The organism is Pseudomonas sp. GD03903, from assembly GCF_029840045.1.
Lineage (GTDB): Bacteria > Pseudomonadota > Gammaproteobacteria > Pseudomonadales > Pseudomonadaceae > Pseudomonas > Pseudomonas pseudonitroreducens.
The window spans coordinates 1-56,652 of the sequence record NZ_JAOCBT010000024.1; the positions used below are offsets into that span (position 1 = coordinate 1).

Here is a 56,652-nt window from a genome sequence, read left to right on the forward strand (position 1 = left end):
ATGCGACGCTGAACACCAGAACTCAAAGCTTCTCGGTTGGGCGTTTCTGCGCCGCCTCGGCGTGCGCGCGCATTCCGTGTTTCGCCCCCTCGGGCGAGTCCCTTTTGGCAAACGCCCCAAAAGGAACCAAAAAGTCTCGCCCCTGCCATCCGGCTTTTCGCTTCGCGAAAAGTACCCTCGGTTCTTCGGAGTTCCAGGGGCCCGCGGCGAAGGGCCATCCCTGGCCCATCGCCGCTCTCGCGACATCCATGTCGCTCAACCCCTGAAACTCCGATCACCTTCGGCCTCCTGAAAGGGGCACTCGGCGCGTGCGGATATTCCTCTGGAAGCCCTCAAAAGCCAAAACCAAAACCAAAACAGAAGTCTTTGCGTAGGGCGCATAACCCGGAACGGGTTATCCGCCGATACCACGTCGGCGGATAACGCTTGCGCGTTATGCGCCCTACGGCTTACGACCGACGCAGCGGGATCACCCCGCGACCTTCAACATCCCCAGCACCAGTACCGCCAGGAACACCGTCTCCCCCACCATCAACAGGATCGGCTTCACCCCCACCGTTGCCAGCGCCTTGAGCTGAGTCTTCATGCCCAGCGCCGCGATGGAAATTACCAGGCACCACTGCGACAGCTTCCCACCCGCCTCAACCAGCATCGACGGCAACCAGCCGGTGCTGTTCACCGCCGCCAGCAGCACGAAGCCCACGGCGAACCACGGCAACAGCGGTGGGCGTTTGTCGCCCGGCTCCACGCCGCGGGCGCGGGTGATCATCGCTGCGCAAAGAATCACCGGCAGCAGCATCGCCACGCGCATCAGCTTGACCACCGTGGCGCTGTCACCGACTTCCTTCGAAAGGCTGTAGCCGGCGCCGACCACCTGGGCCACGTCATGGATGGTGCCGCCGAGGAAGATCCCCGCCTGCAACGGCGGCAGGCCCAGTGCACGGACGATCATGGGATAGAGGATCATCGCCAGGGTCGACAATGCCGACACGCCAAGCACGGTGAACAGCGTGGCCTTTTCCTTCTGCGTGTGCGCCGGCAGCGCCGCCGCCAGGGCCAGGGCCGCCGAGGCGCCGCAGATGGCGGTGGCGCCACCGGTGAGCAGGCCGAAGAGGAAGTTGAAGCCCATGGCGCGCGCCGCCGCAATCGACACCAGGATGGTCACCGTGACCAGCACCACCACCATGACCACCGGCTGCCAGCCCAGTTCGGCGATCTGCCCGAAGGTGATGCGGATGCCCAGCAGCGCTACACCCAGGCGCAGGATTTCGCGGGCGGTGAATTCGATACCGGCCTTGCACACGCTATCGGCGGCGAGGAAGTTCAGCGCCAGGCCAAGCAGCAGCGCAAAGAGCATCACCGGTGCGCCGTAGTGCTCGGAGAGGAAGGTCGCGGCCGCCGCGACCATGGCGCTGACCAGCAGCCCCGGCAGCAGCGTACGGCTGCGCGTGCCGAGCGCGGAAATCGTCAGCGCAGTCATGCCGGCACCTTTTCATCGCTGATCACTACATGGCACTCGCCGGCAATCCAGGAGATGCCATGCCGGCGCAGGCCGAAACCCTTGATGCCAGCCGGGCAGCCCGTGGCCAGATCGAAACGCAGGCCGTGGGCCGGGCACTGCAACCAGCGGCCATCCAGACGCCCGCTGAACAGCGAGGCGCCGGCATGGGGGCAGCTGTCATCGATGGCGTGCAGCTCACCGTCGATATCGAACAGCAGGAAGGCGCCTTTCTCATGGAGGAACAGGCTTCTGCCGCCGCGCGCCGGCAAGCGCTCGGCGGGAACACGGACCACACCGCTCATGCCGGAATAGCCTCGGCAAACTGCCGCTCCAGCGCGCGATAGAGCGCTGCCAGCAACTGCTCGGGGCTCTGCCCGCCGAGGGCGAAGGCACGGCCTTCGAGGAGGAACATCGGCACGCTGGAATCGGCCAGGGCCACGCGGCGGCCGATGAACTGGCGCGCACCGTCGGCCAGGGCTTCATCGAAATCGGCCAGGTTGAAATCGCAGGCGCGCAGCAGGCGGCACAGGGTGTCGCGATTGCCGATGTCCTGGCCCAGCTGGAAGTGCGCGCGGAAGATCATCTCCAGCAGCTGTTCCTTCTGGTTGTCGCTGCCGACGTGCGCCGCGCGCTGGAATACCCGGTGCGCATAGGTGGTGTTGGGCATGCTGAGGATACGTTCGAGATCGAGGTCGACCTTGGCGCCCTCTGCCGCTCGCCGCACTTCACCCATGCGCGCCTTCACCGCCCGCTTGCCGCCCAGGCGGCGCTGGTAGAACTCGGCGAAGGGCTCGCCCTCCATCGGCAACTGCGGCAGCAATTGCAGGCCGAGCCAGTTCACCCGCACCCGCAGCTCGGGACGCTGACGGGCCAGCAGGCGCAGCGCGACGTCGAGGTTGCGCTTGCCGATCAGGCACCAGGGGCAGATGAAGTCGAAGGTCATGTCCAGGTTGAGTGTCGGCATCAGGCGCCCTCCTCTTCGCCGCGCAGGCGGCGCATATCACGGTGGTAGTGACGGCGCGCGTAGAGGAACACCAGCGCGGCGAGAATGCTCAGCAACGGCACCAGCTGGAAGGCACGGTCCAGGCCGAGATGATCGGCCAGCACGCCGGTGAGCAATGGCCCGGGCGCCAGGCCCAGCAGGTTGTTGGCCAGGGTCAGCGTGGCGAAGGCCGTGCCGTGTACCGCCGGCGCGGTGAGGTTGGCGACCATGGCGCCGGACGGCCCGGAAGTACCGGCAGCGACCAGCATGCCCAGGCAGATCAGGCTCAACTGCGCAGTGCCCGGCGGCAGGTGGAAGGCGATGGACAGCAGCACGCAGCTGACCAGGCAGAAACCGATGGCGAGGATGATCTTGCGCGGCGGGTTGGCGCGGCCCAGGCGGTCGCAGAGGATGCCGCAGAGCACCATGCCGGTCCCGCCGACCAGCACGATCACCGCCGAGATCATCCCGGCCTTGCCGGTATCCAGGTGGTAGTAGCGATTCAGGTAGCTGGGAATCCACACCATCACCGCGGCGGCAACGAACAGTTGCAGGCCACTGCCCAGGTAGGCGGCGATCACAGAGCGGCTGCCGAACAGGCTGCGCAGCGAGCGCCCGCCCACCTGGCGTGGCGCCTCGGCGGCGGCCACCGGGGCAATGCGTTTCTCGCTGACCACCAGCGGATAGAGCAACGCCAGCAGCAGGCCGAACAGCGCCATGCCGGCGAATGCCCAGCGCCAGCCCAGGTGCGCGGCAAGCACACCGCCCAGGCCCATGCCGAGCACCGAGCCGAACATGCCGCCGGCCATGAAGGCGCCGGTCAGGGTGGCGCGCAGGTGCGCCGGGAAGACCGAGATGACCACGGCGATACCAACGCTACCGTAGGCGGCCTCGCCAACGCCGACGAAGAAGCGCGCGGCGAACATCTGCGGGAAGGTTTGCGCCACGGCGCAGCCCAGGGTGGCGAGGCTCCACAGCATGGCCATCAGCGCCAGGCTGCGCACCCGCCCCCAGCGGTCGGCGAGCAGCGACAGGGGGAAGGTCAGCAGGCCGACCATCACCGCGACGATGCCGCTGAGCAGGCCGAGCTGCGCGTCGCTCAGGGCCCATTCGACCTTGAGCAGCGGGAACACGGCGTTGAGCACCTGGCGCGACATGTAATCGGAGATCAGCAGGCCGAAGGTCAGGGCGAACACCACCCAGGCATAGCGGCGCGGCACGCTGGGCACGGTGGCAGGGATGTCGCCCAGGGCGACGGAGTGGATGGCCATGGTGCTAGCTCTCCGGGGGAGTCAGTGGATTCTTGTTGTTCTTGGATAAAGCCAGTGCGGGTTACTGGCAGAACCCGCACTGGAGCCTGTCACGCGCGTTGCGGGACGGACTTCTGGCCCGGCTGGCGGTTGGGCGCCATGCCGTTCATGCGCAGGGTTTCCTCGATGCTGTCGTACTGCACGCCGATCTTGTAGATGGCGCGCGCTTCCTTGCCGCTGGCGACCTCGCGGCCCAGTTCATGGGCAACGCGGACGCACTGCTGGATCTGCTCCACCGAAGTCATGCGCTGGCCGTGCTGGCCGATGATAGTGTCCTCGATGCCGCAACGCGGGTGCAGCCCCATGGCCATCGCCATCATGTTGAACGGCAGGACGTTCTTCAGCAGCGACTCGGCGGTGACGGTGGCGCCGTCCGGTGCGCGGTGCACGAAGTTCATGAAGTTGAACGGGTTGGGGCCGTCGAAACCGCCGCCAATGCCGATCCAGGTCAGGTTCAGCGGGCCCTTGTAGACACCTTTGCGCACCAGGCGCTCGAGGGTTTCCAGGGCATGCATGCCGGTGAGCTGGAAGTGCGGCTGGATGCCCGACGCCTGCAGGCGCTTGAGGTGCTCCTCGACCCAGGCCGGGCCGGCCGGTACGGTCATCTCGCTGTAGGCCGCCTGGTACAGCGGGTTCTCCAGGGAAGTGCCCTTGAGGTACTCCGGATAGAGCAGCTCCATGATGTTCATCTGGGTGGTGTTGATCGCCACCGTCACCTGGTCGGGCTTGGGGGTCAGCTCGGCGAGCATGTGGCGGGTGTCGTCGGACAGCCACTTGGCCGCCTCGCCGTCGCTTTCCGGGGCGAAGGAGATCGAGCCGCCGACCTGGATGATCATGTCCGGCACCGCTTCGCGCACGCCGGCGATCAGCTCGTTGAACTTGGACAGGCGCTTGGAGCCCTTGCCGTCCAGCTCACGCACGTGCAGGTGGAGCACGGTGGCGCCGGCTTCGTAGCAGTCCACGGCCTTCTGCACCTGCTCGTCCATGGTCACCGGGATGTCTTCGGGGAAGTCCTCGGGCATCCATTCCGGGCCATAGGGAGCGGTGGTGATGACCACCTTTTCCTGGTTCTCGGGGTGCAGCGAATCGTCGAAGAATTGCATGTCTGTCTCCTGGAATTGTTCTTGTCGAAGTCGGTTTCAACGAGGGCTCAGAACGGCTTGTCGCCGATGATTCCGGCGCGCTCCATGCGGCGCACGCAGGGCGGGTAGTCCATCACTGCGTAGTGCTGGGTACAGCGGTTGTCCCAGATCGCCACGTCGTTCTTCTTCCAGCGCCAGCGCACCTGGAATTCGGGGATGTACACCTGGCTCACCAGGTAGCGCAGCAGGTCGGACGCGCCGGGGTTGGCGTCCTGGCCGAAGCGCACGTTCTGCGGCGTGTGGTAATTGCTGAAGTGGGTGGTGAAGGCATTGACGAACAACACCTTCTCGCCGGTTTCGGGGTGGGTGCGCACCACCGGGTGCTCGGCATCCGGATACATCGCCTTGAGCGCCAGGCGTTTCTCGATCGGCATGGCGGCGCCGAAGCTGGCCTCGATGCTGTGGCGGGCGCGCAGCTTGGCGATGCGCTCCTTGATCTCCGCCGGGAGCATGTCGTAGGCCAGCGCCATGTTCGCCCACATGGTGTCGCCGCCTACCGGCGGGCACTCCACGCAGCGCAGGACGCAGCCCAGCGGCGGCGCCTCGCGCCAAGTGGCGTCTGTGTGCCAGGCGTTCTCGTAGCGGTCGTTGGGCAGGTCCGGAGTCTTGTAGATGCGCACCAGGCCCGGATGCTCCGGGTCGCTGCCGGCCACCGGGTGGTCTTCCAGCTCGCCGAAGCAACGGGCGAAGGCAACGTGCTCGGCGCGGCTGATGTCCTGGTCGCGCAGGAACAGCACCTTGTGCTTGAGCAGCAGCTCGCGCAGCTCGGCGAACAGGCCTTCGTCGCGCGATGCCTCGCCCAGGTTCACTCCAGAGATTTCGGCGCCGATGCTGCAGGTCAGACGTTCTACGTGCATGGCGGCGCCCTCAGATGACGAAGATCGACGAGCCGGTGGTCTTGCGCGACTCGAGGTCGCGGTGGGCTTGCACGGCATCTTCCAGCGCGTAGTGCTGGTTGATCTCGATGCGAATGTCGCCATTGCCCACGTGGGTGAACAGCTCGTCCAGCAACGCCATCTTTTCCGCCGGATCGGCGATGTAGTCCGCCAGGGCCGGGCGAGTGAGGAAGATCGAGCCCTTCATCGCCAGCAGCACCGGATCGAACGGCGGGATCGGGCCCGACGCGGTACCGACGCAGACCATCAGGCCGCGGCGCTTGAGCGACTCCAGGGAAGTCATGAAGGTGTCCTTGCCGACGCTGTCGAAGACCACGTCCACGCCACGCCCGTCGGTGAGTTCGCGCACGCGCTCGGCGACCCCCTCGTGGCTGTAGTTGATGACCTGCTCGCAGCCGTGGGCGAAGGCCACTTCGGCCTTGGCCTCGCTGGAAACGGTACCGATCACCCGCAGGCCGAGCAGCTTGGCCCACTGCGCGACGATCAGCCCGACACCACCGGCAGCCGCGTGCAGCAGGATGCTCTGGCCGGGCTTGAAGTCATGGATGCGGCGCAGCAGGTAGGCCGAGGTCAGGCCGCGCATGGTCATGGCGGCGGCCGTTTCGAAGGCGATGTTCTCCGGCAGACGGATCAGCGGCGCCGCCGGCACCAGGCGCTCGGTGCTGTAGGCGCCAAGGGTGTTGATGAAGCCGGTGTAGGTCACGCGGTCGCCGGGCACGACGTTGGTCACGCCCTCGCCCACCGCCACCACCACGCCGGCGGCTTCCACGCCCATGCCGCTGGGCAGCGGAACGGCGTAGGTGCCATTGCGGAAGTAGGTGTCGGCGTAATTCAGGCCCACCGCCACATGGCGGATGCGCACTTGCCCCAGGCCGGGCTCGCCGACCTCCACGTCCTCGTAACGCAGGACTTCGGGTCCCCCTGTTTCATAGAAACGAACGGCTTTGGCCATGGCCGGAATCTCCAGTTGTCTTGTTGTTGTGGGCGCTTTGGTTTGGAGCGGGCAAGCGCCCTTTGAGCGGACAATAGGCAGGGGCCGGGCGGGCAGCTTCACATGGTGCGACAGGGGCTTTTCATTTCATGACAGGCACGCCAGCGCAAGGCTGAAGCGTGCCTGTAGGAGCGAGCTTGCTCGCGAACCATGTCTGCCCGGCAGCTCCAGGCATCAAGCGGTTCGCGAGCAAGCTCGCTCCTACAATTTTGCGGTGACTGCGGAAGGAACGGCTGCGGCCGGGCGGCCGCAGCGCGGGGGCGGATCAGTGGAACGGGAAGATGTAGTTCATCCAGGCCGCCATGCGCAGGAGAATCTTGCGCATGATCGCCACATGGTGGAAATGCTCGCTGTAGATCGCCGCCTGGCCGTAAGCACCACCGGGCATCAGGTTGGCGTACTGGGCATAGTCCGGATCGGTAATCTCGATGATCACCGGCACACGCCCCGCCGGCGGTGATCCGGTATAGCTGAGCAAAGTGCCCGAGGGCTGAATCTGGCCCTCGCCGATCACCCCGATCGCCTGTTTCACCTTGCCGCTGAAGACCTTGCCGGGAATCCCGTCGAAGGCGACTTCCGCCTCGTCCCCGGCGGTCAGGCGCAGTTGGCTGTTCTGCCGCATCCAGGCGGCGAAATACTGCCCCTCGTCCGGCACGAAGACCATCGACGGGCGCAACGGCAGGCGTGTCGCCATCATCCCCGGACGCAGCGACACATGGGTGACGAAGCCTCGGGATGGCGCACGCACCACGGTGTTGTCGAGGTTGAACTGGGCGAGCGCCAGTTGGGCATTCAGGTCATCGACACGCGCGGTGGTCAGGTCGACATCGCGCTTGTTGCCGACGTTGCGCAGCGCCAGCTCGCGGGCGCGGGACTGGTCGGCACGCGCCGACACCAGTTGCGCCTTGATCGAGTCCAGCTTCAGCTGGAACGGTTTGGGATCGATGCGGAACAGCACCGTGCCCTTCTCGATCATCTGGTTGCCCTTCACCGGCACTTCGATCACCTGGCCAGTCACCACCGGGATTACCGGGGTAGAGACGAAGTAGGAACGCGCCACCTCGGAGTACGGGTGGTTGTAGTTCATGGTGAAGATCAGCGCGCCGATCAGCACCACGCCGCCGAGTACGGCGGTGGGCACGGTCCATTTGTTCAGTGGGATGCGGAATATCTTGAAGATGGCGATGCAGATGGCGGTGTAGGTGAGGATCAGCAACAGGTCCATGCGTCAGCCCTCCCCGCCCGGTTGCGATGGTGCAGGCGCTGGCGGAGGCTCGGCAGCGGCGGCAGCCGTGCGCCCTTCCAGCACCTCCAGGCGCTGGCGCAGTTCGGCCAGCTGCCCCTCGAGATACTCCGCCTCGGCCTGCGGCGTCCTGCCATGGTGAAAGCCCCAGCCGCGGTCCTTGCGGTACAACATGGCCCAGATCCAGAGGAACGGCCAGAGCGCATGCAGGGTGAACAAGCTGACCCAACCGGCCGCGTGGATCGCGTCCTGGTGGGGATGATCGCGATGCACCGCGATCTCGTAGGGAATGTCATGCAGCATGATGATGCCGTAGAACAGCACCACGGCGGCAAATATGAGTATCCCCAGGGCAACGTAGTCGAGCATCCCATACTCCTTGATCCCGGGCCCAACGCCCAGGTGGTCCGGATGAGTATGGCTGAGCGCTGGCGATCTGCACGAGCGCGCGCAGCCCCGTGCGGCGGAGTTTCGAGCAATCGCCAGGCCCTCCCGGCCGTAGTGTTGCAGGGGCCTCCATTCGTCAGGCCAGCCATCCTCCGGCCGCGATTTCGCGTTCACTGAAACCAGGCTTCACCGGGGAGCATCGACATGCGCAAGTCCACCCTCCTGCTGCTGGTCGGCGCGCTGGCCGTGCTGCTCGGCGGCTCGTCCTGCGGCGGCAACAACGGCCACCCCGACGCCCCGCCACCGCCGCCCATGGACGACGGACAGATGGGCTACCAGCGGATTCCGCAGCAGCAGATGCAGCCGCAGGTGCAGTCGATTCCGCGACGGTGAGCCCGCGCGGACAGCGGCGTTGACGGAGGCCAATCGCGGACGGAGTCCGCTCCTACGCTGGCCTGGGCCTCAGCAGGATCACCCGTGCCACCACCAGCGCCAGCAAGCCCGCCACGGCGAATGCGACGATGGTCGCCACACCGCCGCCCTGCTGCAGAAAGTCGGTCAACGCCGCAAGGGCTGCGGCCAGGAACAGCAACACCAGGCCAAACCACTGCATCCGCAGGGCGCGCAGGCGCCAGGAGTGAGGGTGATCGGCCAGCAAGGAAGTCTCGGTGCCCATGGCGGTATCTCCATGAGGGGGTGTCACTCCACGCTATCAGGCAATCCGGCCGCGGGATCGGGAGCTGACGAAGCGCCACTTTTGCAGGAGCGCGCTTGCTCGGGAATCGTCCCACTCCAAAAGCGTTCGCGAGCAGATTCACCCCTGGCTCGCCCTGTCACGGAGCGAGACGCTCGTTGATCCGCGGGGTGATTTGCTCCTCCGCAAGGCCCGCCGAGACGGTCGAGACAGCGCAGCATTCAGTTGAAACCTTCGCTCCCTGCAGCTGCCGAACGGTCATCGAAACGGCCGACCCTGCGGGCTAGAGCGTTTCGCCATTGATACAGGTCCTCATGCTTCGCGTGGAACTGTCTATCCTTCACCGGGCTGTCACGAAACAGGGAAGGCCTGCATGCCTAAGAAGCTGGTGCTGGTAGCGCTGGTGGCGCTGCTGCTGGGGGGCGGAGTGTGGTGGTACCTGCACTCGCGCGAGAGTGATGACAAACGCCTGGTGCTCTACGGCAACGTGGACATCCGCCAGGTGTCGCTGGCCTTCACCGGCAGCGAGCGCATCGCCAGGATGAACGTCGAGGAAGGCGATGCGGTGAAAGCCGGCGATGTGCTGGCCAGCCTCGACACGCGCACCCTGCGCCTGCAGATCGACAAGGCCCAGGCGCAGATCGCCGCCCAGGAGCAGAACCTGCTGCGCCTGAAGAACGGCTCGCGCCCCGAGGATATCGACCGCGCCAAGGCGCAGGACAAGGCCGCCCGCGCCCAGCTCGACCTCGCCACCACCCAGCTGCGCCGCCTGCAGAGCATTCGCGCCAACAGCCCCGGCGGCCGCGCCGTCAGCCAGCAGGACATCGACAGCGCCACCTCGCAGCAGAAAGTTGCCCAGGCCGAGCTGGAAGACCGCCAGAAATCCCTGCGTCTGGCGCAGATCGGCCCGCGCGCGGAAGACATCGCCCAGGCCGAGGCCCAGCTCGCCGCCGCCCGCGCCGATGTGGCGCTGCTGCAGCATAACCTCGACGAGGCCGACCTCAAGGCGCCGCAGAACGCCACCGTGCGCTCGCGCCTGCTGGAACCCGGCGACATGGCCTCGCCGCAGCGCCCGGTGTATTCACTGGCGCTGACCGACCCAAAATGGATTCGCGCCTACGTCAGCGAAACCAACCTGGGCCGCATCAAGCCGGGCATGAAGGCGCAGGTGTTCACCGACAGCCACCCGGACCAGGCCATCGACGGCCATGTCGGCTTCATCTCCTCGGTGGCCGAGTTCACCCCGAAATCGGTACAGACCGAAGAGCTGCGTACCAGCCTCGTGTACGAAGTGCGCGTGCTGGTCGCCGACCCGGACAACCGCCTGCGCCTGGGCATGCCGGCCACGGTGCGCTTCGCCGACGAGCCGCGTTGATGGCCTCGACTCAGGGAACCCACCACGGAGGCCCGGTCATCCGCGCCGAGGGCCTGGCCAAGCACTTCCTGGTGAAAGAGTCAGGCAAGACCGTGCAGGCACTCAAGGACATCTCGCTGGACATTCCGCGCGGCCAGCTCACCGCGCTGGTCGGCCCGGACGGCGCCGGCAAGACCACCTTCCTGCGCCTGGTTGCCGGGCTGCTGCAGGCCGACGCCGGCACGCTGACCGTGCTCGACCTGGACGTCCACGCCCACCCGCAGCAGGTCCAGGACCGCATCAGCTACATGCCGCAGCGCTTCGGCCTCTATGAAGACCTCAGCGTGCAGGAGAACCTCGACCTCTACGCGGACCTCCACGGCGTGCCGCACAAGGAACGCCAGGAGCGCTACCAGCGCCTGCTGGAGATGACCGACCTGGCGCGCTTCACCGACCGTCCGGCGGGCAAGCTCTCCGGCGGCATGAAGCAGAAGCTCGGGCTGGCCTGCACGCTGGTGCGCTCGCCGGACCTGCTGCTGCTCGACGAACCCACCGTCGGCGTCGACCCGCTGTCGCGCCGCGAACTGTGGGAGATCATCCAGCAGCTGATCGAGCAGGAGCAGCTCAGCGTACTGGTCTCCACCTCGTACATGGACGAGGCCGAGCGCTGCGCCGAAGTCTTCCTGCTGCACCAGGGCCAACTGATGGCCAAGGGCGACCCGGCATCGATCCGCGAGCACGCCGACAACCTCTGCTTCATCGCCACGCCACCCCAGGACGAGCCCGCGCGTACCCTGCAGGCGCGGCTGCTGGACGATCACCAGAACATCGTCGATGCCGTGCCGCAATCGGGCGAAGTACGCTTCATCCGCCAGCCCGACGCGGATCAGGGCAAGCTCGACCAGCTACTCGATGGCGCCCCGGTACGCCAGGTGGACGCACGCCTGGAGGACGGCTTCATGTTCCTGCTGCGCGCGCGCAGCGATGCCGAGCAGGTCGACATGGAATCGCTCAAGGCCGGCACCCGTCGCCACGGCGAGGGCCACGCCGACAACGACGAAACGGTGATCGAAGTGAAGGACCTGGTGCGCAAGTTCGGCGACTTCACTGCCGTGGCCAGCACCAGTTTCAGCGTGCATCGCGGGGAAATCTTCGGCCTGCTCGGGCCCAACGGCGCCGGCAAGACCACCACCTTCCGCATGCTCTGCGGGCTGCTGCCGGCCACCAGTGGCACGCTGCAGGTGGCCGGGGTCAACCTGCGCAATGCTCGGGCCCAGGCACGGCGCAAGGTCGGCTACGTGTCGCAGAAGTTCTCCCTCTACGGCAACCTATCGGTGGCGGAGAACCTGCGTTTCTTCGGTGGCGCCTACGGGCTCGGCGGCAAGCAGCTGAAGCAGCGGATGGATGCGGTGTCCCGCCAGTTCGACCTCGCCGGCCAGGAAGACTCGCCCAGCGGCCAGCTCCCCGGCGGCTTCAAGCAACGCCTGGCGATGGCCGTGGGCCTGCTCCACGAGCCGGAAATCCTCTTCCTCGACGAACCCACCAGCGGCGCCGACCCCCTCGCGCGCCGCGGCTTCTGGCAGCGCATCACGGCGCTGGCGGCCTCCGGCACCACCATCATCATCACCACGCACTTCATGGAAGAGGCCGAATACTGCGACCGCATCGTCATCCAGGACGCCGGCAAGCTGCTGGCCATGGGCACCCCGCGGGAAGTGCGGGAACAGGCCGGCGGCAAGGGCAGCACGCTGAACATGGAGCAGGCCTTCATCGAAATTGTGGAAAGCAACCGTCATCACGCCAAGGCAGGCGCAGCATGAGCGCCGGCGGCTTCTGGCGGCGCCTCGCCTCGTTGACCCGCAAGGAAGTGCGGCAGCTGGTGCGCGACCGCAGCAACCTGCTGATCGGCATCGGCCTGCCCATCGCGCTGATCCTGATCTTCGGCTACGGCCTGTCGCTGGACGTCAAGCGCGCCATCGTCGCCATCGTCCTCGACGATCCCTCCCCCATCGCCCGCGACGTGGCCGCCGGGATCAGCCGCACCGAGTACCTGGAGCCGCACCTCGTACGCTCCTACGCCGAAGGCGAGAAACTGATGCGCGCCCGCGAGGTGGACGCGGTGGTGCAGTTCCCGTCCGACTTCACCCGCAACCTAAACGACGGCCACGCGCAGATCCAGGTACTGGTGCAGGGCTCGGATGCCACCCGCGCCGCCAGCGTCTCCACCTACGTCAGCAGCGCCCTCGCCGGCTACGCCGAGAAGCAGGCCGACCGTGGCGCCGGCTCAGCGAGCCAGGCTGGCGCCGTCACCATCGTCCAGCGCATGTGGTTCAACGCCGCCAACACCAGCACCTGGTACCTGGTGCCGGGGCTGATCGTGCTGATCATGACGCTGGTCGGCGCCTTCCTCACCGCCCTGGTGATGGCCCGCGAATGGGAGCGCGGCACCCTCGAAGCCCTGTTCGTCACGCCGGTACGCCCGGTGGAAATCCTCCTGGCGAAGATCATCCCCTGCTTCGGCATCGGCATGATCGGCCTGGCGCTGTGCCTGCTCGCCGCGCGCTTCCTGTTCGACGTGCCGATCTACGGCTCCTTCATCGTGCTGGTGATCGCCTCCATGCTCTACATGCTGGTGGCGTTGGGCATTGGCCTGCTGATCTCGGCGGTGACCAAGAACCAGTTCCTCGCCAGCCAGATCGCCCTGCTCGCCAGCTTCCTGCCGGCGATGATGCTCTCGGGCTTCATCTTCGACCTGCGCAACGTACCGACCGCCATCCGCGTGATCGGCAACCTGCTGCCGGCGACCTACTTCATGGAGCTGGTGAAATCCCTGTTCCTGGCCGGCGACTTCTGGCCGATGATCTTCAAGAACTGCGCCATCCTCGCCGCCTACGCCGTCGCCCTGCTGGGCCTGGCGCGGCTGGTGACGCGCAAGCGGCTGGACTGACTGACATGGAATTCCTCTGGCGCATCCTCAACCTGTGGCGCAAGGAACTGCTGGTGATCCTCAAGGACCCGGCCAACCGCATCGTGCTGGTGGCGCCGGTGCTGATGCAGAGCGTGCTGTTCGGCTACGCGGTGACCTTCGACCTCAACGACGCGCCCTACGCCGTGCTCGACCTGAGCCACAGCGAATCCTCCACGCGCCTGATTTCTCGCCTGGACGGCAGCGGCATCTTCCACCGCGTGGCAACGCTCACCCGCGTCGAGGAAATCCAGACGGTGATCGACGAGCAGAAGGCGCTGCTGGTGATCCACATCCCGTCGGACTTCCAGACCCGCCTCGCCCAGGGCGACCCGGCGCCGATTCAGGTCATCCTCGACGGGCGCAACTCCAACACCGCCGGCTCCGCCGCTGCCGGGCTCGCCGTGGTGGTGGATGAGTTCAACCGCGAGCAGGGCCTGGCCTCGGCGCCGATCAGCGTGGTCAGCCGCTCCTGGTACAACCCCAACCTGGAAACCCGCTGGCCGCTGATCCCCGCGCTGATCGCCACCCTGAGCATGATGCAGACGCTGATGCTCACCGCCCTCTCGGTGGCCCGCGAGCGCGAACAGGGCACCTTCGATCAGTTGCTGGTGACGCCCTACACGCCGCTGGAAATCATGCTCGGCAAGGCCATTCCGCCGCTGCTCATCGGCATGCTGCAGGCCACGCTGGTGCTGCTGATGGCGCTGTTCTGGTTCCGAATACCGATGGCAGGCTCGCTGTTCAACCTCTATGGCGGGCTGGCGGTCTTCACCATTGCCTGCGTTGGGCTGGGCATGTCGATTTCCGCTGTATCGCTGAACATGCAGCAGGCGATGCTCTACACCTTCGTGCTGATCATGCCGCTGACGCTGCTCTCCGGCCTCGCCACACCGGTGCGCAACATGCCCGAGTTCCTGCAGATCGTGACCTACGCCAACCCGCTGCGCTTCGGCATCGACCTGATCCAGCGGGTCTACCTCGAAGGCGCGACCCTGGCCGACGTGGGGCTCAACCTGATCCCCATGCTGGTGGTCGCCGCCGTCACCTTGCCGCTTGCCTCGTGGCTGTTCCGCCACCGGCTTGCGTAACGGATCACCCGGCATGGCCAGCGAATGCAATACCCTGGCAGGGGACTATTTCGGAAATGGACAGCCATGAGCGACACCAGCAGCTTCATCGTCTTCCTCGTCACCCAGCTTCTGCTGCCGTTCTGGCTGGGCCACCGCTACTGCCGCAGGAAAGGCATTCCCACCCAGTCCTGGCGCGCGGGCGGCATCTACCTGATCGCCTTGTCGGTGGCGATGCTGTTGTTCATCGGCCTGCTTGGCCTGCCCACCCACGTGAAGAACGTCGGCATGGTGACCAACCGTTCCATGGGCCTGGCCTGCGGCGTGATCGGCATTTTCGGCGGGCTGCTGATGGGCTATGTCGCACGACGCTTCGAGGGCACATCCGATGACTAGCTTTGCAAGAGGGTGTCAGCCATGAACCGCACCTCCCGTTTCGTCTCCCTGGCCCTGCTGGGTGGCAGCCTCGCCGGTTGCGCCGTGGGCCCCGACTACGAGGCGCCGAGAACCCAGACGCCGGCCAGTTGGCAGGCCGCCCACTCCGGCAGCGGCCAGTTGCATCTGGCCGAAGGCAGCACCCGCCTCGGCGCGGACTGGTGGAGCCTGTTCAACGACCCGGTGCTGAACAACCTGCAACGCCGCGCCGACAAGGCCAGCCCGGACCTCAAGACCGCCGTGCTGCGTTTCGCCCAGAGCCGCATGCAGCGGCAGATGGTGGCGGCCCAGCGCGGCGTCGACGTCAACGCTTCGGCCGCGGTGAATCGCCAGCGCCTGAGCGAGAACGGCTCCAACGCCCTGATGATCCAGCGCATCGCCCCCACCGGTGACAGCGACCAGATCGCCAAGGTCCTGGCCGAGCCCTTCACGCTCTACCAGGCCGGTTTCGATGCTTCGTGGGAACCCGACCTGTGGGGCCGCATCCGTCGCTCCGTCGAGGCCGCCGATGCCAGCGTCGATGCGCAGCAGGCGATGTTCGAGGAAACCCGCCTGGGCGTTTCGGCGGAACTGGCGCGCAGCTACTTCGAGCTGCGCGGCGTGCAGCAGCAAATTGCCGTGGCGCAGCAGGACATCGCAGCCACCGAGGAATCCATGCAATTGATCCAGGTGCGAGCCGACGGCGGCCTGGTGGACGACTTCGACGTCGAACGCCAGCGCGGCCAACTCGCCGAACTGCGCTCCAGCCTGCCGCAACTGCAGGCCAGCGAAAGCGCGGCGATCAACCAGATCGGCGTACTCATCGGCGCCGAACCGGGCAGCCTGCGCGAGGACCTGAAACCCGTCGCGCAGAACGCGCCGCAGACCCCGGACCTGAGCCTCGGCCTGCCCTCGGAAGTGGCCCGCCGCCGCCCGGACATCCGCGCCGCCGAAGCCCAGCTGCATGCCGCTACCGCCAACATCGGCGTGGCCGTGGCCGACCTCTATCCGAGTATTCGCCTGGGCGCGAACTTCGGTTACGAATCGGTGGAGGATGGCAAGTTCAGCGACTGGGGCAGCCGCACCTGGAGTGTCGGGCCGAGCCTGTCGTTGCCGCTCTTCGACAATGGCCGGCGCCGCTCGCAGATCAACCTGCGCAAGCTGGAACAGCAGGAAGCCGCCGTGTCCTACCAGCAGACCGTGCTCAAGGCCTGGCAGGAAGTCGACGATGCACTGAGTCACTACGGTGCCGAACGCCAGCGCAACCAGCGCCTGCAGGAAAAGCTGCGCAGCAGCGACGCCGCCTATGGCATGGCCAAGGCCCGCTATGCCGGTGGCCTCACCGATTTCCTGGTGGAACTGGACGCCCAGCGCGCCTACCTGCAATCACGCCGCGACGTGGTGGACAGCGATACCCAGCTGCGCCTGACGCTGATCGCCCTGTGCAAGGCGCTGGGCGGCGGCACGCCGCCGGCGGAAGCGTCCGCCAGCCGATAGGGACTCAGGGCGCCGGCGAGGCCAGCTTGCCATCACGCAGGTCCTTCGCCACGCGCCGCGCCATTTCGTAGGCCGGCGCCTCCACGGCGTCGAAGTCCTCGGTATAGCGTGTGGCGAAGCCCTGCACGCCCCACTTCTGGTACTGCTTGACGTGCCACAGTTCGTGAGCCCAGAGCGCGACGTCCTTCTGCGCGTCTTCCTCGCGGCGGAAGACGATCACGTCGACCAGGGTAACGGCCTCGGTGTCGGGGTTCTGCATCATCGCCTGGGCGGCGTTGAGCTGGTCCAGCGCGCCGGTGGAGTAGCGCGCGCCCATCAGCACGTCATCGGAAAAGTAGCCCTGCAGCTGAGCGCGGATTTCCAGTGGGATCGGCTCGGTGCCGCCCTGCTCCGCCTGCTCGCGGGATTGCTGCAGCCATACCGCCAGGGCCTGGGCGGCCATCTTGCGGGTATCGGACAACACCGGGCCGAGCACGGCACCCAGGTCGGGCAGGCACATGCAACTGTCCAGGCAGACCTGGCGCTGCCCCGCCGGGCAACTGGGCGCAACCGCGGAGGCTGGCGCGCAAACGGCCAACCCGGCCAGCAGCGTCAGCGCGCGCAGGAAGCGGGTCGGTAGGAGGAGTGGCATGGAAAGCTCCGCTACAGCGTGGAGGAAGACTGGGCGTTTGGACCACGGCGCGGCGCGATCATGCCACGGCGCGAGGAAAAAAGAGCACTGGCGCAGCGCAGGAATTTTCTGCTAGCTTCTGCCCCATGAATGCCGCCAACCGCACCTTCCAGCAGATTATTACCACCATCGCTCCGATGGTGGGTTAGCGCATTCCGCGAACAACCAAACCCGCCTCCCGGCGGGTTTTTTAATGCCCGCCGTCCGAGGCTCCCGATCGAGGAGACACTGATGGACCAGGCAACCCACCCCGAGCAGCATCCCCTGCAAGCGCTCATCCTGGCCGCCGACGAAGCCATCGGCCGCGAGGATTTCGACGCGCTGATCGACTTCTACACCGACGACGCCCTGCTGGTGGTCAAACCCGGCCTGCTGGCGCGTGGCAAGGAGCAGATCCGCCAGGCCTTCGTCGCCATCGCCGAGCATTTCGGACACAACCTGCGGGTGCGCCAGGGCCGCCTGGAAATCCTCGAAGCCGGCGACACCGCACTGGTGGTCGCACAGACCCTGCTCGACACCAGCCACGGCAAGCTGAGCCGCCGCGCCACCTACGTCTTTCGCCGCGAGGCCGATGGCGCCTGGCGCTGCGCCGTGGACAACTCCTACGGCACCGACCTGCTGGAGGCGACGACATGAGTACCGGCACATTGCACCTGCTGTGTGGCAAGGCGGCGTCGGGCAAGTCCTGCCTGGCGCGGCAGCTGGCCGAGGCGCCAGGCACTGTGATGCTGGCCGAGGAACAGTGGCTGGCGGAGTTGTTTCCCTGGGGCATCAGCAACCCCGACGACTACCAGCTCTATGCCCGCCGCGTGCGCAAGGTGATAGGGCCGCATGTGGTCGGCCTGCTGCGCGCCGGTACCAGCGTGGTGCTGGACATCCCCGCCAACACCCTGGCCGACCGCCGCTGGCTCATCGACCTGGCCGAACAGGCCGGCGCGGCGCATTGCCTGCACTTCCTCGACGTCGACCCGGCCACCTGCCGCAGCCGCCTGCTCGCCCGCCACGCCCTGGCGCCGCTGGCCGCGCCACTGGACCCGGCCGGCTACGAATCCCTCAACCGCTACTTCGTCGCCCCGCGCCCGGAGGAAAAACTGCAGGTGCAGCGCCATGACGCCTGAGCGCGTAGAATCGCCGCCCCGATTGCCCCCGATCACCTGAATCAGAAAGACCGGAAAGATGAACACCGACGCCATCGCCACCCTGCGCGAGCAACTGCTTGCGGCCCTCAACCCCGCCCCCGTGGAAACCCGCCGCCTGTTCCACGGCCGCGGCCGGCGCTGGCCGGGGCTGGAGCAGGTGACTGCCGACTGGCTGGAAGGCGTGCTGCTGGTGTCACTGTTCCGCGAGCCGGCCGAGGACGAATTGGCCGCGCTGCGAGCGATGCTGCTGGAACTGGCGCAAAGCGAAACCTGGCGTGCCACCGCTGCGCGCAGCCTGATGCTGCAGCACCGCTACACGCTGGAAAGCACGATGGAAGTGCTCCACGGCGAGGCATTCGATGGCTGGCAGATCACCGAGCACGGGCTGCGCTATCAGCTGGACCTGGGCCGCAAGCAGAACAACGGCCTGTTCCTCGACATGCGCTACGGCCGCCAGTGGGTACAGGCCAACTCGGCCGGCCTGCGCGTGCTCAACCTGTTCGCCTACACCTGTGGCTTCTCCGTGGCGGCGATCGCCGGTGGCGCGCAGAAAGTGGTCAACCTCGACATGGCCCGCGCCGCGCTCAGCCGTGGCCGTGACAACCACCGCCTGAACGGCCACGACCTGTCGCGGGTCAGCTTCCTCGACCACGACCTGTTCAAGTCCTGGGGCAAGGTGAAGAAGTCCGGCCCGTACGACCTGATCATCATCGACCCGCCGAGCTTCCAGAAAGGCAGCTTCGTCCTCGACAAGGACTACGCCCGTATCCTGCGCCGCCTGCCGGAATTGCTGGATGGCAGCGGCACCGTGCTGGCCTGCGTGAACGACCCGGCAGTGGGCGTCGACTTCCTGCTCCAGGGCATGGCCGCCGAGGCGCCGCAGCTGCGCTTCGTCGAGCGCCTGGAAAACCCGCCGGAATTCGCCGACATCGAGGAAGACAGCGGCCTGAAGGCGCTGGTGTTCCGCCTGGGTTGATCCGCTGAGTCGGTGCGATGCGGTAGAGCAAAGAGCGACCGTAGGATGGTGTGGAGCGAAGCGATACCCATCGATTCCGAGCACCCGCCGCATGGGTATCGCTTCGCTCCACCCATCCTACAGAGCTGATGCCGCTGCTCCTGAAGGAGCGGGTCATGCCCGCGATCGCGCCCATGGGACGCTCCTACAGAAAACCCCGACATCTCCCGATGAAAGGCCGCCAGAGCCCTTGCGGCCAAGCCCCCATCGCGCCATCCTTGGCACTGTATGTAAAACCAGTGCCCGCCGATGTCCGCGCCGCTCGACCCCAGCCTCTACTACCTGACCAACTTCCACCGCGCCCTCGACTGGATCGACGAACGCTACGCCGACCTGCTCGACGCCGAGGAAGCCCGCTTCATCACGGACTTCCGCACGCTGCCGCTGCCCTCGCGGGCGCTGCTGGTGCGGTTGGTGATGCGCAAGGGACCGCACTTTCGCGCCGGCAAGCTGAGCTATGCCGAGATCGGCGATATCCCCGAAGCCGCCGCACCGCTGCTGGAGCTGGGCTGGCTGGCCGACGACTACCCGCTGACACTGCACGAACTGCTGCCGCTGCTGCTCAAGGACGAACTGCTTGCGCGCTTCCGCGACGACCTGCCACGCGCCTCGCTGAAGAAGGCCGAGCTCTACGAGCACCTGTACGCCTATCACCAGCAGGTGCAGCCGTTCGATAGCTGGTACCCGGACCTCGACCGCCTCTACACCCTGATGGCGACGCCGCTGTGCGACCGCCTGCGCCTGCTGTTCTTCGGCAACCTGCAGCAGGACTGGTCCGAGTTCGTGCTCGCCGACCTCGGCATCTTCCGCTACGAAAGCGTCCCTTTCACCGCCGATTCCCGCGCCTTCCGCCGTCGTGACGAGCTGGAGGCCTACATCCACCTGTGGAACGGCGCCGTCCGCTTCGACGCTGGCGAATCCATCGCCGAGCTGCTGGTCGAGCTGAGCGAGTTCCGCAGCGACAACGCCTACCTGCAAGCCCGCCACGGCCGCCTGCTCTACCGCATGGCCTACCAGCTGGAGCGTGACGGCGAGCTGGACGCCGCCCTGGCGCTCTATCAGCGCACCACCGCCGGCGGCTCGCGGCAGCGGCAGATCCGCGTGCTGGAACGTCTACAGCGCTTCGAGGATGCGCATGCCCTGGCCCAGGCCGCGCTGGCCGCGCCGGAAAGCGACGGCGAGCTGCAGCTTGTGGAGCGCGCGCTGACACGACTGGTCCGCCAACTCGGGCTGCCGAAGGAAAAAGCGGCCAAGCCCGTACCGCCGTTGCGTATCGACCTGGAACTGCCGCGCCCCGACGTCAACGTCGAATTCGCCGTGCAATCCGTGCTCCACGAGGAAGAAGCGCCAGTGCACTACGTGGAGAACGCGCTGGTCTGCAGCCTGTTCGGCCTGCTCTGCTGGGACGTGATCTTCGCCCCGCTGCCCGGCGCCTTCTTCCACCCCTTCCAGGCCGGGCCGAGCGATCTGTATCGCGGCGATTTCGTCAGCCGCCGCGCCGAGGCCTTCGCCGCACGCCTGGCACTGCTGGACAGCGACGCCTATCTGGCGGCGATCCGTGAAACCTACACGGCCAAGCACGGCATCCTCTCGCCCTTCGTGCACTGGGAGCTGCTCGACGAGAGTCTGCTGGCGCAGGCCCTGCACTGCCTGCCGGCCGCGCACCTGAAGCTGTGGTTCGCGCGCCTGCTGGCCGACCCTAAGGCCAACCGCGCCGGCATGCCCGACCTGATCCAGTTCTGGCCCGGCGAGGCACGCTACCGGATGATCGAAGTGAAAGGCCCCGGCGACCGCCTGCAGGATAATCAGAAGCGCTGGCTGGCCTTCTGCGCCGAGCACGGCATGCCGGTGGAAGTCTGCTACGTGCGCTGGCAGGGCGAGGCGGACGAAAGCCAATGAGCTACGCCGTCGCCGTGCGCGCGCTGTGCGAATTCACCGCCAAGGAAGGTGACCTCGACCTGCGCTTCACCCCCGCGCCCACCGCCCAGGAAGGCATGGCCGGGCACGCCACGGTGGTCTCGCGGCGGGGGCTTGGCTATATCGCCGAGCTGCCGCTGCGCGGCGAGTATCCGGGGCTGGTGGTCAGCGGTCGCGCCGATGGCTACGACCCCGACGCCAACCTGCTGGAAGAGATCAAGACCCACCGCGGCGACGTCGCACGCATCCCGCAGAACCACCGGCTGCTGCACTGGGCACAGGTGAAGGTGTACGGCTGGCTGCTGTGCCAGACGCTGGAGATCGATGCCATCGATCTCGCCGTCGTCTACTTCAACGTCATCACCCAGAAGGAAACGCTATTCCGCGAGCGCTTCGCCGCCGATGACCTGCGGACCTTCTTCGAGCTGCAATGCAGCCGCTTCGTGAAATGGGCCGAGCAGGAAAGCGCCCACCGCGTCGAGCGCGACCAGGGGCTGGAAACACTGCGCTTCCCCTACGCGGACTTCCGCCAGGGCCAGCGCATGCTCGCCGAATCGGTGTACCGCGCCGCCCGCGACGGCCAGACGCTGATGGCCCAGGCCACCACCGGCATCGGCAAGACCCTTGGCACCCTGTTCCCGCAGCTCAAGGCCTTCCCCGGGCAGAAGCTCGACCGCTTGTTCTTCCTCACCGCCAAGACCCCCGGCCGGCGCCTGGCCCTCGACGCCCTGGCGACCCTGCGCCAGCAGGACGCCGCGCAGCCCTTGCGCGTGCTCGAACACGTCGCCCGCGACAAGGCCTGCGAACACCCGGACAAATCCTGCCACGGCGACTCCTGCCCCTTGGCCAAGGGTTTCTACGACCGTCTGCCCGCCGCCCGCGAGGCCGCGCTCAAGCAGCGCTGGCTGACCCAGGAAGCACTGCGCGAGGTGGCGCTGCAGCACCAGGTCTGCCCCTACTACCTGAGCCAGGAACTGTGCCGCTGGGCCGACGTGGTGGTGGGCGACTACAACTACTACTTTGACATGAGCGCCCTGCTCTACGGCCTTACCGTGCTCAACGACTGGAAGGTCACCCTGCTGGTGGACGAGGCGCACAACCTCATCGAGCGCGGCCGCGGCATGTACAGCGCCGAGCTCGACCAGTCCGAGTTCAACGCCCTGCGCAAGGTCGCCCCGGCCGGGTTGAAAGGCGTGCTGGAGCGCGTCGGCCGGCACTGGAACCAGATGCACCGCGACCAGGAGGTCGACTACCAGATCTACCCGACGGTGCCGGACCTGTTCATCGCCGCGCTGCAGAAAGCCGTCAGCGCCATCACCGACCACCTCACCGACCAGCCCACCGGCAACGAGGCCGAACTGCTGCGCTTCTACCTCGATGCCATGCTGTTCTGCCGGCTGGCCGAAGCCTACGGACCGCACTCGCTGTTCGACATCACCCGCCACGACGGCAGCGGCCAGCGCACACTCTCCACCCTATGCCTGCGCAACGTGGTGCCGGCGCCCTTCCTCGAACCGCGCTTCGAGGCGGCCCACAGCACCACGCTGTTCTCCGCCACGCTGAACCCGGCCAATTACTACGCCGACCTGCTCGGCCTGCCGGAAGACACCACCTGGCGCGAAGTGGAATCGCCCTTCCGCGCCGAGCAACTGGAAGTCCACGCGCTGAGCAACCTGTCCACCCGCTACCAGCACCGCGAGGCCAGCCTGTCGCCGATCAGCACGCTGATGGCCCGGCAGTTCCGCGCACGCCCCGGCAACTACCTGGCGTTCTTCAGCAGCTACGCCTACCTGCAGCAGGCGCTGGAGCGCTTCGCCGCCGAGCACCCGGATATTCCGCGCTGGGTGCAGTCGCGCAGCATGAACGAGATCGAGCGCCAGGCCTTCCTCGACCGCTTCACCCCGCACTCGCAGGGCATCGGCTTCGCCGTGCTCGGCGGCGCCTTCGGCGAAGGCATCGACCTGCCGGGCGACCGCCTGATCGGCGCCTTCATCGCCACGCTGGGCCTGCCGCAGGTGAACGAGGTCAACGAGGAGATCAAGCAGCGCATGCAGGGCATGTTCGGCGACGGCTACGACTACACCTACCTGTTCCCCGGCTTGCAGAAGGTCGTCCAGGCGGCCGGCCGGGTGATCCGCACGCCGACGGATTCGGGGGTGATTTACCTGCTCGATGATCGATTCAACCAGCCCGCCGTGCGGCGGTTGTTGCCGGGGTGGTGGAAGCCAGAGCGGCTGAAGTTCGTTGCCGATCCGCCGCAGTTCAAGGCGCCGCTGGGGTATCTGTTGCTGTAGCCCATCGCCTGGCATTCCCTGCAGGAGCGGAGCATGCCTGGCTTCGGGTTGGGCGTTTCTGCGCCGCTTAGGTGTACGCGCAGGCTTCTTGTTTCGCCCCCTCGGGCGAGTCACTTTTCTCAAACGCCAGAAAAGTAACCAAAAGCGCTTGCCCCGACATACGGCCCGGCTTCGCTGGGTTCCCCCTCGCCGCCACCATTTTAGGGGCACGCCGCGAAGGGCCATCCCTGGCCCATCGCGGCTCTGGCGGCATCCATGCCGCCAAACCCCGAAAATGGTGGCGTCGAGGGGCCTCCTGTAAGGGGCGGTTGCGCGCCTGGACCTATGGTTTTTCTTTGTTGTTTTTTCGTGTTGTCTCGACCAAGCACATCGCGGAGAAGCTGCGCTCCTATGAACGAACAGCTCTGGATTTGGATTAGGTTTGGCCCTTGAAGATTTCCAGAGAAATATCCACACACGCCGAACGCCCCTTTCAGGAGGCCTCGTTGAAGCGGAGTTTCAGGGGTTGAGCGACATGGATGTCGCGAGAGCTGCGATGGGCCAGGGATGGCCCGTCGCAGCGTGCCCCTGAAACTTCGCTTCAACGAGGGAATTTTTCGCTTAAGCGAAAACCGGATGGAGGGGCAAGACCTTTGGTTACTTTGCGTCGTTTGGCAAAGTGACTCGCCCGAGGGGGCGAAACAGGAAGCCTGCGCGCACTCCGGCGCGACGCGGGAAACAAAAGCGCGAGGCACACACATCGCGGACGGAGTCCGCTCCTACAGAACGCCAGCGCACCCAGCCCCATCCAGACCAACCGCCATTGACGGCGCCACCCCACCGGATAAACTGTACATCCATACAGTTATTTCCGAGCAACCCCATGCAACACCCACCCATCCTTCGCCCCCGGCCCTTCTGCCGGGCGCATGAGCGTCGCCGCTCGCCGGCCGGGAGGCCGTGATGGGCAGCGTGGTCGCGCTCGACACCCTGTTCCACCAGCGCCAGGTCTGGAAAGGCCAGCCCCAGGGCCTGCCACCCAGCCAGCAGCCCACCGGCCACCCTACGCTGGACGCAGCCCTGCCCACGGGCGGCTGGCCAGAAGCCGCGCTCAGCGAAATCCTCCTGGCCCAGGAAGGCGTCGGCGAACTTCAACTGGTCTGGCCGACCCTCGCGCGGCTCAGTGCAGCCGGCGAGCGCATCGTGCTGGTCGGCCCACCCCACGTGCCCTACCCGGCAGCCTGGCAGGCGGCCGGTGTGCTGCTCGACCAACTGAGCATCGTCCGCGCCACAGGTCGAGATGCCCTCTGGGCCGCCGAGCAGTGCCTGCGCTCGGGCAGCTGTGGCGCCGTGCTGTGCTGGCCGCAGCAGGCCGACGACCGCGCCCTGCGCCGCCTGCAGGTAGCTGCCGAGACCGGGCAGACCCTGGCCATCGCCTACCGCTCGCAGCGTGAAGCGCTCAACCCATCGCCCGCCGCACTGCGCCTGGCGCTGGACGCCACCCCGGCACAGCTGCGCGTACTCAAGTGCCGTGGCGGGCTGGCGCCGGCGCGGCCCATCCCGTTGCCCTGGCACTGAGGCCGGCATGCTCTGGGCCTGCATTCTCCTGCCGCAACTGGCGATGGACGGCGCGCTCCGTGGCCGTCCCGAGCCGGACGCGGCCCTGGCGCTGCTCACCGGACCAGCGCAACGCCGCGTGCTGCAGGCGGTGAACCCGGCGGCACGGGCGCTGGGGCTCAAGCCCGGCCAGTCGCTCACCGCCGCCCAGGCTCTGAGCCGCGATTTCGAAACCGCCGAGTACGACCTGGGCGAAGTGCAGCGCTGGCAGGACCTGCTGGCCGCCTGGGCCTACGGCTTCAGCTCGCAGGTCAGCCAGCACTACCCGCGTGCGCTGCTGATGGAAGTACAGTCCAGCCTGCAACTGTTCGGCCCCTGGCCGCGCTTCGAGGCGCGGCTGCGCGAGGAGTTGAGCGCCCTGGGCTTCCGTCATCGCATCACCGCCGCGCCCAATCCAGCCGCCGCACGCATCCTCGCCAATGGTCACGACGGCGTGGCAATCCACGACAACCAGCAACTGCACCAGTACCTGGGCAGGATGCCGCTGGAGCGCCTGGGCCTGGAGCGCGACGCCGCCACTTCGCTGGGCCGCATGGGCCTGCGCAACCTGCAGCAACTGCTCGCCCTGCCGCGCGAGAGCCTGGCCCGGCGCTTCCCGCCGCAGGTATTGCGGCAGGTCGATACCCTGCTCGGCCAGCGCCCGCTGGCCCTGGAGTTCTACCGGCCGCCGGACAGCTTCGAGTCGCGCATCGAGCTGAACTTCGACGTGGAATCCACCCAGGCCCTGCTCTTCCCGCTGCGCCGCCTGACCGCCGACCTCGGCGCCTTCCTCGTCGGGCGCGACAGCGGCGTGCAGCGCTTCGTCCTGCACCTGGAGCACCACGACGGCCCGGACACCCAGATGCCGGTGGGCCTGCTCAGCGCCGAGCGCGAAGCGGCGATGCTCTTCGAGCTGAGCCGTGGCCGCCTGGAGCAATTGCAACTGCGCGCCCCGGTGCACAGCGTGCGGCTACTGGCCGAAGACCTGCCGCCCTTCGTGCCGCAGCACCGCGAGCTGTTCGACGACCGCCCGCAGCAATCCCAACCCTGGGAACAACTGCGCGAACGCCTGCGCGCGCGACTGGGCGACGACGCCGTGCACAGCCTCGGCGGCCTCGCCGACCATCGCCCGGAGCGCGCCTGGCAAGGCAACGCCACGCCACACCTGCCCATTGCCGAGGTCCCGCGCCCCGGCTGGCTGCTGGCAGAGCCGCAACCGCTGCGCGAGTTCGCCCCGACTTTGCTGGCCGGGCCTGAACGCATCGAATCCGGCTGGTGGGACGGCGAGGACATCCGCCGCGACTACTACCAGGTACGCACCCGCAGCGGGCAGCGCGCCTGGGTGTTTCGCCCGGTGGGCGAAGACGGCCCGTTGCTGCTGCACGGCTGGTTCGCATGAACGCGCCGGATGAAGGCCCCGGCTACGCCGAGCTGCACTGCCTGTCCAACTTCAGCTTCCAGCGCGGCGCCTCCAGCGCCGCCGAGCTGTTCGGGCGAGCGAAGAAGCTCGGCTACCGCGCCCTGGCGATCACCGACGAATGCAGCCTGGCCGGCATCGTCCGCGCCTGGCAGGCCTCGAAGGAAACCGAGATCCCCCTGATCACCGGCAGCGAACTGAGCATCGAGCAGGGCCCGAAACTGGTGCTGCTGGCGGAGAACCTCACTGGCTACGAAAACCTCTGCCGCCTGCTCACCCATGCCCGCCGTCGCGCCGAGAAAGGCAGCTACCGTCTGGTGCGCGCGGACTTCGACGACAACCTCGAGCACCTGCTGGCGATCTGGCTGCCGCGAGACGACCAGGACGTTGACGGCCTGTGGCTGCGCGAACGCTTCCCCGAGCGCCTGTGGCTGGGCGTCGAACTGCACAAGGGCCCGGACGACGCCGGCAAGCTGTGCCGCCTGCGCGAACAGGCCGCGCGCCTGGCCATCCCCGCCGTGGCCTGCGGCGACGTGCACATGCACATCCGTGGCCGCCGCGCCCTGCAGGACTGCATGACCGCTATCCGCCAGCACCTGCCGGTGCACGAGGCCGGACAGTACCTCTATCCCAACGGCGAGCGACATCTGCGAACGAAGGAGGCGCTGGCGGCGATCTATCCGGCCGAGTTGCTGGCGGAGACGCTGAAGATCGCCGAGCGCTGCAGCTTCAATCTCGGTCAACTGGATTATCAGTATCCGCGCGAGCTGGTGCCCGAAGGCCACACGCCCACCACCTGGCTGCGGGAGAAGACCGAGGAAGGCATCCTGTGCCGCTGGAAAGACGGCGCCAATGCCGCCGTCCGCCAGCGTGTCGAGGATGAGCTCGCGCTGATCGCCGAGCTTAAGTACGACAGCTACTTCCTCACGGTCTACGACATCGTCGCCTTTGCCCGCAGCCAAAGCATTCTCTGCCAGGGACGCGGCTCGGCGGCCAACTCGGTGGTCTGCTTCGCCCTGGGCATCACCGAGCTGGACCCGACTCGCGAGCACGTGCACCTGCTGTTCGAACGCTTCATCTCCCGCGAGCGCAACGAGCCGCCGGACATCGACGTCGACTTCGAGCACGACCGCCGCGAGGAAGTCATCCAGTACGTGTTCCGCCGCTATGGCCGCACGCGCGCCGCGCTCACCGCCGTGGCCAGTACCTACCGTGGCGCCGGCGCGGTGCGTGACGTAGCCAAGGCGCTGGGATTGCCGCCGGATCAGGTCGGCGCGCTGGCCGACTGCTGCGGTGCCTGGAGCCGCGAAGCGCCGCACACCGACCGCCTGCGCGAAGCCGGCTTCGATCCGGAGAGCCCGATCCTGCGGCGAGTGCTGGCGCTGACCGGGCAATTGGTCGGTTTCCCCCGGCACCTGTCGCAGCACCCCGGCGGTTTCGTCATTTCCCAGCAACCGCTGGAAACCCTGGTGCCGGTGGAAAACGCCGCCATGCCCGAGCGTACCCTGATCCAGTGGGACAAGGACGACCTCGACGCCGTCGGTCTGCTCAAGGTCGATGTGCTCGCTTTGGGGATGCTCAGTGCCCTGCGCCGCTGCTTCAACCTGATCGCCGACTATCGCGGCAAGCACTGGACCCTCGCCACCCTGCCGCAGGAGTGCAAGGAGACCTACGCGATGATCAGCCGCGCCGACACCGTGGGCGTGTTCCAGATCGAGTCCCGCGCGCAGATGGCCATGCTGCCGCGCCTGCGACCCGAGACGTTCTACGATCTGGTGATCGAAGTCGCCATCGTCCGTCCCGGCCCGATCCAGGGCGACATGGTGCATCCCTACCTGCGCCGGAGGAACAAGGAAGAGCCGGTCGTCTATCCCTCCGAGGAACTCAAGCCAGTATTCGAGCGCACCCTCGGCGTGCCGCTGTTCCAGGAACAGGTGATGCAACTGGCGATCATCGCCGCCGAATACACGCCCGGCGAAGCCGACCACCTGCGCCGCTCCATGGCCGCCTGGAAACGCCACGGCGGCCTGGAGCCGCACCGCCAACGGCTATTCGAACGCATGACCGCCAAGGGCTACGAGCAGGAGTACATCGCGCGCATCTTCGAACAGATCAAGGGCTTCGGCAGCTACGGTTTCCCCGAATCCCACGCCGCCAGCTTCGCCCTGCTTACCTACGCCAGCTGCTGGCTGAAATGCCACGAGCCGGCGGCCTTCACCTGCGCACTGATCAACAGCTGGCCCATGGGTTTCTACAGCCCCGACCAGTTGCTGCAGGATGCCCGCCGCCATGGCCTGGAGATTCGCCCGGTGGACGTGCGCCACAGCCACTGGGACTGCACCCTGGAACCCATCGCCGAACGCCAGCCGGCGATCCGCCTCGGTTTGCGCATGGTGCGCGGGCTGCGTGAAGAAGTCGCCGATGCCATTGCCCAGGCCCGCGAGCAACGCCCCTTCGCCGATGCCGCCGACCTCTGCCTGCGCGCCCACCTGGATAACCGCGCCCGCGAGCAACTGGCCGACGCCGGCGCCCTGCGTGGCCTCGCCGGCCACCGGCACAAGGCGCGCTGGGCGATCGCCGGGGTCGAGCCGCAACTGCCGCTGTTCGCCGGCCAGGTCACCGAAGAAGCACCGGTCAGCCTGCCGCTGCCCAGCCGTGGCGAAGACCTGCTCACCGACTACGCGACCCTCGGCACCACCCTCGGCCCACACCCCATGACCCTGCTGCGCGGCGCCCTCAGGGCCCGCCGCTGCCGCAGCTCGCGGGACCTGTTCAAGCTCGAAGCTGATCGCCCGGTGCGTGTCGCCGGCCTGGTGGTCGGCCGGCAACGGCCGGGGACGGCCAGCGGCGTCACCTTCGTCACCCTGGAAGACGAGTTCGGCATGATCAACGTGATCGTCTGGCGCGACCTTGCCGAACAACAGCGCCGCCCCTTCCTCAGCGCCCGCCTGATGCAGGTGGACGGCACCCTGGAAGCCAAGGACGGCGTGCGCCATGTGATCGCCGGGCGGCTGACGGATTTGAGCGGATTGCTGGAAGGGCTGGATGTGCGCAGCCGGGATTTCCACTAGCCACCGGCTCGCAGCGGTATCATGTGCCCCAGTCATGCAAACCCTGGATGGACCCATGAAATCGAACGGACGCTCGCTGCTCTCCCTGCTTTTCGCCGCTCTCGCCAGTACCGCCCAAGCCGCCGACACCACGCTGCCCGCCGGGGAATACCTGGCCAAGGGCGGATGGGGCAGCCTGATCATCCAGAAGGCTGTCAATGGCCAGCAGAGCTTCAGCCTCGAATCCCTCGGCGCTAACGGCCATTCCTGCTCGCTGGACGGCAGCATCCGCAACGGCGAAGCCAACCTGCGCGAGGACTGGCAGGAAGGCGTCTGCAACGTGAAGTTCAAGCTGCAGAGCAACGGCATCGAGGTCGACAACGAGCAGAACGAGAGCTGCCGGGGCTATTGCGGCGCCCGTGCCAGCTTCGGCGGCAGCTACCTGAAGCCGGCAGCCGGCTGCAGCACTGCGGCCCTGCGCCAGACCCGCAATCGCTTCAAGAGGCTCTATGACAGCAAGGACTACGCCGGCGCCGAGCGCCTGCTCGCTCCGCTGCTGAGCGACTGCAAGGCCACCCTCCACTGGCTGGAGGAACTCACTACCCGCAACGACCTGGCCCTGACCCAGGCCAAACTCGGCCAGGGCAAGGCTTGCCGCAGCACGCTGGAGTCGATAATCGAGGATGCCAAGCGCTACGGCGGCCCCCAGGAGGACAACACGGCCATCTGCGACAGCGGCGATCGCTACCTGCCCCCGGCAGATTGCGACGGCTACCTGCGACAGGTCCGCGCCGCCAAGACCAACCTCGGCTGGTGCGAACGCGCCGGGGGTTGATCCCCCAAGGCGGCGGATAACGCTTGAGGCGTTATTCGCCCTGCAGAGTCCGGCGGCGCCAGGAAGTCTTGCAGGAATACTGCTTCGTAGGATGGCGTGGAGCGCAGCGATACCCATCCTACCGGGAGCGCTCAGCCTCCCAGCAGGTAGATGACCAGCTCGGCCACCGACAGCGAGAACAGGTACGGCCCGGTGAAGCCCACCCAGATCAGCAGCGCGAAAGGCGCGTAGAGCACAACCAGTACCACGCGGGCGCGGCAGCTGCGGAGCATCAGCCAGAATATCTGCCCCAGCGCGAACAACGCACTGCACAGGACGGCGGGAACCAGGATGGCGTGGAAGCGGCCGTAATCGCTCAGCGCCCCGATATCACTGCCCAGCACCAGGAACATCGCCAGCGCCATGCCCGCCGCGGCGAGCGCCAGGGCCAGCGCAGCACCCGCCAGGACCCAGAACGCCAGACGTGCGAGTCCGGGTTCACCGGGCAAGGATCGTTCGCCTTCCATCAGCCTTGTCGCTCCTTTCAATGACGGCCCGACACTACACAACCCCGGCCGATTTGCCGAGACCGCGCGGACACCTTACGCTGCCGCCATCCCCCCTTCCGGCTCCGAGCATGATCAGCCTCCGCCATATCGAAGTCTTCCGCGCCGTCATGACTACCGGCAGCGTCACCCGTGCGGCGGCCTTCCTGCATACCAGCCAGCCCACCGTCAGCCGCGAGCTGGCGCGGCTGGAGCAACTGGTCGGCTTCGAGCTGTTCCTGCGCGAGCGCGGGCGGCTGGCGCCGACGGCGCGGGCGTTGATGCTGTTCGAGGAAGTGGAGCGCTCCTTCAGCGGACTGGAGCGCATCGTCGCCTTCGCCGGCAGCCTGGGGCAGTTCGCCGAGGGCAAGTTCTCCATCGGCTGCCTGCCGGCGCTATCCCAGGCGCTGCTGCCGGAAGCCTGCAGACGCTTCAGCCGGGAAAACCCGGCCATCAGCCTGGAAGTCGCGGCGCTGGAGTCGCCGCATCTGGAAGAGGCCCTCAGCGCCCAGCACCACGACATCGGTCTGATCGAGAACGACGACGCCCCGCGCGGCACCGAGCTGCAGCCGCTGCTGGCAGTGGACGAGGTGTGCATTCTCCCGGATGGCCACCCGCTGCTGGCCCGCGAGCGCCTGGAAGCAACGGATTTCGCCGGCCAGCCCTTCGTCAGCCTGGCCACCAGCGACCGCTATCGGCACCTGATCGACGCGGTATTCCTCGGCGCCGGCGTGCAGCGGCAGATGCAGGTGGAAACCCACAGCGCCGTCTCGGTGTGCAGCATGGTCCGCGCCGGACTGGGCCTGGCCGTGGTCAACCCGATCACCGCGCTGATGTTCCAGGGCCAGGGCATCCAGCTGCGCCCGCTGGCGTTCTCGCTGCCGTTCCAGGTGAGCGTGGCGAAGCCGCTGTACCGCCCCGCTACGCCGCTGCGCGAGCGCTTCGTCGCGGCACTTCAGGCAGAAGCTGGCGTGCTGGTGCAGCGCCTGCGCGAAGCCGGCGTTGGCTGCACCCTATATCAAAAATGAATTGACCGAATAACAAGCGGCATTATTCAGCCAGACAAAGGCCCGGTAGACTAGCGGCATCTACTTTCGGAGCCCATTCATGACTTCCCTCGCCCTGCCCCGCGCCGAACAGCTCGCCCTGCAATTCGGCACCCCGCTGTGGATCTACGACGCCGCCACCATCCGCAGCCAGATCGAGCGTCTGAAGAGCTTCGATATCATCCGCTTCGCCCAGAAGGCCTGCTCCAACCTGCACATCCTGCGCCTGATGCGCGAACAGGGGGTGAAAGTCGACGCCGTTTCCCAGGGCGAACTGCTGCGTGCCCTGGCCGCCGGCTACTCGTGCCGCGAGGATGAATCCGAGATCGTCTTCACTGCCGACCTGCTGGACCGCACCACCCTGGAAACCGTGGTCGAGCACGGCATCCCGGTGAACGCCGGCTCCATCGACATGCTCCGCCAGCTGGGCGAAGTCGCCCCCGGCCACCCGGTGTGGCTGCGCATCAACCCCGGTTTCGGCCACGGCCACAGCAACAAGACCAACACCGGCGGCGAACACTCCAAGCACGGTATCTGGCACAGCGACCTGCGCGCCGCCCTGGACGTGATCCGCGAACGCGGCCTGCGCCTGGTCGGCCTGCACATGCACATCGGCTCGGGCGTCGACTACGGCCACCTGGCCCAGGTCGGCGAAGCCATGCTCGGCCTGGTGCAGCAGGTGAAGGACGCCGGCCACGACCTGTCCGGCATCTCCGCCGGCGGCGGCCTGTCCATCCCCTACCGCGCCGGCGACGCGGAAGTGGACACCGCGCACTACTTCCAGCTGTGGGACAAGGCGCGCAAGGCCGCCGAAGCCGTGGTCGGCCACAAACTGCACCTGGAGATCGAGCCGGGCCGCTACCTGGTCGCCCAGTCCGGCTGCCTGCTCAGCGAAGTACGCGCCACCAAGGACGCCGGCCGCAACCACTTCGTGCTGGTGGACGCCGGCTTCAACGAGCTGATGCGCCCGTCCATGTATGGCAGCTACCACGGCATCCGCGTACTGGCCGGCGACGTGGCCAGCCGCGAGGTGATCGACACCGTGGTGGCCGGCCCGCTATGCGAGTCCGGCGACGTGTTCACCCAGGGTGACGGCGGCGTGGTCATCCCCCGCGCCCTGCCGCGCGCCCAGGTCGGCGACCTGCTGCTGATCGAGGATACCGGCGCGTATGGCGCGTCCATGTCGTCGAACTACAACAGCCGTCCGCTGATCGCCGAAGTGCTGCTGGAAGGCACCGAAGCCAGGCTGATCCGCCGCCGCCAGCGCGTGGAAGAGCTGCTGGCGCTGGAAGAAGACCTGGGCTGATCGCTCCGTAAGATCAAATGCCCCTCACCCTAACCCTCTCCCGCAAGCGGGAGAGGGGACCGTTCGGTACAGGATGAAACCAAGGCGTCAGTCGGCACGGTCCGCCCCCTCTCCCTCCGGGAGAGGGCTGGGGTGAGGGGAAACCGCCGGCACGTATTTCCAGCAAGAGAAACCCCTCACCGATCGATGCGCGTCGACAGGATGATCGACGACATCGTCCGCTCTACCCCGTCCAGCGCGCCAATGCGGTCCAGCACCGCATCCAGGTCGCGGATCGACAGCGCCTCGACGATCACGATCATGTCGAAGTTGCCGCTCACTGAATGCAGGGTCTTCACCTCGGCGATCTTCTCCAGCGCCTGCACCACCTGGTGCGACAGCTTCGGCAGCGCCGTCACCAGCACGTGGGCGCGCACCAGCGACTGCGCGTAGCTGTCCGACACCTTGATCGAATAGCCGCTGATGATGCCCTGCTGCTCCAGCCGCTCGATGCGGCTCTGTACCGTAGAACGAGATACCCCGAGCTTGCGCGCCAGTTCGGAGATCGACTCGCGGGCGTTGGCGCGCAACAGGTTCAACAGGGCCGCATCGGCATTTTTCGTCATATTGCTCATTGGATTGATCAATCTGCCTGAATACTCTCGCCAATCTTGCAGATTGTCAGGTTCATTTCAACGACGGCCTTTGCAATAGTGGACGCCACGGCGAGCCCTCACAGCTCGCCATTTCTTTGCCCGCGCGCCATCCATCGACTGGCCTCTGCGGGCCGCAGAAAGCCTTGCCAAGCTGGTGCTACAAGCCGGCACGCCGCGTACGTCGAAAAAAAATAGAAGGGAGCCTCCAATGCACAAGAACCGCCATCCCCACACCCCCGGCAAGAAACCGGTGACCATCTTCGGCCCGGACTTCCCCTTCGCCTTCGACGACTGGATCGAGCACCCCGCCGGCCTGGGCAGCATCCCCGCCGAGAAGCACGGCCAGGAAGTGGCCATCGTCGGCGCCGGCATCTCCGGGCTGGTGGCGGCCTACGAGCTGATGAAGATGGGCCTGAAGCCCGTCGTCTATGAAGCCTCGAAGATGGGCGGTCGCCTGCGCTCGGAGACCTTCGAAGGCGCCGAGGGCATCATCGCCGAGCTGGGCGGCATGCGCTTCCCGGTGTCCAGCACGGCCTTCTACCACTACGTCGACAAGCTCGGCCTGGAAACCCGGCCCTTCCCCAACCCGCTGACCCCGGCCTCGGGCAGCACCGTGGTCGACCTGGAAGGCACCAGCCACTACGCGGAGAAGATCGACGACCTGCCGGAAATCTTCCGCGAAGTCGCCCAGGCCTGGGCCGACGCGCTGGAAGACGGCGCGCGCTTCTCCGAGATCCAGGAAGCCATCCGCGAGCGCGACACGGTCAAGCTCAAGGCTCTGTGGGACGAGCTGGTGCCCAAGTGGGACGACCGCACCTTCTACGACTTCGTCGCCAGCTCCAAGGCCTTCTCCCGGCTGTCCTTCCAGCACCGCGAAATCTTCGGCCAGGTCGGCTTCGGCACCGGCGGCTGGGATTCGGACTTCCCCAACTCCATGCTGGAAATCTTCCGCGTGGTGATGACCAACTGCGACGACCACCAGCATCTGGTCGTAGGCGGTGTCGAGCAGGTACCGCGCGGCATCTGGAGCCACGTGCCGGAAAACTGCGCGCACTGGCCGGCCGGCACCTCCCTGGCCTCGCTGCACAACGGCGCACCGCGCCCGGGCGTGAAGAAGATCGCCCGCGCCACCGATGGCACCTTCGCCGTCACCGACTACTGGGGCGATACCCGCCACTACGCGGCCGTCCTGGCGACCTGCCAGACCTGGCTGCTGACCACCCAGATCGAATGCGAGGAAGCGCTGTTCTCGCAGAAGATGTGGATGGCCCTGGACCGCACCCGCTACATGCAATCCTCGAAGACCTTCGTGATGGTCGACCGGCCGTTCTGGAAGGACAAGGACCCGCAGACCGGCCGCGACGTCATGAGCATGACCCTCACCGACCGCCTGACCCGCGGCACCTACCTGTTCGACAACGGCGACGACAAGCCGGGGGTGATCTGCCTGTCCTACTCCTGGATGAGCGACGCCATGAAGATGCTCCCGCACCCGGTGGAGAAGCGCGTGCAGCTGGCCCTGGACGCACTGAAGAAGGTCTACCCGAAGGTCGACATCGCCGGGCACATCATCGGCAACCCGATCACCGTATCCTGGGAGGCCGACCCGCACTTCCTCGGCGCCTTCAAGGGCGCGCTGCCGGGCCACTACCGCTACAACCAGCGCATGTACGCGCACTTCATGCAGGACGACATGCCCGCCGAACAGCGCGGCATCTTCATCGCTGGCGACGATGTGTCCTGGACCCCAGCCTGGGTGGAAGGCGCGGTGCAGACCTCGCTCAATGCCGTGTGGGGCATCATGAAGCACTTCGGCGGTGCCACCCATCCGCAGAACCCCGGCCCTGGCGATCGCTTCGCCGAGCTTGGCCCGATGGTGCTGCCGGATTGATTCATTCCACTCAGTGAAGAGCGGCTCGCGCAGGGCCGGGTTCAGGTGCAAACTGCCTGGTCCCGGCCTTGCGCATTTCGAAGGAGAACACCATGTACCTCGCCCTCTACCAGTGCCCGCCCGGCCCCGAGGACGTCGCCGGCAACCTGCAGCGTCTGGAGCAGGCTGCCCGGCAGGCGGTGCAGAACGGTGCGGACCTGCTGGTGCTGCCGGAGATGTTCCTGTCCGGCTACAACATCGGCGCTAAACGCGTCGCGGAGCTGGCGGAAAGCGCCGACGGCCCCTCCGCCCGGCGCATCGCCGAGATCGCCCAATCCAACAAGCTCGGCATTCTCTACGGCTACCCGGAGCGCGACAGCAGCGGCGCCATCTTCAACAGCGTGCAGCTGATCGACCGCCAGGGCGAACGCCGCGCCAACTACCGCAAGACCCACCTCTACGGTGATCTCGACCGCAGCCAGTTCAGCGCTTCCGACGAGCCGCCGGCGATCTTCGAGCTGGACGGCTGGAAGATCGGCCTGCTGATCTGCTTCGACGTGGAGTTCCCCGAGGCCGTGCGCACTCTGGCGCTGGCAGGCGCGGATATCGTGCTGGTGCCCACCGCCAACATGCGTCCCTACGAGTTCGTCGCCCAGGTCCTGGTGCCGACCCGCGCCTACGAGAACCAGGTGTTCCTCGCCTACGCCAACTATGTCGGCAGCGAGGGCGAAATCGAGTACTGCGGCCTGAGCAGCATCGTCGCCCCCGACGGCCAGGTGCTGACCAAGGCCAAGCACAGCGAGGAACTGCTGGTAGCCGAGCTGGACCCGCAACGCATCGCCCTGGCGCGCGAGGGCTACAGCTACGTGCACTTGCGGCGGCCGGTGCTGTATCGCAGCTGAAGAAAAGCCCGGCATCACGCCGGGCTTTATTTTTTGTAGGACCGAGGGGGACGCCTAGTCCTTGCTCGCGAACCCGCCTGACGCCGAAGCCGCGGGCGAATCTGTTCGCGAGCAAGCTCGCTCCTACAGGTTCCCTCAGCGATGGCAAGCCTGGCAGCTGCGCACCGGCCCGCTGGCGTGGAAAGCCTGTAATCGTTCGAGGTGACAGCTCTGGCACAGCCGATGGAAATCCGCCTCGATACGCACCGCCAGCGCCGGGCTCTGCTTGTGGCAGAGAATGCAGGTGCGGTTGCCGGAGACCGAAGGCGACTGGTCCTTGTAGTCGTGGTGACAGGTGATGCAGTTCACCGAGGCGTGCGGCTCGTGGGGGAAGGCCAACGGCATCAGCGGCCGGCTGCGTTGCCAATGCCCGTGGGCGAACCACGCTCCCACCGACAGCGCCACGACTGAAACAAGCAAAAGCCCGATCCAGGCTCGCTTCATAGCGGCAGCTCCAGGTTCGCCAGCAGGCTGTAGAGCGCCGAAAGCCCGATGATCACACCGCTCGCTGCCAGCGCGAACCAGGTGGCCCTTTGCGCCGTGTTCCGCTGACGCCCGCTGATACCGTTGCCAGGTTTTGGCAAGCGCGGCCAGATGGCCGCCGCCAGCATCAGCGTCACCAGCAGTGCCACCTTCCAGATGCCACCGCTGTAGTACCCCGCGCCAAGCACGTGCACGGCCATCAGCAACAGGGCAAAAAGACTAGCGCCGTAATGCCAGCGGCGGAACGAAGCAGCGCTGCGGCTCCAGCGCGGGCGGACGCGGTTCAGGCTGGAGATCGCGAGCACCAGCATCAGGATCGCCGACGCCAACCCGGCGAGCATGTAGCCGGGCGCGGATGGCAGCAGGTCCTCGATCAGCAGTGGTTCATCGACCAGCAGCACGCCGATATGCACCAGCAGCAGCGCAACGGCGGCAAAGCCCAGGTCGCGGTGCAGGCGCAGGAAGAACTTGCCTTCATACAGCGGGCGCGGCTGCGGGCGGCCAGCGATGACGAACAGCAGCCCCAGCAGGCAGGCGCCGAGCAGCCCGGCAGCGTTGGCGAAATCCCAGGCATAGCCAAGCCCCGGCATGGCGCCGAGGCCGAGCAGGATGGCGGCCGGCAGCAGGCAGCCGAGCGCCAGGCGCGCAATCAGCGCAGGCATGGGGAACTCCGATCGAGAGACTAGCGCCGGAGGCTAGCAATTGCCGGCGGCGCGCGAGTGTCGCTGCCTGCCAGACGAATTGCCAGCTGTGCCACCGCGCACCGACCTTATCCCGTAGGAGCGAGCTTGCTCGCAAACGAAGTACCCCTGCGGCGCTGACATCAAGCGGGTTCGCGAGCAAGCTCGCTCCTACATGATCCAGTCCGCAGGATGGGTGGAGTGCAGCGATACTCATGCTGCTGGCGCGCAGGCGGATTGATGGGTATCGCTGCGCTCCACGCCATCCTACGCAGAGCGGTCCGGCTTACAGATCGAGCACCAACCGCGCCGACCGGGCCCGCGAAACACAGGCGCAGATCTGCTTGTTGGAGGCCTTCTCCTTGTTCGACAGGCAGTTGTCGCGGTGCTCCGGTTCGCCTTCCAGCACCTCGACGATGCAGGTGCCGCAGATGCCCTCGCGGCACTCGGTGTCGATGTCGCAGCCGTGGGCCTGCAGCACGTCCACCAGGGTCGAGTCCGCCGGTACGTGAAGCACCACGCCGGAGCTGGCCAGTTCCACGTCGAAGGAACCCGCCGGCGCCGCGTTGGCGGCCGGGTCGGCCTGGAAGTGCTCCAGGTGGATGGCCTCTTCCGGGCGGCTGCGCGCGGCGATCTCCACTACCTTGTTCATGAACGGCGCCGGGCCGCAGGTATAGACGTGAGCGTGTTGCGGCGCGCGCGCCAGGCATTCGCCCAGCACGTTGTCCAGATCGGCCGGCTCGACGCCGTAGTGCAGCTCGACCTTGCCAACAAAAGCCTCGCTGGCCAGCAGCTCGACGAAAGCCGCGTGCTCGGCGGAACGGGCGAAGTAGTGCAGGCGATAGGGCTCGCCCCTGGCGTTCAGCCGGTAAGCCATGCTCAGCAGCGGCGTGACGCCGATACCCGCAGCGAACAGCACGTGCTCGCGGGCTTCCGGCGCCAGGCGGAACAGGTTGCGCGGCGCGCCGATGTCCAGCTCCGCGCCTTCCTGCACGTCGTGCAGGGCACTGGAGCCGCCACGGGAAGCGCCCTCCTTCTTCACCGCCACCAGGTAGGCGGTACGGTCGTCCGGCGGGCTGCACAGCGAATACTGGCGCGTCACCCCGGTGGGCCCGGTGACGTCGACGTGGGCGCCCGGCTCGTAGGCGTCGAACGGCTGGCCATCACAACGTACGAGACGCAGGGAACGGATGTCCTGCGCTTCCTCGACGATCCTTTCGATTCTGACTTTCATCATGGCGTTACCTGCAAGGCATTGGGTGCGGGCTCTGTGGCCCCTTTCCGGCCTCTTTGTTACGAGCGGACGGGTTTATCGGTTCTTGTGTGGAGCGAGGATTTATCCTCTCTCCGAATGGTTGACTCTGGAGCGTGCGCCTTGCCCTCACCCCAGCCCTGGCTGCGCGCCCCGCTCAGAGGGAGAGGGAGCAGAATGTGCCGGCGGACGCCGTGGTTTCATCCTGCTCCAAACAGTCCCCTCTCCCTCCGGGAGAGGGTTAGGGTGAGGGGCTTTCAGCCCTAGCGCCCGGACTCAACCTCAACGCATGAACAACCCACCATTGATATCCCAGCAGGCGCCCGTTACCGACCCAGCGTTCTCCGCACACAGCAGCAACACGCTGTCGGCGATGAAGGTCGGGTCGCCCAGGCGGCCGGCGGGGATGGTCTTGAGGATCCGTTCCAGACGCTCGGGCGCCACGCTTTCGTAGACCACCGGCAAGTCCAGCGGCCCCGGCGAGATGGCGTTGACGGTCACGCCCTGCGCCGAGAGTTCGCGGGCGAACACCTTGGTCAGGGTCGCCACGCCGCCCTTGGCCGCGGCGTAGTGGCCGCCGGTGGCGGTGCCGCCGTTCTGCCCGGCCAGCGAGGCGATGTTGACGATGCGGCCAAATCCGCGAGCCGCAAAGTGCGTACCGAACACCTGGCAGGCGACGAAGGTGCCGCGCAGGTTCACCGCCATGGAGGCGTCGAAGTCCTCCGGGCTGATGTCCATCAGTGCGGCGACCTTCGACATCCCGGCGTTGTTCACCAGGATGTCGGTGCCGCCCCAGCGCTCGGCAATCACATCGCGAGCACGTTCGAAATCGGCTTTCTCCCGCGCATCCAGCTTCAAGCCGAGGGCTGAGCGGCCCTCCGGGTCGAGCTCATCGGCCAGGCGCTGCACCGCATCTTCGTTGAGGTCGGCCAGCGCCACGCGCAGGCCGGCGGCGTGCAGGCGACGGGCGATGACTTCGCCCAACCCGCGTGCGGCGCCGGATACCAGGGCAACTCGTTGCATGGTGTGGCCCTCAGAGCAGGAAGCCGAGCGCGTTGAGCGCGTCTTCGGCGTTGATCAGGCGAATCACCTTGCGCTCCAGGCGGGCTTGCCCGTCGGTGAAGCGGATGCGGTGGTTCAGGTCGGCAATGAACGGCGTCGCCACGCCACGCTTGTAGGCGTAGAGCACCTGCGCCGAGTTCACCTCGACCAGGTCGCCCGCCGCTTCCACCAGGGAAAAGCGCGAGATCGTGCGGACAGTCTTCGCCGCGTAAACCGCCGACGGCGAATGGCCGCCGGTAAGGCGTTCGATGCGCAGCGCACGCATGCGCGCGTCGTCGAAGACGTAGTTCAGGCTGGCGGCGAAGTCATCGTCCTCGCCGTCGATCGGCACCACGTAGATGCCGTCCTCGCTCCACAGCTGCGACCACTGCGCGTAGTCCTTGCGATCGAGCAGCTCGGCCTCGCGCCAGACGAATTCGATGGCCTTGGCCAGCGGGCCGGAGAAGCCGTTCAGGGTGTCGTTGCTCATTGGCTCATCATCCTTTTCCACATCTGGTACGCCTCGCGCATGCCGCCTTCGTCGGTGGCGTGGGAGACCTTGTCGCCGTTCTCGGCGACCACTTCGCGGTTCAGCCCGCGGTTGACCAGGATCGGTGCGTCGACGCCGGCGTAGGAGCCGCGCTGCACGCGGTCCCAGGCCTCGGCGTCATCCGGGCTGCCAAAGCCGAACGGGCCCTGGAAGTGCTCGTGGATGCGCATGCGCTCGCGGTTGGCGATTTCCGGGCCGCCGTCCATGCCGAGGGCGACGTGGCGAATCTCGGTCTCGGTGACGGAGATCGGCCGCAGCACGCGGAAGAACGACATGGACATGGCCACGTTGGGGAACAGGTTGAGGTTGAAACCGGCGCCATGCAGCGAGCGGACGATGCGGCGCACCTGTGCAGGCTCCATGGTTTTCGACAGTTCCTCGGTGACGTGGGCGAAGCGCTCCTGGAGCTGCTCGGTACCGTCGTCGTGGTCGAGGTCGACGTGTTCGGGGACCATCACCATCACGCTGTGGCCGTTGCCCAGGGCGTGGGTGACTGCCTGCTCGTCGCTCATGAACGACAGCATCTCTTCGGTCTCTTCATCCACCGAGGACATGAACGACTTGTGCACGATGGGGAAGTGGTAGCCGTCGGTGGTGTTTTCCAGCTGGATCTTCCAGTTGCCGCGGAAGGTGAACTTGTGTTCGCCCTGGGTCTTGATCGGGTAGCCGGCGCCCTGCTTCATGAACAGGTCCATCCAGTGCCTGGCCCCGCCGAGGAAGTCTTGCAGCGGCTCGATCTCGTCGTTGTAGGTGGCGAACACCATGCCGGCGTAGCTTTCCACGCGCAGGCTGGTCAGCGGCAGCTCGGACTTGTCGAGGATGTCCTCGTAGCCGTCCGGGTACGGCAGCGCACGCAGTTTGCCGTCCAGCGCGTAGGACCAACTGTGGTACGGGCAGGTGAAGCCGGTGGCGTTGCCCTTGTGCTTCTCGCAGACGGTGGCGCCACGGTGGCGGCAGCGGTTTTCCAGGACGTTGATGTTGCCCTTCTTGTCGCGCACCACGATCACCGGGCGGCGGCCGACGCTGGTGGTCTTGAAGTCGCCGGCGTTGCGCACTTCGCTTTCGTGGGCGACCCACACCCAGGTGCGGTAGAAGATCTTGTCCATCTCCGCTTCGAACAGTTGCGGGTCGTTGTACAGCGAGACATCGACGCGGTCGTCACCGACCAGCTCTTCGACGCTGCGCGACCGGGCGATCAGCCGGTATTCGTGAGCGCTCATGCCCATCTCCTCATGCCGATTTCTTATGTTTTTGCGCAGGCCGCGTGGCGGCCAGGCTGTGTTCGAGTTGCGCACCAAAGGCGCACACGCGTTCGTCGTCGCCCTTGCGGCCGATGATCTGCAGGCCGACTTTCAGCCCGCCGCAATCCAGGTCCACCGGCACGGTCAGCGCCGGGTGTCCACTGAGGTTGAAAGGCCGTACCAGGGGCGTCATGCCGGCCACCGATTTGCCGTTGCGCGCATCGCTGAGCAGCGGCGGCAGGTCGGGCATGGTCGGCAGCAGCAGGACTTCGAAGTCCTCCAGCGCGGCGTCGATGGCGCGGGTGAAGTGCTCGCGCACTATCTCCGCCTCGGCGCGCTCGGCGTCGGTGGTGCGGCTGGCCAGCAGCAGGCGCTGCTCGACATCAGTGCCGATCAGGCCCTTGCCGGTCAGCGCCGCATAGGCGGCCCAGTTCTCGTGATTGATCACCACCAGCCCGGCCTGGAAAGCCGCCTCGAACTCGCCGAGGAACAGATGGCTGCGGCGCCAGCCGGCGCGGTCGGCGGCGGCACCCAGGCAGGCCTGGATATGCGGCGCGGACGGCACTTCGAGGAAGGCCACGCGGGCGCCCTCGCCCGGCAACTGCACGTTGCCGAAGCTGGGGCAGATGACCTGCATGGCGGCGATCAGGTCGGCCATGTTGGCGGCGAACGGGCCGACGCAATCCAGGCTGCTCTGCGCCGGATGGACGCCGTCGCGGCTGACACGGCCGAGCGTCGGCTTCAGCCCGGCAATACCACAGCAGGCCGCCGGCACGCGCACCGAACCACCGGTATCGGTGCCCAGCGCGATATCTGCCAAGCCGGCTGCGACGGCGGACGCGGAGCCGCTGGAGGAACCGCCGGGCACGCGGTCCGGCGCCATCGGGTTGATCGGCGTGCCGGTCCAGTCATTGATGCCGGTGACGCCGAAGGCCAGTTCGTGAAGATTGGTCTTGCCGACGATCTGCCAGCCGGCGTTCAGCACGGCGTCGACCACGAACGCGTTGCGCGTGGCCGGCGCGGCGTCGGCCAGCGCGCGGGTGCCACAGCGGGTCGGGTAGCCGGCGATGTCGATGCTGTCCTTGACCGCGACGCGCTTGCCGTCGCCGCCGAGAATGAATTCGCTGACGAAAGTGCTCATGGACGGCCCTCCCCTGCACCACCCAGCGCGCGTTGCGAGAGGCGCTGGGTACGGAAATGACTGATCTGCCAGCGCCCGTCGATCTCGCGGAAATCGATGTCCAGGCGCGTGCCGAACAGCTCGGTGTGGCCCTCGGCATAGGTCGAGAGCTGCTGCATGATCCATTGCCCGCGCGCGGTGCGGCCGTCGACGCGGATCGACTCGCTGGTGAGGAAATGCAGGTTCAGCGTGAAGTGCGGCGACGGCGGCAGGTAGCCGAAGACGAACGCGGCGATCGCCTCGCGGCCCTGGTGATGGCCGAAGGTCTGCGCCGTGGTCGTGCCGATGCCTTCCCACACCGCGTCCTCGCTGAACAGCTCAGCCAGCTCGGTGATCGCCACCGGCGCGCGCGGCACGTCGCAAAGGTCCATGTAGCGGGCCATCAACCGGCGCACCTGGCTTTCCCCTTCGAGGACCTCCAGGCGGCGGTTCAGCTCGGCCATGCTCAGGCTGCTCATGGCTCAGGTCCGCGCGGCTTCGGGGATGGTCAGCGGGCGGCCGATGCGTGCCTCGACCTTGGCGTACTTCCACAGGCTGTACTCGCCCACCGGGGTGGTGCGGAACAGGTTGCAGGCGTCGATCACGGTCTGGTGGCAATCCACGTCGGCCATGATGTAGACGGTCCAGGGCGAGGTGGTGGACGGGCCGACCATCAGGCGGTCGTCATCCAGCACGCCGAGCACGTTCATGCCCGGCAGCGCGCCGAGGTCGCTCATCATTTGCGAGAAGCCTTTCCACACGGTGATGCCTTCACCGGTGGGCAGGTCAAAGAACGGCTGGGCGATGCCGATGCAGAACAGTACGCGCAAGGGTTCGGTGGTCGGACGGGTCATGCTTCGAGTCCTTGTTTTTATGTCAGATGTATCCGGGGAACGGCGGCACATCGAGCAGCACCGCACCGGCGCCGTCGTACATGCCATCGCTCAAGAAGGCGTGCTGGGTCACCACCATGGCGTCGCGCAGGTAGCGCTGCAGCGGGTGGTTCAGGTAGATCGCCGTGGTGCCGGCCAGGCTGTAGGCGCGGCGTACCACGTCGGCGCCGGCGCGGGACACGTGCACGGCGGCCAGGCGCAACTGGCTGACCTGCTCGGGGCTGACGGCGTTGCCGGCGAGGATGGAATCCCAGACGGTCTCGGTAGCGTCGTAGAAGAAGCCGCGCGCGGCCTGCAGCTCAGCCTCGGCCTTGCCGATCTCGATGCGCACATAGGCGCGGTCGCCGAGCTTGGGCGCACCGGTCACGCCGCTGGAAGACGCCATGCGGGTGATCTCGTCCAGCGCCGCGCGGGCCAGGCCGAGGTTGACCACGGCCAGTACCTGGGCGGCATAGGCGATGGTCGGGTAGCGGTACAGCGGTTCGTCGATGTTCGATTCGCCGCCGCGGATGAAGGTCCAGTCGTCCGCAACGAAGGCGTTGTCCAGCTTCAGGTCGTGACTGCCGGTGCCCTTGAGGCCGACCACGTTCCAGTTCTCGACGATCTCCACGTCCATGGCGCGCAGCAGCGCGGTGCGCGGCTTGCCGCCCGGGCCACCGATGCCGATGCCGACGCCGAGCACGTCGGCGCCCTTGCAGCCGCTGGCGAATTTCCAGGTGCCACTGACGCGCCAGCCGCCTTCGACCTGGGTGGCCGGCTGGATCGGGAACAGGCCGCCGGCGAACACCAGGTCCGGGCCGTCGGCATAGAGTTCGGCAAGGGTGTGGCGCGGCAATGCGGTGAGGTAGGTGCTGGCGCTGCCGAAGCTGGCCACCCAGCCGGCGGAGCCGTCGGCTTCGGCGATACGCTCGACCAGTTTCAGGAACTGCGCCGGCGGCAGTGCATCGCCGCCGAAGCAGCGCGGGGTCGCGGCGCGGTAGATGCCGACATCGCGGAAGCGTTCGATCATGTCGCGGGGAACGTGGGAGCGGGTGTCGAATTCATCGCGGCGCTGGCGCACTTCATCGAGTACGCGCTGGAATTCGAGGGCACGACCGTCCGCATCGAGCGGTTCGGCGAGGGCGGCACGCAGCATGGCGGCATCTCCGGTTGTTCTTGTAAGGGCCGGCCCGTTCGATGCGGGCTGGTCGTCGTTGGGGCCAGTGTAAGAACCGCCATATGCGCCCAACTATTGGGGCGTGCAGCCCCATGCCTAAAGGAATCCCCTAGTCGGCGCCGGGTTACTCCGCAGTCCCTTCGCGCTACGCTGCGCGGTATAAAGGCGCCACTGCCTACCCGTCCCCTGCAATCGAGAGCGAGCTTCGATGTTCCAGCCCAAGCCCGACGACTTCCTCGCCCTGCTCCAGGCCATGCCGCTGTGCGTAATCCTCCACGACGCGCAGACCAAGGAAATCCTCTGGGCCAACAACGCCGCACTGGCCGTGCTTGGTTTCACGCTGGAAGAGCTGGTACCGCTGAAAGCCCCGGACATGACCGCCAAGGCGCCGCAGTACCGCCGCTCGGTCGGCCTGCGCTGGCTGGAAGGCGCCGCGCGCACCGGCCAGCGCACCATCGAGTGGTGCTACCGCTCCAAGCAGGGCGTGGAAATCCTCTCCGAGGCGGTGGCCACCCGCGTGCACCTGCAGGAGCGCGATGTGCTGATGGTGCAGTTCCGCGACATCTCGAAGGAGAAGCAGGTCGAGCGCGACCTGCAGCGTTTCGAGAGCCGCCTGAAGGCCTTCATGCAGGACCTCGCCGAAGGCGTGGCGGTGCTGGATGCGGACGGCAACCTGCGCTTCCTCAGCGAATCCGCCCTGCCCCTGCTGGGCGGCAGCCAGGACGACTGGATGGCGCACAACTTCCTCGGCCGCTGCGACAGCGCCACGCGCCCGCGCCTGGAACACCACCTGGCGATGCAGCCGCCGAGCCGCGAGCCCTACTCGGTCAGCTATCAATTGCAGCGCCTGGACGGCGAATGGCGCTGGCACCACGCGACCTGCCGCTACATCGAGATCGAGGACGACCTGGTCGGCCACCTGCTGCTGTTCCGCGACGTCACCGAGCAGGTCCGCGCCGCCCAGGCGCAACGCCAGAGCGACCAGAAGCTGGAATACCTGGCGCGCTACAACGCCATGGGCGAAATGGCCCTGGCGATTGCCCACGAACTCAGCCAGCCGCTGGCGGCGACACGCAACTTCATCGAAGGCGCGCTGATCCGCCTGGACCGCGAACAGAAGGCCGAAGCCTCCGCCGCCTGGGGCCTGGACAGCGCCGTGCGGCAGATCGAGCACGCCTCGCTGATCATCAAGAGCGTGCGCGAGTACGTGGTGAAACTGGAGCAGGCCGAACAACGCATCGACCTCAACGAACTGCTCGGCGAAACGCTCTACTTCATCAGCCTCAAGGCCCAGCCGAGCAACGTGCGCGTGCAACTGGAGCGCTGCGACGAACCGCTGTGGGTGAGCTGCGAGAAGGTGCTGGTCGGCCAGGTGATCCTCAACCTCGCCTTCAACGCCATCGAAGAAATGCTCAACCTCCCCGAGGAGCACCGCCTGCTGCGTATCCGCACCTCTCGCGAAGGCAACAGCGCGCGGCTGTGCGTGCTGGATCAGGGCCGTGGCATCGATGCCGGGGCCAAGGAGCGGCTGTTCGATGGGTTCTTCACCTCCAAGGTGAGCGGCAACGGGATCGGCCTGGCGCTGTGCCAAAGCATCGTCTCGCGGCACCGCGGGGATATCTGGGCGGAGAACGTCGAGCCGTGCGGCGCGATGTTCTGCTTCGGGTTGCCGTTGGCGGACCGACCGTAAACACGGCACGACGCTTTTCGTAGGATGGGTGGAGCGCAGCGATACCCATCGCCAGCAACATACCGGCCAGCATGGGTATCGCTGCGCTCCACCCATCCTACATCCGAGACTCGCCGGTAAGGCCGCCACCGTAGGGCGCATAACCCGAAACGGGTTATCCGCCGATAGGCACGCGGCGGATAACGCTGGCGCGTTATGCGCCCTACGAAACTGGGGGTTCGCGAGCAAGCTCGCTCCTACGAAGATCAAAAGAAACGGCGCCCGCAGGCGCCGTCATTGGCTTGGGGAAACCTCAGCCGTGGGACTTCTTGATGATCGCCTCGGCGATATTCGCCGGCGCCTCGGCGTACTTGGTGAACTCCATCGAGTAGCTCGCGCGCCCCTGGGACATCGAGCGCACATCCGTGGCATAGCCGAACATCTCGCCCAGCGGCACCTCGGCGCGGATGACCTTGCCGGCCGGCGTATCTTCCATCCCCTGGATCAGCCCGCGCCGGCGGTTGAGGTCGCCCATCACGTCGCCCATGTAGTCCTCCGGCGTTACCACCTCGACCTTCATCACCGGCTCCAGCAGCACCGCGCCGCCCTTCTGCGAGAGCTGCTTGGTTGCCATCGATGCGGCGATCTTGAACGCCATCTCGCTGGAGTCGACGTCGTGGTAGGAGCCGTCGAATACCGAGGCCTTCAGGCCAATCAGCGGGTAGCCGGCGAGCACGCCGTTCTGCATCTGCTCCTCGATGCCCTTCTGGATCGCCGGGATGAACTCACGCGGGATCACGCCGCCGACCACCTCGTTGACGAACTCCAGCCCATCCTTGCCCTCGTCGCCCGGCTCGAAGCGAATCCAGCAGTGGCCGAACTGGCCACGGCCGCCGGACTGGCGGACGAACTTGCCTTCGATCTCGCACTTCTTGCGGATCGCCTCGCGGTAGGCCACCTGCGGCTTGCCGATGTTGGCCTCGACGTTGAACTCGCGGCGCATGCGGTCGACGATGATGTCCAGGTGCAGCTCGCCCATGCCGGAGATGATGGTCTGCCCGGTTTCCTCGTCGGTCTTGACGCGGAACGAGGGGTCTTCCTGGGCCAGCTTGGACAGGGCGATGCCCATCTTCTCCTGGTCGGCCTTGGTCTTGGGTTCCACGGCCACCGAGATCACCGGGTCGGGGAAGTCCATGCGTTCGAGGATGATCGGCTTGTCGATGGAACACAGGGTGTCGCCGGTGGTGACATCCTTCATGCCGATCAGCGCGGCGATGTCGCCGGCGCGCACTTCCTTGATTTCCTCGCGCTGGTTGGCGTGCATCTGCACCATCCGGCCGACGCGCTCCTTCTTGATCTTCACCGAGTTGAGCACGGCGTCGCCGCTGCTGAGCACGCCGGAATAGACGCGGGCGAAGGTCAGGGTGCCGACGAAGGGGTCGGTGGCGATCTTGAAGGCCAATGCCGAGAACGGCTCGCTGTCGTCGGCGTGGCGCTCCAGATGCTTCTCTTCATCATCCGGGTCGGTGCCATTGATCGCGGGGATTTCCGAGGGCGCCGGCAAGTAGTCGATGACGGCGTCGAGCACCAGCGGCACGCCCTTGTTCTTGAACGAGGAACCCAGCACCGCCGGGACGATCTCGTTGGCCAGGGTGCGCTGGCGCAGGCCGGCCTTGATTTCCGCGATGCTCAGTTCCTCGCCTTCGAGGTACTTGTTCATCAGCTCGTCGTTGGCTTCGGCGGCGGCCTCGACCATGTGCGCGCGCCATTCGTCCGCCAGCGCCTGCAGTTCGGCGGGGATCGGCTCCTCGGTGTAGCTGGTGCCCTGGTCGGCGTCGTTCCAGACGATGGCCTTCATCTTCACCAGGTCGATCTGCCCGGCGAAGTTTTCCTCCGAGCCGATGGCCAGCTGGATCGGCACCGGCGTGTGGCCCAGGCGCTGCTTGATCTGCGCGACCACACGGAGGAAGTCGGCGCCCTGGCGGTCCATCTTGTTGACGTAGGCCAGGCGCGGCACGTGGTACTTGTTGGCCTGGCGCCAGACCGTCTCGGACTGCGGCTCGACGCCGTCGGCGCCGCTGAACACCACCACCGCGCCGTCGAGCACGCGCAGCGAGCGCTCCACTTCGATGGTGAAGTCGACGTGGCCGGGGGTGTCGATGATGTTGAAGCGGTACTTGTGGTCGTACTGCTTGGTCGAGCCTTGCCAGAACGCCGTGGTGGCCGCCGAGGTGATGGTGATGCCGCGTTCCTGTTCCTGCACCATCCAGTCCATGGTCGCCGCGCCGTCGTGCACCTCGCCCATCTTGTGGTTCACGCCGGTGTAGAAAAGGATGCGCTCGGTCGTGGTGGTCTTGCCGGCGTCCACGTGGGCGACGATGCCGATATTGCGGTAAAGCTCGATGGGCGTATTGCGAGCCATGCTGTGCTCCGTTTCTGCTGGTTGACTGCCGGGCCTGTTGCTGCGGGTCCGTTGCCTGCGCGGGACGGCGGGAGGAAGTGCGGCATCAGAAATTTCTGAGCGCAACAGGCTCAAGGTAGCGCGTCTTCGTGGCAATTCCAGTGCGGCGAGGTCGCCGGTGTCGCAGTCCGACCGGCTGCGTCGCTCCGGCATTGCGCTGCACGGCGGGAAAACCATAAAATGATAGGCATTCTCAAATGAAAATCTGACGCACGTACCGTGGCCCCCGTCGAATCCCCTTCCCCGCAGCACCTGCACACTCTCTATAACGAGCACAACGGCTGGCTCCAGCAGTGGCTGCGCGGCAAGCTGGGCAACGCCTGGGATGCCGCCGACCTCGCCCATGACACCTTCCTGCGCCTGCTGCGGCGGCCGCTGGAGGACCTCGGCGAGCGCCCGCGCGCCCTTCTCACTCACATCGCCAAGGGCCTGCTGGTGGACCGCTGGCGGCGCCAGGAGATCGAGCGCGCCTACCTGGAAAGCGTCGCCGCGCTGCCCGAAGAGCGGGTGCCTGGCCCGGAAACCCGCGAACTGATCTTCGAGGCGCTGGAGCGCATCGATACTGCCCTGAGCGAATTGCCGGCGCTGACCCGCGAGGCTTTCCTGCTGTCACAACTGGATGGCCTGACCTACCCGGTGATCGCCGAGCGCCTGGGCATTTCCCTGGCCAGCGTGAAGCGCTACATGCGCTCCGGTTTCGTCGCCTGCCTGAGCGTCGCCTGATGCGCGAACAACCGCTGGACCCCGGCATCCTCGGCGAAGCCGCCGACTGGCTGGTGCGCCTCAATGAACATCCCGCCAGCAACGCCGATCTGCAAGCCATCGAGCAATGGCGCGCGCGCAGCGCCCAGCACGCCGAAGCCTGGCGTCGCGCCGAAGCCCTGCTCGGCCTGCGCCAGCTGCCGCCGGGGCTCGGCCGGCAGAGCCTGCAACGCAGCGGCCTGAGCCGCCGGCAGATGCTCAACCGCCTGGGCGTGTTGATGGCAGTAGCCCCGGCTGCCTGGCTGGTGGCCCGGCAGATGCCGTGGGCGGAGTGGAATGCCGACCTGCGCACCGCCGTGGGCGAGCGCAAGCACCTGCGCCTGCCAGATGGCAGCCAGATCACGCTGAACACCAGCAGCGCGGTGAATGTGGCCTACAACGCCGGCGAACGCCGCCTCAGCCTGGTGGAAGGCGAAATCCTCGTCGACGCCCTCCCCGATCCGCGTCCGTTCCTCGTCGACAGCCGACACGGCCTGCTGCGCACCCAGTCCGCGCGCTTCAGCCTGCGCGACCTCGGCGATGCCTGCCGGGTCGCGGTGCTGAGCAAGGAAGTCAGCGTCGAATTGCCGGGAGCCGCGAGCCAGGTGGTCGGCGCCGGCCAGCAGCTGGTGTTCGGCGCGCAGGGCTTCCAGCCCCTGCAAAGCGCGGACGCCAACGCCAGCGCCTGGGAAAACGGCATGCTGCTGGCCCAGGGCATGCGCCTGGATGCCCTGCTGGAAGAACTCGGCCGCTACCGCAGCGGCTTCCTGCGCTGTGACCCGCGCCTGGCCAACCTGCGCGTGACCGGGGCGATCCCGGTTGGCGACAGCGACGCCGGGCTGGCACTGCTGGCGGACATGCTGCCAGTGAAGCTGCGGCGGATGACGCGGTATTGGGTGACGGTGGAGCCGGCGTGAGCCGGGAGCAAAGTGTGCTTCCTGCTATTCCTGCGCCCACGGCGTCCCCCTCACCCCAGCCCTCTCCCTCAGGGAGAGGGGGCCGTGTGGTGCAGGACGAAACCCTCGGCGTCAGCCGGCACGATCTGCTCCCTCTCCCCCTGGGAGAGGGTTGGGGTGAGGGCATGCCACCACTCCGAACTATCCATTGCCCTGTAGGAGCGAGCTTGCTCGCGAACAGATTCTCCGGCCGCGCTGGCGCTGGGCGGTTCGCGAGCAGGAGCTGGGCGCCCCCCTCGCCCCTACAGAACAGACAACCTGAAATTTTTTCGCCCACCCCTGACACCTTTTTCGATCTCGCCCGGTGAAGAGGAAGACAACCTCTATTCGCCGACAGGAACACTCCATGCTCCTCCGCTCCCGCCTCCGCCCGCACTCCCTCGCCCTGGCCGTCGGCCTGGCCCTGACTGGCGGCGTCGTGCTGCCCACCCTGGCCGCCGAAGCCAGCAGCGAACAGCGCCAGTACGACATCGCCCCCGGCCCGCTGGGCGAGGTGCTGGCGCGCTTTGCCGCCCAGGCCGGCGTGCCGCTGGCCTTCGAGGCGCAGGCGCTGAATGCTCAGCAAAGCACAGGGCTGAAAGGCAGCTTCGCGCCGGAGCAAGGCCTGGAGCGCCTGCTCGAAGGCAGCGGCTACCGCCTGGTACGCAAGAGCAGCGGCTACGGCGTGGAGGCCGCGCCAGATGACAGCGGTGCCCTGGAGATGGACGCCACCACCGTCAGCGGCGCCGTGCAGCAGCGCGGCGAGCTGCCGCCCGCCTACGCTGGCGGCCAGGTCGCCCGTGGCGCGCGGCTGGGCATGCTGGGTGACCAGGACATGCAGGACGTGCCCTTCAGCTTCGCCAGCTACACCGCCAGGACCATCCAGGACCAGCAGGCGCAAACCGTCGGCGACGTTCTGCTCAACGATGCCTCGGTGCGCCAGGGCAATGGCTACGGCAACTTCTCGCAGATCTTCGTCATCCGCGGCCTGCCGCTGAGCACTGACGACGTCTCGCTCAACGGCCTGTACGGCGTCACCCCGCGGCAGATCATCGGCACCGAATCGCTGGAACGCGTCGAGCTGTTCAAGGGCCCCAACGCCTTCATCAACGGCGTGACGCCCAGCGGCAGCGGCATTGGCGGTGCGGTCAACCTGCAGACCAAGCGCGCCGACGACGTCCCCACCCGCAGCGTGACCCTGGGCTATGGCAGCGACAACCAGATCGGCGAGCACCTCGACCTCGGCCAGCGCTTCGGCGAGGACAACCGCTTCGGCGCGCGGGTCAACCTGGCCCAGCGCGAGGGCGAGACCGGCGTCGACGACGAGAACCAGCGTTACAAGCTGGCCACCGTCAACCTCGACTACCGCGGCGAGCGCCTGCGCCTGATGACCGACTTCGGCTACCAGAAGCAGCGCATCAACCAGGGTCGCCCGGTGGTCTACGTCGGCACCGGCGTCACCAGCATTCCCCACGCCCCGGACGCCGACCACAACTACGGCCAGTCCTGGAGCTACTCGCAGCTGGAAGACAGCTTCGGCATGTTCCGCGCCGAGTACGACCTCAACGACAGCTGGACCGCCTACCTCTCCGGCGGCGCCAAGCACACCCGCGAGAACGGCGCCTACTCGGCCCTGACGCTGAGCGACAACTACGGTGCCGCAGGCGGCGGCATGATGGATGCCACCCACGACGAGGACAACAAGAGCGCCATGGCCGGCCTCAACGGCCACTTCGCCACCGGCCCGGTCAGCCACCAGATGAACCTCAGCGTCGCCGGCATCTGGGCCGAGCAGCGCAGCGCCTACACCATGACCACCAAGCGCTACCCCACCGACATCTATAACCCGGTGCAGACGCCCAAGCCCGCGCCAACCCTTACCGGCGGCGACTACAGCGACCCCGGCATCGTCGGCAAGACACTGAACAAGAGCCTGGCCGCCGCCGATACCCTGGGCTTCCTCGACGACCGCGTGCTGCTGACCGTCGGCGTACGCCGCCAGAGCATCGGCACCGATGGCTGGAACTACGTCGGCAAGCGCACCGCCACCTACGACGAATCCATCACCACGCCAGTCTATGGCCTGGTAGTGAAACCCACCGATTACCTGTCGCTCTACGCCAACCGCATCGAAGGCCTGGCCGCCGGCCCGACCGCACCCAGCAGCGCGGCGAACTTCGGCGAAGTGTTCGCGCCGAACCGTTCCAAACAGGTTGAAGTGGGCGCCAAGCTCGACTTCGGCAGCTACGGCGGCAACCTGGCCTTCTACCGCATCGAGCAGCCCTTCAGCACCACCGACCCGGACTCGAAGATCTTCAGCGTCGACGGCGAGCAGGAAAACCGCGGCATCGAGCTGAACGTCTTCGGCGAGCCGGTGGACGGCCTGCGCCTGCTGGCCGGCGGCACCTGGATCGACACCGAGCTGAAGAACACCGCCGGCGGCAAGACCGACGGTAACCGCGCCGTGGGCGTGCCGACCTTCCAGTACAACCTGGGCGCCGACTGGGATGTCCCCGGCATCCAGGGCGCCGCCATCAACGGCCGCGTGCTGCGCACCGGCGGCCAGTACCTGGACGCCGCCAACGACCTGAGCATCCCGGCCTGGACCCGCTTCGACCTCGGCGCCCGCTACGCCTTCAAGGTCGACGAGCGCGACGTGACGCTGCGCGCCAACCTGGAGAACGTCGCCAACAAGTCGTACTGGGCCTCCACCATCGGCGGCTACCTGACCCAGGGCGACCCGCGCACCCTGAAGCTGTCGATGACCCTGGACTTCTGATTTCCCCTTCGCGACAGGGACGTCGCCCCTCTTCCTCCGCCAGTCGTCGCGACTGCCGGGCTCTGCGCGGGAGTCACCGGCGGACCGGCGGCGGCAATTCGGGCTTTCAGAATCAGCAGGTTGCGCCGTTCTGCGGCGAATCGCGCCAGCGCAGCGGCGCCGTTCGACCGCTGCGTTACTGGATTGAAACACCCTTCCGGGTCCATGCTTGATGCTCGCCCATTTGCCGGAGTTCGCCCCATGAGCGACGCCATCACCATCGATTTCGTCTCCGACGTGGTCTGCCCCTGGTGTGCCATCGGCCTCAACGGCCTGCTGGAAGCCATGCGCCGGGTGGACGGCGAGCTGACCGTCGACTTGCGCATCAAACCCTTCGAGCTCAACGCCGACATGCCCGCGGAAGGCGAGGACCTGGTGGAGCACCTGCAGCGCAAATACGGCAGCAGCGCCGAGGACATCGCCCGAAACCAGGAACACTTGCGCTCCGTGGGCGAGGACGTTGGCGTGCACTTCGACCTGAAGAAGCGCAGCCGCATCTACAACACCTTCGACGCCCACCGTCTGCTGCACTGGGCGGCCGAGTCGCACCGCGACGTGGCGCTGAAGCAGGCGTTGCTGCATGCCTACTTCAGCGAAGGGCGCGACCCGAGCGACCCGGAAGTGCTGCTGGAGGTGGCCATCAGCGTCGGCCTGGATGCCGTGCGCGCGCGGGAAATCCTCGACAGCGACGCCTTCGCCGACGAGGTGGTAGCCGAAGAGGACTTCTACACCAGCCACGGTATCCGCGCCGTGCCGGCGGTGATCCTCAACGGCCGCCAGTTGATCTCCGGGGCGCAGAGCACCGACTACTACGAGCAGGCGCTACGCCAGGTGGCACGCAACGCACCGCTGCCGGAGTGACCTGGCCTTTCGCAGGAGCGAGCTTGCTGGCGAACCCGCCTGACGCTGGCGCCGCAGGGGAATCCGCTTCGCGAGCAAGCTCGCTCCTACAACCAGACGTAAGGCGCATAACCTGGAACAGGTTATCCGCCAGCCATTGCGCGGCGGATAACGCTGACGCGTCATGCGCCCTACGGAACTGGCGCCGCCGGGAAACCCGCTTCGCGAGCAAGCTCGCTCCTACAACCAGGTGTAGGGCGCATAACCTGGAACAGGTTATCCGCCAGCCTTTGCGCGGCGGATAACGCTGGCGCGTTATGCGCCCCACGGAACTGGCAACGCCGGGAAACCCGCTTCGCGAGCGAGCTCGCTCCTACAGTCGTGCCCTGCCCTGCGCAGGCGTAGGGCGCATAACCTGGAACAGGTTATCCGCCAGCCTTTCCGCGGCGGATAACGCTGGCGCGTTATGCGCCCTACGGAACTGGCACCGCCGGGAAACCCGCTTCGCGAGCAAGCTCGCTCCTACAGTCGAGGCGCTGCGGGGCATCCGCCCAAAGAAAAACGGCGCCCGAAGGCGCCGTTTCTCATGCTGCGTCAGCCGATCAGAGCGCCGACCAGCCGTCCATCTGACCGCCCAGGTCGGCGGAGTGCTCGGACAGCAGCGCCGCATAGCCGCTGATGTGCTCGTGGGAGAGCTCCATCACCGGGTAGGCCAGGACCTGCCAGGGCAGCTTGTCGTTGCCGTCGTACTCGGAGTACGCCACCTTCTGCCCGTTCTGCAGCAGCATGATGGCGAAGTCCAGGGCGGACTGCTCGTCCGGGAAGATCACCGCGAACTCCACCTCATGCTCGAGGGAGAGGTCTTCGCCGTCTTCCTGCAGGGCCCACAGGGCATCGCCGATTTCGTCTTCCGGGAAAAGCTGCTTGTCGCGGCTCATGTCACTGCTCCAATTCGATTTACAAAATGCCCGTTTTGGGCACGCCCGCGCAGGATACCCGTCCTGCATGACAGATGCCGGAAAATCTCGCCGACACCATTGCCTTCGGTGATGTTCACCATCACGGCGATTCACTTCCGCGCTTGCCCGCTCGGCGCGAGGATGCAGCCATCGGGCCTGCGCCCCTCCCACCTCGAGCCTGCGACCATGCACAGCCCAGACGCCGCCTACCGCATCACCTACATCACCCTGGACGAGGTGCAGTTGCACTTCGAAACCCAGGTCGCCGTCACCGACGAGGAAGGCGGCCTTGCCCTGCACAGCGCCGCCACCCGGCCTGAAGAACGCCGGGTACTGCGCGAGCTGATCTGCCAGGAGCAGGAACAGCAGGTCGCCTGACCTCAGGAAAGCTTAGACCCTGAACGACAAATGCCCCGCTCGCGCGGGGCATTTGTGTTACCCGCCAGGCATCACGCCTGCAACTGATTGCCGATCGGCAGGGTGCGGATGCGCTTGCCGGTCGCGGCGAACAGCGCATTGGCCAGCGCCGGCGCCAGCGGTGGCACACCCGGCTCGCCGACCCCGGTGGGCGGTTCGGCCGACGGCACGATGTGCACTTCCACCACCGGCATTTCGTTGATCCGCAGCACCTGGAAGTCGTGGAAGTTGGACTGGTCGACCTTGCCGTCGGTGAGGGTGATGGCGCTGTGCAGCGCCGCCGACAGGGCGAAGCCGATGCCACCTTCCATCTGCGCCCTGATTACGTCCGGGTTGATCGCCAGGCCGCAATCCACGGCGCAGACCACGCGGTCCACCTTGAAGCTCTTGTCGGCCTTGCAGGTCACCTCTACTACCTGGGCGACGAAGCTGCCGAACGACTCGTGCACGGCGATACCGCGGCCGCGCTGCTCGCCCTCCTTGCCCTTCTCCAGCGGCGCCAGCCAGTTGGCGCGCTGCGCCACCAACTCCAGCGCGCCGCGGTGACGTGGGTGCTGTTCCAGCAGCTTGCGGCGGAATTCGTACGGGTCCTGCCTGGCGGCGATGGCTGCCTCGTCGATCAGCGTCTCGGTGGAGAACGCCGTATGGGTGTGCCCCACCGAACGCCACCATTGGGT

At 66.8% G+C, this 56,652-nt stretch carries 52 protein-coding genes and 1 pseudogene (1 of these 53 only partly in view); 27 read left to right on the forward strand and 26 right to left on the reverse strand.

Annotation, left to right across the window (positions count from 1 at the left end):
* Positions 1-266: pseudogene (locus tag N5C91_RS26940) on the forward strand (hypothetical protein); the annotation flags it as partial.
* Between the two features lie 203 nt (positions 267-469).
* Here the strand turns inward: N5C91_RS26940 and N5C91_RS26945 are convergent.
* The 9 genes from N5C91_RS26945 to N5C91_RS26985 form a co-directional block, all read right to left on the reverse strand.
* A complete protein-coding gene (locus N5C91_RS26945) occupies positions 470-1,480 on the reverse strand; it encodes a putative sulfate exporter family transporter (RefSeq protein ID WP_279833262.1) in 1,011 nt (336 codons plus the stop codon).
* The gene (locus N5C91_RS26950) at positions 1,477-1,803 is read right to left on the reverse strand and encodes a Rieske 2Fe-2S domain-containing protein (RefSeq protein ID WP_279833263.1); all 327 of its coding nucleotides are present in this window, start codon (positions 1,801-1,803) and stop codon (positions 1,477-1,479) included. Before N5C91_RS26950 ends, N5C91_RS26945 begins: the two co-directional genes overlap by 4 nt.
* Entirely contained in the window at positions 1,800-2,465 is a 666-nt protein-coding gene (locus N5C91_RS26955; protein WP_236200071.1) for a DsbA family protein, read from the reverse strand. The genes N5C91_RS26950 and N5C91_RS26955 overlap by 4 nt, the downstream gene beginning before the upstream one ends.
* Positions 2,465-3,754 (reverse strand): MFS transporter, encoded by a 1,290-nt coding sequence (locus N5C91_RS26960; protein ID WP_279833264.1) that lies wholly within the window; start codon positions 3,752-3,754, stop codon positions 2,465-2,467. The genes N5C91_RS26955 and N5C91_RS26960 overlap by 1 nt, the downstream gene beginning before the upstream one ends.
* A gap of 89 nt (positions 3,755-3,843) precedes the next feature.
* A complete protein-coding gene (locus N5C91_RS26965) occupies positions 3,844-4,896 on the reverse strand; it encodes a 3-keto-5-aminohexanoate cleavage protein (RefSeq protein ID WP_236173579.1) in 1,053 nt (350 codons plus the stop codon).
* Positions 4,897-4,943: 47 nt separating this feature from the next.
* Positions 4,944-5,792, reverse strand: a complete 849-nt coding sequence (locus N5C91_RS26970; RefSeq protein WP_279833266.1) for a TauD/TfdA family dioxygenase — start codon at positions 5,790-5,792, stop codon at positions 4,944-4,946.
* A 10-nt stretch (positions 5,793-5,802) separates the two neighbouring features.
* Positions 5,803-6,783 (reverse strand): quinone oxidoreductase, encoded by a 981-nt coding sequence (locus N5C91_RS26975; RefSeq protein ID WP_236200069.1) that lies wholly within the window; start codon positions 6,781-6,783, stop codon positions 5,803-5,805.
* A gap of 304 nt (positions 6,784-7,087) precedes the next feature.
* Positions 7,088-8,047: a biotin/lipoyl-binding protein gene (locus tag N5C91_RS26980; RefSeq protein ID WP_236173582.1), complete on the reverse strand. Its 960-nt coding sequence runs from the start codon at positions 8,045-8,047 to the stop codon at positions 7,088-7,090.
* A 3-nt stretch (positions 8,048-8,050) separates the two neighbouring features.
* Positions 8,051-8,434, reverse strand: coding sequence for a DUF3302 domain-containing protein (locus tag N5C91_RS26985; protein WP_236200068.1), 384 nt, complete (start codon positions 8,432-8,434; stop codon positions 8,051-8,053).
* Between the two features lie 222 nt (positions 8,435-8,656).
* Between N5C91_RS26985 and N5C91_RS26990 the strand changes: the two genes are divergently transcribed.
* Positions 8,657-8,845: a hypothetical protein gene (locus N5C91_RS26990; RefSeq protein ID WP_236200067.1), complete on the forward strand. Its 189-nt coding sequence runs from the start codon at positions 8,657-8,659 to the stop codon at positions 8,843-8,845.
* 52 nt (positions 8,846-8,897) lie between these two features.
* On the opposite strand, the gene N5C91_RS26995 is transcribed toward N5C91_RS26990, so the two are convergent.
* The gene (locus tag N5C91_RS26995; protein WP_236200066.1) at positions 8,898-9,128 is read right to left on the reverse strand and encodes a hypothetical protein; all 231 of its coding nucleotides are present in this window, start codon (positions 9,126-9,128) and stop codon (positions 8,898-8,900) included.
* Between the two features lie 391 nt (positions 9,129-9,519).
* On the opposite strand from N5C91_RS26995, the gene N5C91_RS27000 reads away from it, so the two are divergent.
* The 6 genes from N5C91_RS27000 to N5C91_RS27025 all read left to right on the forward strand — a co-directional run bounded on the left by N5C91_RS27000 (position 9,520) and on the right by N5C91_RS27025 (position 16,446).
* Positions 9,520-10,521 carry an HlyD family efflux transporter periplasmic adaptor subunit gene (locus tag N5C91_RS27000; protein WP_236200065.1) on the forward strand — a complete coding sequence of 334 codons (1,002 nt, stop codon included), beginning with the start codon at positions 9,520-9,522 and terminating at the stop codon, positions 10,519-10,521.
* A complete protein-coding gene (locus N5C91_RS27005; protein WP_279833272.1) occupies positions 10,521-12,320 on the forward strand; it encodes an ATP-binding cassette domain-containing protein in 1,800 nt (599 codons plus the stop codon). The genes N5C91_RS27000 and N5C91_RS27005 overlap by 1 nt, the downstream gene beginning before the upstream one ends.
* Entirely contained in the window at positions 12,317-13,447 is a 1,131-nt protein-coding gene (locus N5C91_RS27010) for an ABC transporter permease (protein WP_279833273.1), read from the forward strand. The genes N5C91_RS27005 and N5C91_RS27010 overlap by 4 nt, the downstream gene beginning before the upstream one ends.
* Positions 13,448-13,452: 5 nt before the next feature.
* On the forward strand, positions 13,453-14,556 hold the full coding sequence (locus N5C91_RS27015; RefSeq protein WP_236173589.1) for an ABC transporter permease: 1,104 nt from the start codon (positions 13,453-13,455) through the stop codon (positions 14,554-14,556).
* A 66-nt stretch (positions 14,557-14,622) separates the two neighbouring features.
* On the forward strand, positions 14,623-14,931 hold the full coding sequence (locus N5C91_RS27020) for a hypothetical protein (RefSeq protein ID WP_279833274.1): 309 nt from the start codon (positions 14,623-14,625) through the stop codon (positions 14,929-14,931).
* 21 nt (positions 14,932-14,952) lie between these two features.
* Positions 14,953-16,446 (forward strand): efflux transporter outer membrane subunit, encoded by a 1,494-nt coding sequence (locus tag N5C91_RS27025; RefSeq protein WP_279833276.1) that lies wholly within the window; start codon positions 14,953-14,955, stop codon positions 16,444-16,446.
* Positions 16,447-16,450: 4 nt separating this feature from the next.
* Here N5C91_RS27025 and N5C91_RS27030 read toward each other — a convergent pair whose 3' ends face one another.
* Complete coding sequence (locus N5C91_RS27030) at positions 16,451-17,077, reverse strand: DUF4157 domain-containing protein (protein ID WP_279833278.1); 627 nt, start codon at positions 17,075-17,077, stop codon at positions 16,451-16,453.
* A gap of 270 nt (positions 17,078-17,347) precedes the next feature.
* Here N5C91_RS27030 and N5C91_RS27035 point away from each other — a divergent pair, with 270 nt between their 5' ends.
* From N5C91_RS27035 to N5C91_RS27075, 9 genes are all read left to right on the forward strand, one after another.
* Entirely contained in the window at positions 17,348-17,752 is a 405-nt protein-coding gene (locus tag N5C91_RS27035; RefSeq protein ID WP_279833280.1) for an SgcJ/EcaC family oxidoreductase, read from the forward strand.
* Positions 17,749-18,234 (forward strand): ATP-binding protein, encoded by a 486-nt coding sequence (locus tag N5C91_RS27040; protein WP_279833282.1) that lies wholly within the window; start codon positions 17,749-17,751, stop codon positions 18,232-18,234. The genes N5C91_RS27035 and N5C91_RS27040 overlap by 4 nt, the downstream gene beginning before the upstream one ends.
* A gap of 58 nt (positions 18,235-18,292) precedes the next feature.
* A complete protein-coding gene (locus tag N5C91_RS27045) occupies positions 18,293-19,231 on the forward strand; it encodes a class I SAM-dependent methyltransferase (protein ID WP_236200057.1) in 939 nt (312 codons plus the stop codon).
* A gap of 288 nt (positions 19,232-19,519) precedes the next feature.
* Entirely contained in the window at positions 19,520-21,169 is a 1,650-nt protein-coding gene (locus N5C91_RS27050) for a VRR-NUC domain-containing protein (RefSeq protein ID WP_279833285.1), read from the forward strand.
* Positions 21,166-23,481, forward strand: coding sequence for an ATP-dependent DNA helicase (locus tag N5C91_RS27055; protein ID WP_279833287.1), 2,316 nt, complete (start codon positions 21,166-21,168; stop codon positions 23,479-23,481). Before N5C91_RS27050 ends, N5C91_RS27055 begins: the two co-directional genes overlap by 4 nt.
* A gap of 942 nt (positions 23,482-24,423) precedes the next feature.
* Positions 24,424-25,038 carry a translesion DNA synthesis-associated protein ImuA gene (gene imuA, locus N5C91_RS27060; RefSeq protein WP_279833289.1) on the forward strand — a complete coding sequence of 205 codons (615 nt, stop codon included), beginning with the start codon at positions 24,424-24,426 and terminating at the stop codon, positions 25,036-25,038.
* Positions 25,039-25,045: 7 nt separating this feature from the next.
* Complete coding sequence (locus tag N5C91_RS27065; RefSeq protein ID WP_279833290.1) at positions 25,046-26,455, forward strand: DNA polymerase Y family protein; 1,410 nt, start codon at positions 25,046-25,048, stop codon at positions 26,453-26,455.
* A complete protein-coding gene (locus N5C91_RS27070; protein WP_279833292.1) occupies positions 26,452-29,544 on the forward strand; it encodes an error-prone DNA polymerase in 3,093 nt (1,030 codons plus the stop codon). The genes N5C91_RS27065 and N5C91_RS27070 overlap by 4 nt, the downstream gene beginning before the upstream one ends.
* Before the next feature lie 55 nt (positions 29,545-29,599).
* Entirely contained in the window at positions 29,600-30,358 is a 759-nt protein-coding gene (locus N5C91_RS27075) for a hypothetical protein (RefSeq protein WP_279833295.1), read from the forward strand.
* A gap of 131 nt (positions 30,359-30,489) precedes the next feature.
* Here the strand turns inward: N5C91_RS27075 and N5C91_RS27080 are convergent, their stop codons facing one another.
* Positions 30,490-30,864, reverse strand: a complete 375-nt coding sequence (locus N5C91_RS27080) for a hypothetical protein (protein ID WP_279833296.1) — start codon at positions 30,862-30,864, stop codon at positions 30,490-30,492.
* Positions 30,865-30,974: 110 nt separating this feature from the next.
* Here N5C91_RS27080 and N5C91_RS27085 point away from each other — a divergent pair, with 110 nt between their 5' ends.
* A complete protein-coding gene (locus tag N5C91_RS27085; RefSeq protein WP_236173604.1) occupies positions 30,975-31,910 on the forward strand; it encodes a LysR family transcriptional regulator in 936 nt (311 codons plus the stop codon).
* 79 nt (positions 31,911-31,989) lie between these two features.
* Entirely contained in the window at positions 31,990-33,234 is a 1,245-nt protein-coding gene (gene lysA / locus N5C91_RS27090) for a diaminopimelate decarboxylase (RefSeq protein WP_279833297.1), read from the forward strand.
* Between the two features lie 176 nt (positions 33,235-33,410).
* Here lysA and N5C91_RS27095 read toward each other — a convergent pair whose 3' ends face one another.
* Positions 33,411-33,839, reverse strand: coding sequence for an Lrp/AsnC family transcriptional regulator (locus tag N5C91_RS27095; protein ID WP_088417584.1), 429 nt, complete (start codon positions 33,837-33,839; stop codon positions 33,411-33,413).
* Between the two features lie 238 nt (positions 33,840-34,077).
* On the opposite strand from N5C91_RS27095, the gene N5C91_RS27100 reads away from it, so the two are divergent.
* Together N5C91_RS27100 and N5C91_RS27105 are read left to right on the forward strand one after the other, a co-directional pair.
* Entirely contained in the window at positions 34,078-35,760 is a 1,683-nt protein-coding gene (locus tag N5C91_RS27100; RefSeq protein WP_279833301.1) for an NAD(P)/FAD-dependent oxidoreductase, read from the forward strand.
* 92 nt (positions 35,761-35,852) lie between these two features.
* Positions 35,853-36,641: a carbon-nitrogen hydrolase family protein gene (locus N5C91_RS27105; RefSeq protein WP_279833303.1), complete on the forward strand. Its 789-nt coding sequence runs from the start codon at positions 35,853-35,855 to the stop codon at positions 36,639-36,641.
* A 135-nt stretch (positions 36,642-36,776) separates the two neighbouring features.
* Here N5C91_RS27105 and N5C91_RS27110 read toward each other — a convergent pair whose 3' ends face one another.
* From N5C91_RS27110 to N5C91_RS27155, 10 genes are all read right to left on the reverse strand, one after another.
* On the reverse strand, positions 36,777-37,100 hold the full coding sequence (locus N5C91_RS27110) for a cytochrome c3 family protein (protein WP_279833305.1): 324 nt from the start codon (positions 37,098-37,100) through the stop codon (positions 36,777-36,779).
* Between the two features lie 20 nt (positions 37,101-37,120).
* Positions 37,121-37,825 (reverse strand): ferric reductase-like transmembrane domain-containing protein, encoded by a 705-nt coding sequence (locus tag N5C91_RS27115; RefSeq protein WP_279833308.1) that lies wholly within the window; start codon positions 37,823-37,825, stop codon positions 37,121-37,123.
* Positions 37,826-38,129: 304 nt separating this feature from the next.
* On the reverse strand, positions 38,130-39,080 hold the full coding sequence (locus N5C91_RS27120; RefSeq protein ID WP_279833309.1) for a PDR/VanB family oxidoreductase: 951 nt from the start codon (positions 39,078-39,080) through the stop codon (positions 38,130-38,132).
* Between the two features lie 297 nt (positions 39,081-39,377).
* Positions 39,378-40,118, reverse strand: a complete 741-nt coding sequence (locus tag N5C91_RS27125; RefSeq protein WP_279833311.1) for an SDR family oxidoreductase — start codon at positions 40,116-40,118, stop codon at positions 39,378-39,380.
* A gap of 10 nt (positions 40,119-40,128) precedes the next feature.
* On the reverse strand, positions 40,129-40,626 hold the full coding sequence (locus N5C91_RS27130; protein ID WP_279833313.1) for an aromatic-ring-hydroxylating dioxygenase subunit beta: 498 nt from the start codon (positions 40,624-40,626) through the stop codon (positions 40,129-40,131).
* Positions 40,623-41,906: an aromatic ring-hydroxylating dioxygenase subunit alpha gene (locus N5C91_RS27135; protein WP_279833315.1), complete on the reverse strand. Its 1,284-nt coding sequence runs from the start codon at positions 41,904-41,906 to the stop codon at positions 40,623-40,625. The genes N5C91_RS27130 and N5C91_RS27135 overlap by 4 nt, the downstream gene beginning before the upstream one ends.
* Before the next feature lie 10 nt (positions 41,907-41,916).
* On the reverse strand, positions 41,917-43,068 hold the full coding sequence (locus N5C91_RS27140; RefSeq protein WP_279833317.1) for an amidase: 1,152 nt from the start codon (positions 43,066-43,068) through the stop codon (positions 41,917-41,919).
* Positions 43,065-43,550 carry a nuclear transport factor 2 family protein gene (locus tag N5C91_RS27145; protein WP_236175587.1) on the reverse strand — a complete coding sequence of 162 codons (486 nt, stop codon included), beginning with the start codon at positions 43,548-43,550 and terminating at the stop codon, positions 43,065-43,067. Before N5C91_RS27145 ends, N5C91_RS27140 begins: the two co-directional genes overlap by 4 nt.
* Positions 43,551-43,568: 18 nt before the next feature.
* Entirely contained in the window at positions 43,569-43,940 is a 372-nt protein-coding gene (locus tag N5C91_RS27150; protein ID WP_017516776.1) for a hypothetical protein, read from the reverse strand.
* 22 nt (positions 43,941-43,962) lie between these two features.
* Complete coding sequence (locus tag N5C91_RS27155; RefSeq protein WP_279833320.1) at positions 43,963-45,114, reverse strand: acyl-CoA dehydrogenase family protein; 1,152 nt, start codon at positions 45,112-45,114, stop codon at positions 43,963-43,965.
* 229 nt (positions 45,115-45,343) lie between these two features.
* Here N5C91_RS27155 and N5C91_RS27160 point away from each other — a divergent pair, with 229 nt between their 5' ends.
* Positions 45,344-46,825: a PAS domain S-box protein gene (locus tag N5C91_RS27160; RefSeq protein WP_279833322.1), complete on the forward strand. Its 1,482-nt coding sequence runs from the start codon at positions 45,344-45,346 to the stop codon at positions 46,823-46,825.
* A gap of 292 nt (positions 46,826-47,117) precedes the next feature.
* On the opposite strand, the gene fusA is transcribed toward N5C91_RS27160, so the two are convergent.
* Positions 47,118-49,226: an elongation factor G gene (gene fusA, locus N5C91_RS27165; protein WP_236175575.1), complete on the reverse strand. Its 2,109-nt coding sequence runs from the start codon at positions 49,224-49,226 to the stop codon at positions 47,118-47,120.
* 258 nt (positions 49,227-49,484) lie between these two features.
* Here fusA and N5C91_RS27170 point away from each other — a divergent pair, with 258 nt between their 5' ends.
* From N5C91_RS27170 to N5C91_RS27185, 4 genes are all read left to right on the forward strand, one after another.
* A complete protein-coding gene (locus N5C91_RS27170) occupies positions 49,485-49,988 on the forward strand; it encodes a sigma-70 family RNA polymerase sigma factor (protein WP_279833324.1) in 504 nt (167 codons plus the stop codon).
* The gene (locus tag N5C91_RS27175) at positions 49,988-50,923 is read left to right on the forward strand and encodes a FecR family protein (protein WP_279833325.1); all 936 of its coding nucleotides are present in this window, start codon (positions 49,988-49,990) and stop codon (positions 50,921-50,923) included. The genes N5C91_RS27170 and N5C91_RS27175 overlap by 1 nt, the downstream gene beginning before the upstream one ends.
* A gap of 385 nt (positions 50,924-51,308) precedes the next feature.
* Positions 51,309-53,720: a TonB-dependent receptor gene (locus N5C91_RS27180; RefSeq protein ID WP_279833326.1), complete on the forward strand. Its 2,412-nt coding sequence runs from the start codon at positions 51,309-51,311 to the stop codon at positions 53,718-53,720.
* 240 nt (positions 53,721-53,960) lie between these two features.
* Entirely contained in the window at positions 53,961-54,620 is a 660-nt protein-coding gene (locus N5C91_RS27185; RefSeq protein WP_279833327.1) for a DsbA family oxidoreductase, read from the forward strand.
* Positions 54,621-55,201: 581 nt separating this feature from the next.
* Here the strand turns inward: N5C91_RS27185 and N5C91_RS27190 are convergent.
* Complete coding sequence (locus tag N5C91_RS27190; protein ID WP_024762270.1) at positions 55,202-55,537, reverse strand: ribonuclease E inhibitor RraB; 336 nt, start codon at positions 55,535-55,537, stop codon at positions 55,202-55,204.
* 207 nt (positions 55,538-55,744) lie between these two features.
* Between N5C91_RS27190 and ptrC the strand changes: the two genes are divergently transcribed.
* Positions 55,745-55,936, forward strand: a complete 192-nt coding sequence (gene ptrC, locus N5C91_RS27195; RefSeq protein ID WP_279833329.1) for a type III secretion system co-regulatory protein PtrC — start codon at positions 55,745-55,747, stop codon at positions 55,934-55,936.
* A 71-nt stretch (positions 55,937-56,007) separates the two neighbouring features.
* Here ptrC and N5C91_RS27200 read toward each other — a convergent pair whose 3' ends face one another.
* Positions 56,008-56,652: the 3' portion of a xanthine dehydrogenase family protein molybdopterin-binding subunit gene (locus N5C91_RS27200; protein WP_279833330.1), read on the reverse strand. Its footprint extends 1,599 nt past the window's final position; 645 of the gene's 2,244 nt are visible here — the last part of the coding sequence; its start codon lies beyond the right edge, outside the window; it ends in the stop codon at positions 56,008-56,010.

Coding starts and splice junctions, on each gene's coding strand:
- N5C91_RS26945 (WP_279833262.1), bottom strand. CDS start 1,480: ATGACTGCGCTGACGATTTCCGCGCTCGGCACGCGCAGCCGTACGCTG.
- N5C91_RS26950 (WP_279833263.1), bottom strand. CDS start 1,803: ATGAGCGGTGTGGTCCGTGTTCCCGCCGAGCGCTTGCCGGCGCGCGGC.
- N5C91_RS26955 (WP_236200071.1), bottom strand. CDS start 2,465: ATGCCGACACTCAACCTGGACATGACCTTCGACTTCATCTGCCCCTGG.
- N5C91_RS26960 (WP_279833264.1), bottom strand. CDS start 3,754: ATGGCCATCCACTCCGTCGCCCTGGGCGACATCCCTGCCACCGTGCCC.
- N5C91_RS26965 (WP_236173579.1), bottom strand. CDS start 4,896: ATGCAATTCTTCGACGATTCGCTGCACCCCGAGAACCAGGAAAAGGTG.
- N5C91_RS26970 (WP_279833266.1), bottom strand. CDS start 5,792: ATGCACGTAGAACGTCTGACCTGCAGCATCGGCGCCGAAATCTCTGGA.
- N5C91_RS26975 (WP_236200069.1), bottom strand. CDS start 6,783: ATGGCCAAAGCCGTTCGTTTCTATGAAACAGGGGGACCCGAAGTCCTG.
- N5C91_RS26980 (WP_236173582.1), bottom strand. CDS start 8,047: ATGGACCTGTTGCTGATCCTCACCTACACCGCCATCTGCATCGCCATC.
- N5C91_RS26985 (WP_236200068.1), bottom strand. CDS start 8,434: ATGCTCGACTACGTTGCCCTGGGGATACTCATATTTGCCGCCGTGGTG.
- N5C91_RS26990 (WP_236200067.1), top strand. CDS start 8,657: ATGCGCAAGTCCACCCTCCTGCTGCTGGTCGGCGCGCTGGCCGTGCTG.
- N5C91_RS26995 (WP_236200066.1), bottom strand. CDS start 9,128: ATGGGCACCGAGACTTCCTTGCTGGCCGATCACCCTCACTCCTGGCGC.
- N5C91_RS27000 (WP_236200065.1), top strand. CDS start 9,520: ATGCCTAAGAAGCTGGTGCTGGTAGCGCTGGTGGCGCTGCTGCTGGGG.
- N5C91_RS27005 (WP_279833272.1), top strand. CDS start 10,521: ATGGCCTCGACTCAGGGAACCCACCACGGAGGCCCGGTCATCCGCGCC.
- N5C91_RS27010 (WP_279833273.1), top strand. CDS start 12,317: ATGAGCGCCGGCGGCTTCTGGCGGCGCCTCGCCTCGTTGACCCGCAAG.
- N5C91_RS27015 (WP_236173589.1), top strand. CDS start 13,453: ATGGAATTCCTCTGGCGCATCCTCAACCTGTGGCGCAAGGAACTGCTG.
- N5C91_RS27020 (WP_279833274.1), top strand. CDS start 14,623: ATGAGCGACACCAGCAGCTTCATCGTCTTCCTCGTCACCCAGCTTCTG.
- N5C91_RS27025 (WP_279833276.1), top strand. CDS start 14,953: ATGAACCGCACCTCCCGTTTCGTCTCCCTGGCCCTGCTGGGTGGCAGC.
- N5C91_RS27030 (WP_279833278.1), bottom strand. CDS start 17,077: ATGCCACTCCTCCTACCGACCCGCTTCCTGCGCGCGCTGACGCTGCTG.
- N5C91_RS27035 (WP_279833280.1), top strand. CDS start 17,348: ATGGACCAGGCAACCCACCCCGAGCAGCATCCCCTGCAAGCGCTCATC.
- N5C91_RS27040 (WP_279833282.1), top strand. CDS start 17,749: ATGAGTACCGGCACATTGCACCTGCTGTGTGGCAAGGCGGCGTCGGGC.
- N5C91_RS27045 (WP_236200057.1), top strand. CDS start 18,293: ATGAACACCGACGCCATCGCCACCCTGCGCGAGCAACTGCTTGCGGCC.
- N5C91_RS27050 (WP_279833285.1), top strand. CDS start 19,520: ATGTCCGCGCCGCTCGACCCCAGCCTCTACTACCTGACCAACTTCCAC.
- N5C91_RS27055 (WP_279833287.1), top strand. CDS start 21,166: ATGAGCTACGCCGTCGCCGTGCGCGCGCTGTGCGAATTCACCGCCAAG.
- imuA (WP_279833289.1), top strand. CDS start 24,424: ATGGGCAGCGTGGTCGCGCTCGACACCCTGTTCCACCAGCGCCAGGTC.
- N5C91_RS27065 (WP_279833290.1), top strand. CDS start 25,046: ATGCTCTGGGCCTGCATTCTCCTGCCGCAACTGGCGATGGACGGCGCG.
- N5C91_RS27070 (WP_279833292.1), top strand. CDS start 26,452: ATGAACGCGCCGGATGAAGGCCCCGGCTACGCCGAGCTGCACTGCCTG.
- N5C91_RS27075 (WP_279833295.1), top strand. CDS start 29,600: ATGAAATCGAACGGACGCTCGCTGCTCTCCCTGCTTTTCGCCGCTCTC.
- N5C91_RS27080 (WP_279833296.1), bottom strand. CDS start 30,864: ATGGAAGGCGAACGATCCTTGCCCGGTGAACCCGGACTCGCACGTCTG.
- N5C91_RS27085 (WP_236173604.1), top strand. CDS start 30,975: ATGATCAGCCTCCGCCATATCGAAGTCTTCCGCGCCGTCATGACTACC.
- lysA (WP_279833297.1), top strand. CDS start 31,990: ATGACTTCCCTCGCCCTGCCCCGCGCCGAACAGCTCGCCCTGCAATTC.
- N5C91_RS27095 (WP_088417584.1), bottom strand. CDS start 33,839: ATGACGAAAAATGCCGATGCGGCCCTGTTGAACCTGTTGCGCGCCAAC.
- N5C91_RS27100 (WP_279833301.1), top strand. CDS start 34,078: ATGCACAAGAACCGCCATCCCCACACCCCCGGCAAGAAACCGGTGACC.
- N5C91_RS27105 (WP_279833303.1), top strand. CDS start 35,853: ATGTACCTCGCCCTCTACCAGTGCCCGCCCGGCCCCGAGGACGTCGCC.
- N5C91_RS27115 (WP_279833308.1), bottom strand. CDS start 37,825: ATGCCTGCGCTGATTGCGCGCCTGGCGCTCGGCTGCCTGCTGCCGGCC.
- N5C91_RS27120 (WP_279833309.1), bottom strand. CDS start 39,080: ATGATGAAAGTCAGAATCGAAAGGATCGTCGAGGAAGCGCAGGACATC.
- N5C91_RS27125 (WP_279833311.1), bottom strand. CDS start 40,118: ATGCAACGAGTTGCCCTGGTATCCGGCGCCGCACGCGGGTTGGGCGAA.
- N5C91_RS27130 (WP_279833313.1), bottom strand. CDS start 40,626: ATGAGCAACGACACCCTGAACGGCTTCTCCGGCCCGCTGGCCAAGGCC.
- N5C91_RS27135 (WP_279833315.1), bottom strand. CDS start 41,906: ATGAGCGCTCACGAATACCGGCTGATCGCCCGGTCGCGCAGCGTCGAA.
- N5C91_RS27140 (WP_279833317.1), bottom strand. CDS start 43,068: ATGAGCACTTTCGTCAGCGAATTCATTCTCGGCGGCGACGGCAAGCGC.
- N5C91_RS27145 (WP_236175587.1), bottom strand. CDS start 43,550: ATGGCCGAGCTGAACCGCCGCCTGGAGGTCCTCGAAGGGGAAAGCCAG.
- N5C91_RS27150 (WP_017516776.1), bottom strand. CDS start 43,940: ATGACCCGTCCGACCACCGAACCCTTGCGCGTACTGTTCTGCATCGGC.
- N5C91_RS27155 (WP_279833320.1), bottom strand. CDS start 45,114: ATGCTGCGTGCCGCCCTCGCCGAACCGCTCGATGCGGACGGTCGTGCC.
- N5C91_RS27160 (WP_279833322.1), top strand. CDS start 45,344: ATGTTCCAGCCCAAGCCCGACGACTTCCTCGCCCTGCTCCAGGCCATG.
- fusA (WP_236175575.1), bottom strand. CDS start 49,226: ATGGCTCGCAATACGCCCATCGAGCTTTACCGCAATATCGGCATCGTC.
- N5C91_RS27175 (WP_279833325.1), top strand. CDS start 49,988: ATGCGCGAACAACCGCTGGACCCCGGCATCCTCGGCGAAGCCGCCGAC.
- N5C91_RS27180 (WP_279833326.1), top strand. CDS start 51,309: ATGCTCCTCCGCTCCCGCCTCCGCCCGCACTCCCTCGCCCTGGCCGTC.
- N5C91_RS27185 (WP_279833327.1), top strand. CDS start 53,961: ATGAGCGACGCCATCACCATCGATTTCGTCTCCGACGTGGTCTGCCCC.
- N5C91_RS27190 (WP_024762270.1), bottom strand. CDS start 55,537: ATGAGCCGCGACAAGCAGCTTTTCCCGGAAGACGAAATCGGCGATGCC.
- ptrC (WP_279833329.1), top strand. CDS start 55,745: ATGCACAGCCCAGACGCCGCCTACCGCATCACCTACATCACCCTGGAC.